54 protein-coding genes and 1 pseudogene (1 of these 55 running past the window's edge) are annotated in these 55,652 nt (G+C 68.6%); 41 read left to right on the forward strand and 14 right to left on the reverse strand.

All coding sequences use genetic code 11. From position 1 onward, the window contains the following. The 3 genes from FE811_RS05310 to FE811_RS05320 all read right to left on the reverse strand — a co-directional run. A partial coding sequence (locus FE811_RS05310) for a transglycosylase domain-containing protein (protein ID WP_181180823.1) occupies window positions 1-701 on the reverse strand: 701 nt, incomplete at its 3' end. Between the two features lie 84 nt (window positions 702-785). Then, a complete protein-coding gene (locus FE811_RS05315; protein ID WP_072460987.1) occupies window positions 786-1,892 on the reverse strand; it encodes a YcjF family protein in 1,107 nt (368 codons plus the stop codon). A gap of 9 nt (window positions 1,893-1,901) precedes the next feature. Next, the gene (locus tag FE811_RS05320; protein WP_116222971.1) at window positions 1,902-3,269 is read right to left on the reverse strand and encodes a YcjX family protein; all 1,368 of its coding nucleotides are present in this window, start codon (window positions 3,267-3,269) and stop codon (window positions 1,902-1,904) included. A 98-nt stretch (window positions 3,270-3,367) separates the two neighbouring features. On the opposite strand from FE811_RS05320, the gene hrpB reads away from it, so the two are divergent. Then, window positions 3,368-5,779, forward strand: a complete 2,412-nt coding sequence (hrpB, locus tag FE811_RS05325; protein WP_116222970.1) for an ATP-dependent helicase HrpB — start codon at window positions 3,368-3,370, stop codon at window positions 5,777-5,779. Window positions 5,780-5,819: 40 nt separating this feature from the next. On the opposite strand, the gene FE811_RS05330 is transcribed toward hrpB, so the two are convergent. The 7 genes from FE811_RS05330 to def (FE811_RS05360) all read right to left on the reverse strand — a co-directional run bounded on the left by FE811_RS05330 (window position 5,820) and on the right by def (FE811_RS05360) (window position 12,682). After that, window positions 5,820-6,368, reverse strand: a complete 549-nt coding sequence (locus tag FE811_RS05330) for an HdeD family acid-resistance protein (protein WP_036760234.1) — start codon at window positions 6,366-6,368, stop codon at window positions 5,820-5,822. Window positions 6,369-6,562: 194 nt separating this feature from the next. Further along, window positions 6,563-7,456 (reverse strand): methionyl-tRNA formyltransferase, encoded by an 894-nt coding sequence (gene fmt / locus FE811_RS05335; RefSeq protein WP_116222969.1) that lies wholly within the window; start codon window positions 7,454-7,456, stop codon window positions 6,563-6,565. Between the two features lie 24 nt (window positions 7,457-7,480). Next, window positions 7,481-8,359, reverse strand: coding sequence for a dienelactone hydrolase family protein (locus tag FE811_RS05340; RefSeq protein WP_116222968.1), 879 nt, complete (start codon window positions 8,357-8,359; stop codon window positions 7,481-7,483). Next, entirely contained in the window at window positions 8,344-9,981 is a 1,638-nt protein-coding gene (locus FE811_RS05345; RefSeq protein WP_072460982.1) for an alpha/beta-hydrolase family protein, read from the reverse strand. Before FE811_RS05345 ends, FE811_RS05340 begins: the two co-directional genes overlap by 16 nt. A gap of 893 nt (window positions 9,982-10,874) precedes the next feature. Continuing rightward, a complete protein-coding gene (gene def, locus FE811_RS05350; protein WP_116222967.1) occupies window positions 10,875-11,375 on the reverse strand; it encodes a peptide deformylase in 501 nt (166 codons plus the stop codon). 235 nt (window positions 11,376-11,610) lie between these two features. Beyond that, window positions 11,611-12,168 (reverse strand): peptide deformylase, encoded by a 558-nt coding sequence (locus FE811_RS05355; protein ID WP_116222966.1) that lies wholly within the window; start codon window positions 12,166-12,168, stop codon window positions 11,611-11,613. After that, window positions 12,161-12,682, reverse strand: coding sequence for a peptide deformylase (gene def, locus FE811_RS05360; RefSeq protein ID WP_114534805.1), 522 nt, complete (start codon window positions 12,680-12,682; stop codon window positions 12,161-12,163). Before def (FE811_RS05360) ends, FE811_RS05355 begins: the two co-directional genes overlap by 8 nt. Before the next feature lie 91 nt (window positions 12,683-12,773). Here def (FE811_RS05360) and FE811_RS05365 point away from each other — a divergent pair, with 91 nt between their 5' ends. The 5 genes from FE811_RS05365 to FE811_RS05385 all read left to right on the forward strand — a co-directional run bounded on the left by FE811_RS05365 (window position 12,774) and on the right by FE811_RS05385 (window position 17,588). After that, the gene (locus FE811_RS05365) at window positions 12,774-13,958 is read left to right on the forward strand and encodes a MalY/PatB family protein (protein WP_116222965.1); all 1,185 of its coding nucleotides are present in this window, start codon (window positions 12,774-12,776) and stop codon (window positions 13,956-13,958) included. Then, window positions 13,955-14,605: a murein L,D-transpeptidase family protein gene (locus FE811_RS05370; protein WP_116222964.1), complete on the forward strand. Its 651-nt coding sequence runs from the start codon at window positions 13,955-13,957 to the stop codon at window positions 14,603-14,605. Before FE811_RS05365 ends, FE811_RS05370 begins: the two co-directional genes overlap by 4 nt. A gap of 56 nt (window positions 14,606-14,661) precedes the next feature. Next, entirely contained in the window at window positions 14,662-16,038 is a 1,377-nt protein-coding gene (locus FE811_RS05375) for an MATE family efflux transporter (RefSeq protein WP_116222963.1), read from the forward strand. 31 nt (window positions 16,039-16,069) lie between these two features. Further along, a complete protein-coding gene (locus FE811_RS05380) occupies window positions 16,070-16,306 on the forward strand; it encodes an Lrp/AsnC ligand binding domain-containing protein (RefSeq protein ID WP_028713408.1) in 237 nt (78 codons plus the stop codon). Between the two features lie 178 nt (window positions 16,307-16,484). Continuing rightward, window positions 16,485-17,588 (forward strand): pyridoxal phosphate-dependent aminotransferase, encoded by a 1,104-nt coding sequence (locus FE811_RS05385; protein WP_116222962.1) that lies wholly within the window; start codon window positions 16,485-16,487, stop codon window positions 17,586-17,588. A gap of 49 nt (window positions 17,589-17,637) precedes the next feature. Here FE811_RS05385 and FE811_RS05390 read toward each other — a convergent pair whose 3' ends face one another. Continuing rightward, complete coding sequence (locus tag FE811_RS05390; RefSeq protein ID WP_036760216.1) at window positions 17,638-18,120, reverse strand: Lrp/AsnC family transcriptional regulator; 483 nt, start codon at window positions 18,118-18,120, stop codon at window positions 17,638-17,640. A 122-nt stretch (window positions 18,121-18,242) separates the two neighbouring features. Here FE811_RS05390 and FE811_RS05395 point away from each other — a divergent pair, with 122 nt between their 5' ends. The 8 genes from FE811_RS05395 (at window position 18,243) to ggt (ending at window position 26,870) form a co-directional block, all read left to right on the forward strand. After that, window positions 18,243-18,569, forward strand: coding sequence for a DUF2849 domain-containing protein (locus tag FE811_RS05395; RefSeq protein ID WP_036760214.1), 327 nt, complete (start codon window positions 18,243-18,245; stop codon window positions 18,567-18,569). Continuing rightward, window positions 18,562-20,226 (forward strand): nitrite/sulfite reductase, encoded by a 1,665-nt coding sequence (locus FE811_RS05400; RefSeq protein ID WP_072460977.1) that lies wholly within the window; start codon window positions 18,562-18,564, stop codon window positions 20,224-20,226. The genes FE811_RS05395 and FE811_RS05400 overlap by 8 nt, the downstream gene beginning before the upstream one ends. After that, window positions 20,219-20,950 (forward strand): phosphoadenylyl-sulfate reductase, encoded by a 732-nt coding sequence (locus tag FE811_RS05405; protein ID WP_140846947.1) that lies wholly within the window; start codon window positions 20,219-20,221, stop codon window positions 20,948-20,950. The genes FE811_RS05400 and FE811_RS05405 overlap by 8 nt, the downstream gene beginning before the upstream one ends. Next, complete coding sequence (locus FE811_RS05410; RefSeq protein WP_116222961.1) at window positions 20,947-21,318, forward strand: DUF934 domain-containing protein; 372 nt, start codon at window positions 20,947-20,949, stop codon at window positions 21,316-21,318. Before FE811_RS05405 ends, FE811_RS05410 begins: the two co-directional genes overlap by 4 nt. Before the next feature lie 55 nt (window positions 21,319-21,373). Further along, complete coding sequence (locus tag FE811_RS05415; RefSeq protein WP_072460976.1) at window positions 21,374-22,210, forward strand: ferredoxin--NADP reductase; 837 nt, start codon at window positions 21,374-21,376, stop codon at window positions 22,208-22,210. A 158-nt stretch (window positions 22,211-22,368) separates the two neighbouring features. After that, complete coding sequence (gene topA, locus FE811_RS05420; RefSeq protein WP_116222960.1) at window positions 22,369-24,924, forward strand: type I DNA topoisomerase; 2,556 nt, start codon at window positions 22,369-22,371, stop codon at window positions 24,922-24,924. 32 nt (window positions 24,925-24,956) lie between these two features. Then, entirely contained in the window at window positions 24,957-25,118 is a 162-nt protein-coding gene (locus FE811_RS27375; protein WP_166435610.1) for a hypothetical protein, read from the forward strand. Between the two features lie 12 nt (window positions 25,119-25,130). Beyond that, window positions 25,131-26,870, forward strand: coding sequence for a gamma-glutamyltransferase (gene ggt, locus FE811_RS05425; RefSeq protein ID WP_181180824.1), 1,740 nt, complete (start codon window positions 25,131-25,133; stop codon window positions 26,868-26,870). On the opposite strand, the gene FE811_RS05430 is transcribed toward ggt, so the two are convergent. Beyond that, the gene (locus FE811_RS05430; protein WP_036751410.1) at window positions 26,864-27,214 is read right to left on the reverse strand and encodes a DUF488 domain-containing protein; all 351 of its coding nucleotides are present in this window, start codon (window positions 27,212-27,214) and stop codon (window positions 26,864-26,866) included. The genes ggt and FE811_RS05430 overlap by 7 nt on opposite strands. Window positions 27,215-27,595: 381 nt before the next feature. Here FE811_RS05430 and FE811_RS05435 point away from each other — a divergent pair, with 381 nt between their 5' ends. The 26 genes and pseudogenes from FE811_RS05435 (at window position 27,596) to aroA (ending at window position 50,613) form a co-directional block, all read left to right on the forward strand. Further along, window positions 27,596-27,961 (forward strand): NADH-quinone oxidoreductase subunit A, encoded by a 366-nt coding sequence (locus tag FE811_RS05435; protein WP_036751408.1) that lies wholly within the window; start codon window positions 27,596-27,598, stop codon window positions 27,959-27,961. Next, entirely contained in the window at window positions 27,952-28,485 is a 534-nt protein-coding gene (locus FE811_RS05440; RefSeq protein WP_024843170.1) for an NADH-quinone oxidoreductase subunit B family protein, read from the forward strand. The genes FE811_RS05435 and FE811_RS05440 overlap by 10 nt, the downstream gene beginning before the upstream one ends. Before the next feature lie 3 nt (window positions 28,486-28,488). Next, complete coding sequence (locus FE811_RS05445; protein ID WP_036751406.1) at window positions 28,489-29,115, forward strand: NADH-quinone oxidoreductase subunit C; 627 nt, start codon at window positions 28,489-28,491, stop codon at window positions 29,113-29,115. A 52-nt stretch (window positions 29,116-29,167) separates the two neighbouring features. Then, complete coding sequence (locus FE811_RS05450) at window positions 29,168-30,406, forward strand: NADH-quinone oxidoreductase subunit D (RefSeq protein ID WP_072460973.1); 1,239 nt, start codon at window positions 29,168-29,170, stop codon at window positions 30,404-30,406. Then, a pseudogene (gene nuoE / locus FE811_RS05455) lies at window positions 30,406-31,104 on the forward strand (NADH-quinone oxidoreductase subunit NuoE); the annotation flags it as partial. The gene FE811_RS05450 and the pseudogene nuoE, both read left to right, overlap by 1 nt. Before the next feature lie 45 nt (window positions 31,105-31,149). After that, a complete protein-coding gene (locus tag FE811_RS05460; RefSeq protein ID WP_140846950.1) occupies window positions 31,150-31,797 on the forward strand; it encodes a hypothetical protein in 648 nt (215 codons plus the stop codon). Next, window positions 31,797-32,060 carry a DUF5337 domain-containing protein gene (locus tag FE811_RS05465; RefSeq protein WP_116222956.1) on the forward strand — a complete coding sequence of 88 codons (264 nt, stop codon included), beginning with the start codon at window positions 31,797-31,799 and terminating at the stop codon, window positions 32,058-32,060. Before FE811_RS05460 ends, FE811_RS05465 begins: the two co-directional genes overlap by 1 nt. A gap of 4 nt (window positions 32,061-32,064) precedes the next feature. After that, window positions 32,065-33,360, forward strand: a complete 1,296-nt coding sequence (gene nuoF / locus FE811_RS05470) for an NADH-quinone oxidoreductase subunit NuoF (RefSeq protein ID WP_036751396.1) — start codon at window positions 32,065-32,067, stop codon at window positions 33,358-33,360. Window positions 33,361-33,531: 171 nt separating this feature from the next. Beyond that, entirely contained in the window at window positions 33,532-33,930 is a 399-nt protein-coding gene (locus FE811_RS05475; protein WP_072460972.1) for a DUF5333 domain-containing protein, read from the forward strand. A gap of 8 nt (window positions 33,931-33,938) precedes the next feature. After that, window positions 33,939-34,079 (forward strand): hypothetical protein, encoded by a 141-nt coding sequence (locus FE811_RS27380; RefSeq protein WP_166435605.1) that lies wholly within the window; start codon window positions 33,939-33,941, stop codon window positions 34,077-34,079. Window positions 34,080-34,209: 130 nt separating this feature from the next. Next, complete coding sequence (gene nuoG, locus FE811_RS05480) at window positions 34,210-36,228, forward strand: NADH-quinone oxidoreductase subunit NuoG (protein WP_116222955.1); 2,019 nt, start codon at window positions 34,210-34,212, stop codon at window positions 36,226-36,228. 5 nt (window positions 36,229-36,233) lie between these two features. Continuing rightward, window positions 36,234-37,001: a hypothetical protein gene (locus tag FE811_RS05485; protein ID WP_116223277.1), complete on the forward strand. Its 768-nt coding sequence runs from the start codon at window positions 36,234-36,236 to the stop codon at window positions 36,999-37,001. Window positions 37,002-37,019: 18 nt separating this feature from the next. Further along, a complete protein-coding gene (gene nuoH / locus FE811_RS05490) occupies window positions 37,020-38,057 on the forward strand; it encodes an NADH-quinone oxidoreductase subunit NuoH (protein WP_036751391.1) in 1,038 nt (345 codons plus the stop codon). A 3-nt stretch (window positions 38,058-38,060) separates the two neighbouring features. Beyond that, window positions 38,061-38,243 carry a hypothetical protein gene (locus FE811_RS05495; protein WP_036751389.1) on the forward strand — a complete coding sequence of 61 codons (183 nt, stop codon included), beginning with the start codon at window positions 38,061-38,063 and terminating at the stop codon, window positions 38,241-38,243. After that, entirely contained in the window at window positions 38,243-38,734 is a 492-nt protein-coding gene (gene nuoI, locus FE811_RS05500) for an NADH-quinone oxidoreductase subunit NuoI (RefSeq protein ID WP_011748524.1), read from the forward strand. The genes FE811_RS05495 and nuoI overlap by 1 nt, the downstream gene beginning before the upstream one ends. Then, a complete protein-coding gene (locus FE811_RS05505; RefSeq protein WP_114534814.1) occupies window positions 38,731-39,135 on the forward strand; it encodes a carboxymuconolactone decarboxylase family protein in 405 nt (134 codons plus the stop codon). Before nuoI ends, FE811_RS05505 begins: the two co-directional genes overlap by 4 nt. Beyond that, the gene (locus FE811_RS05510; RefSeq protein WP_036751385.1) at window positions 39,132-39,734 is read left to right on the forward strand and encodes an NADH-quinone oxidoreductase subunit J; all 603 of its coding nucleotides are present in this window, start codon (window positions 39,132-39,134) and stop codon (window positions 39,732-39,734) included. The genes FE811_RS05505 and FE811_RS05510 overlap by 4 nt, the downstream gene beginning before the upstream one ends. Window positions 39,735-39,833: 99 nt before the next feature. Then, window positions 39,834-40,139: an NADH-quinone oxidoreductase subunit NuoK gene (gene nuoK, locus FE811_RS05515; protein ID WP_010392916.1), complete on the forward strand. Its 306-nt coding sequence runs from the start codon at window positions 39,834-39,836 to the stop codon at window positions 40,137-40,139. 6 nt (window positions 40,140-40,145) lie between these two features. Next, complete coding sequence (gene nuoL, locus FE811_RS05520; RefSeq protein WP_116222954.1) at window positions 40,146-42,245, forward strand: NADH-quinone oxidoreductase subunit L; 2,100 nt, start codon at window positions 40,146-40,148, stop codon at window positions 42,243-42,245. A gap of 1 nt (window position 42,246) precedes the next feature. Then, window positions 42,247-43,788: an NADH-quinone oxidoreductase subunit M gene (locus tag FE811_RS05525; RefSeq protein ID WP_036751381.1), complete on the forward strand. Its 1,542-nt coding sequence runs from the start codon at window positions 42,247-42,249 to the stop codon at window positions 43,786-43,788. Between the two features lie 9 nt (window positions 43,789-43,797). After that, window positions 43,798-45,297, forward strand: coding sequence for an NADH-quinone oxidoreductase subunit NuoN (gene nuoN, locus FE811_RS05530; protein ID WP_114534816.1), 1,500 nt, complete (start codon window positions 43,798-43,800; stop codon window positions 45,295-45,297). Next, window positions 45,290-46,048, forward strand: coding sequence for a biotin--[acetyl-CoA-carboxylase] ligase (locus FE811_RS05535; RefSeq protein ID WP_116222953.1), 759 nt, complete (start codon window positions 45,290-45,292; stop codon window positions 46,046-46,048). Before nuoN ends, FE811_RS05535 begins: the two co-directional genes overlap by 8 nt. 5 nt (window positions 46,049-46,053) lie before the next feature. Further along, window positions 46,054-46,833 carry a type III pantothenate kinase gene (locus FE811_RS05540; RefSeq protein ID WP_036751375.1) on the forward strand — a complete coding sequence of 260 codons (780 nt, stop codon included), beginning with the start codon at window positions 46,054-46,056 and terminating at the stop codon, window positions 46,831-46,833. Further along, window positions 46,826-48,502: a ribonuclease J gene (locus FE811_RS05545; RefSeq protein WP_072460967.1), complete on the forward strand. Its 1,677-nt coding sequence runs from the start codon at window positions 46,826-46,828 to the stop codon at window positions 48,500-48,502. The genes FE811_RS05540 and FE811_RS05545 overlap by 8 nt, the downstream gene beginning before the upstream one ends. A 20-nt stretch (window positions 48,503-48,522) precedes the next feature. Then, a complete protein-coding gene (locus tag FE811_RS05550) occupies window positions 48,523-49,224 on the forward strand; it encodes a tRNA (guanosine(46)-N(7))-methyltransferase TrmB (RefSeq protein WP_116222952.1) in 702 nt (233 codons plus the stop codon). Window positions 49,225-49,281: 57 nt separating this feature from the next. After that, window positions 49,282-50,613 carry a 3-phosphoshikimate 1-carboxyvinyltransferase gene (gene aroA, locus FE811_RS05555; RefSeq protein WP_116223276.1) on the forward strand — a complete coding sequence of 444 codons (1,332 nt, stop codon included), beginning with the start codon at window positions 49,282-49,284 and terminating at the stop codon, window positions 50,611-50,613. Window positions 50,614-50,759: 146 nt separating this feature from the next. Here the strand turns inward: aroA and FE811_RS05560 are convergent, their stop codons facing one another. Next, complete coding sequence (locus FE811_RS05560) at window positions 50,760-52,664, reverse strand: propionyl-CoA synthetase (protein ID WP_116222951.1); 1,905 nt, start codon at window positions 52,662-52,664, stop codon at window positions 50,760-50,762. 242 nt (window positions 52,665-52,906) lie between these two features. After that, window positions 52,907-55,186 (reverse strand): NADP-dependent malic enzyme, encoded by a 2,280-nt coding sequence (locus FE811_RS05565; protein ID WP_116222950.1) that lies wholly within the window; start codon window positions 55,184-55,186, stop codon window positions 52,907-52,909. Between the two features lie 173 nt (window positions 55,187-55,359). Between FE811_RS05565 and FE811_RS05570 the strand changes: the two genes are divergently transcribed. Then, on the forward strand, window positions 55,360-55,652 hold the 5' portion of the coding sequence (locus FE811_RS05570) for a cytidine deaminase (RefSeq protein WP_036751365.1). 103 nt of this gene lie beyond the right edge of the window; the window shows 293 of its 396 coding nt (coding positions 1-293); the start codon lies at window positions 55,360-55,362; its stop codon lies off the right edge, out of view.

Here is a 55,652-nt window from a genome sequence, read left to right on the forward strand (position 1 = left end):
GAGATCAGCCCGGCCCGCACCGCCCGCGCCAGCACCCGGTCCCGCGCCGCCCTGGCGGCTTCGGGGAAACGGTCCGGCCGCCGCGCCTCGGGCGATTGCGGCAGCGCCACCAGCAGCGCGGCCTGGGCCGGGGTCAGTCGCCGCGGCTCCTTGCCGAACCATTGCAGGGACGCGGCCCGGATGCCCTCGACATTGGCGCCATAGGGGGCAAGGCGCAGGTAAAGCGCCAGGATCTCGCGCTTCTCCAGCCGCCGCTCCAGGGCCAGGGCCAGCCGGATTTGGCGGGCCTTGCCGGCCCATTGCCCGGTCGGTCCCTCCTCGATCAGCCGGGCCACCTGCATGGTCAGGGTGGATCCGCCCGAAACCACCCGCCCATGCCGCAGCGCCTGCCAGCCCGCGCGCAACAGCGCCCGCCCGTCGATGCCGGCATGGCCCGCAAACCGCCGGTCCTCCCAGGTCATCAGCATGTCGAGAAACAGCGGATCGACCGGCCCCGCATCCAGCCGCCAGCGCCCGTCCGCGACCTGGAAGGCGCGCAAAAGCGAACCGTCCCGCGCCACCACCTCGACCCCCACCGGCACGTCCAGCCGGGGCAGGGCGGTGGCATCGACCCAATCGTCAAACCGGTCTCGCAGCCCCGCCCCGATCCCCAGGACCAGGACGCAATTCATCAGAAACAGGGCAAGGCGGCGCGTTCTCATGACCCATCAATACGCCAGGCGCGGCATGGAAAGAACCTTGGCTTCTTCGTTGCCCAAATACCCATGCGGCGGTGCAATCCGCAGCTATTTCGCCTCTTCCTCGCCAAACAGCCCCTTCAGCCCGCGCGCGATCAGGTTGCCGACGCGGGGCCGGGGCTGGTGCAGGAAGGGCAGCGGCCGGCAGACCTCCATCGCCGCGATGCCGACGCGGGCGGTCAGCGCGCCGTTCACCACCCCCTCGCCGAAGCGCTTCGAGACCTTGGCGAGCAGGCCCCCGCCGGCGACGGTATGGATCAGGTCGTCGCCGGCCGCGACCGCGCCGGTGGCGATCAGATGCGTCATCACCGTGCGCGCCAGCCGCCAGCCGCCGACGGCGCCGGCGCGGCCGCCATAGATCTCGGCCATGCGGCGGATCATGCGCAGGTTCGCCGCCAGCGCCGCGATGACGTCGGCCAGCGCCAGCGGGATCAGCGCGGTCGCGGCGGCGACGGTGCGGGCGGCGGCCTCGATCTCGCGCCGGGCCTGCTGGTCCAGGGCGGCCAGCAGCTCGGTTTCGGCCAGGGCGATCAGCGTCTCGGCGTCATAGGCGTCGCCCTTGCGCTCGCGCAGGCGGCCGAGCCCCCATTCCAGCTCGGGTCGGGCGCGATACAGGCCCTCCATCCGCGCCACCACATGCTGCGCGGCCTTCAGGTCGCCCGAGGCCAGCGCCGCCCCGGCCGCGCGGTTGATGCCGTCGATGGCGGCAAAGCGCGACCAGGCGCGGTATTCGCGCCAGGCCATGCCTAGGGCGGCCAGGCAGAACAGCACCATCAGCGCGATGCCGATCCAGCCCAGCAGCGGATAGCTGTTCAGCAGGTCGGTCAGATAGCGCAGCGCCGCCACCGACAAAAGGAAGGTGAACAGCGCCACCCCGGTATTGATGAAGAACCGCGTCAGCCGCGACGGCCCGCGCCCGACCAGCCGCGCCACCAGCTGCATGGTGCGCGGCTGCGGCAGGGGCGGCAGCCCGTCGTCGATCATCGGCGCATCGGCGGGCGAGGGCGCGGGTTCGCCCTCGCGCCACTCGGCGCGCGGCGCCTTGCGGTCGCGCTGGCCGGCTTGGGCGGGCTGGGGGCGGGGCGGCTCGGCCGGTTCGGGTGGCCCGCCCATCTCCATCAGCACCGGCCCGCGCCGTTTCGGGGGTTCAGCCATGGCGCCCTCCTATAGCCTGTCGCCGATCAGGAACTCGGCCGCGCGGTCCAGCCGGATATGCGGCGGCCCGTCGCCCGGCCGCAGCGTGCCCGGCGCCGGGGCGAAATCCATGATCGCATAGTCGCCGTCCAGCCAGCGCGCCGCGCCCTGGCTTGCCGGCACCAAGAGCTCGGCCGGATTGGCCGGCAGCTCGCCCGGATAGAAGGCCGCCTGCCGCCCGTCCATCAGCGTGCCGCGCACCGCGGGCAGTTCCTCGCCGTCCTGGCGGATCATCTCCTCGGTGGTGGTGCGCAGCGAGGCGACGGACATGGCCTCGGTCCGCGCGCCGGAGAAATCGGCGCGGTCGCGCGCCTCGCGCAGCATGGCGGCGGTGATCGCGGTCAGGCGCGGATGCTGGATGTGGTGCAAATGATCGGCCTTGGTCGCGGCGAACAGGATGCGCCCCACCCGGCGCGCGCCCAGAAGCTGCGCCAGCCACCCCGCCCGGCCGGGGCGAAAGGCGCCCAGGATGTCGGCCATGGCGCGGCGCATGTCCTCGACCGCCGGCGGCCCGGCATGGATCGCGCCCAGCACGTCCATCAGCACCACCTGTCGGTCGATGCGGGCGAAATGGTCGCGGAAGAAGGGCTTCACCACCCGCGCCTTGTAGGCCCCGAAGCGGCGCGCGAACTCGCGCCCCAGGGGCGTCGCCCGCATCTCATGCGGCAGCGGTGTGAAGGTCAGCGCCGGCGAGCCCTCCAGCTCCCCCGGCATCAGGAAGCGGCCGGGGGTGCAATCCGACCAGCCCGCGTCGCGTGCCCGGTGCAGGTGGCTCGTATAGGCCGCGGCCAGCGCCTGCGCGGCGGTCTCGTCGAAGCGCCCCGGATCGGTCGCGGCCAGCGCGGCGCGGAAGGTCTCGGCGCCGGGGCGGCCGGCCATGCGGTCCAGCACCTCCTGCGACCATTGGTCGAAGTCCTTTTCCATCAGCCGCAGGTCCAGGAGCCACTCGCCCGGATAGTCGACGATGTCGAGATGCAGCACCTGCTGGCCGCGCCAGCCGGCGATCAGCCCGCGCGGCTGCACCCGCAGGGACAGGCGCAGCTGGCTGACATGGCGCGTGCCCTCGGGCCAATGCGGGTCGGGGCCGGTCATGGCGGCCAGGTGGCGCTCATAGTCGAATCGCGGCACGGTGTCGTCGGGCTGCGGCTGCAGCCACGCCGCCTTGAGCGAGCCGTCGGCCGCCGCCCGCAGCGCCGCCATCCGGCCGCGGTCCAGAAGGTTCGCCACCAGCGAGGTGATGAACACGGTTTTGCCCGCCCGCGACAGTCCCGTCACCCCAAGCCGCAGCACCGGGTCGGACATGCCCAGGCCCTGCATCAGATCGTCGGCGATACCCATTCCGTCCCTCGCTTTGGCCGGGTCAAGATAGGCAGGCCGGCGGCGGATGTGTAGGGGCAGGTCTTTTCGCCTGGGCGGCGCTTTGCCATAAGGCGCGAATGCAACTGCCCATCGACGCCGTATTGCCCGAACTGACCGCCGCGCTGGCCGCCCATGGCCGCGCGGTGCTGATGGCGCCGCCCGGCGCGGGCAAGACCACCCGCGTCCCCCTGGCGCTGCTGCCCGTCGTCACCGGCCGCATCCTCATGCTGGAGCCGCGCCGCCTGGCCGCCCGCGCCGCGGCCGAGCGCATGGCCGAGACGCTGGGCGAGCCCCTGGGCCGCACCGTCGGCTATCGCATCCGCGGCGAGGCGGTGCCGGGCAACCGCATCGAGGTCGTGACCGAGGGCATCCTGACCCGGATGATCCAGTCCGACCCCGAGCTTTCCGGCGTCGGCTGCGTGATCTTCGACGAATTCCACGAACGCAGCCTGAATGCCGACCTGGGCCTGGCCCTGGCCTGGGAAGCGCGGCAGGCGCTGCGCCCCGACCTGGCGCTGCTGGTCATGTCGGCGACGCTGGACGCCGAGCCGGTCGCGGCGCTGATGGACGCGGCGCCGGTCATCCGCTCCGAGGGCCGGGCCTTTCCGGTCGAGACGCGCTGGCTTTCCCGCCCGCTGCCCGCCGGCGCCCGGCTGGTGCCCGAGGCGGCGCGGCTGATCACGGATGCCGAGGCGGCGACGCGCGACATCGGCGGCACCATCCTGGCCTTCCTGCCCGGCGAGGGCGAGATCCGCCGGGTGCAGGCCATGCTGGACGTCCCGGCCGAGGTCTTGCCGCTTTACGGCGCGATGGATTTCAAGGCGCAGCGCGCGGCCTTGCAGCCCCAGGGCGGCGGGCGGCGGCGGATCGTGCTGGCGACCGCGATCGCGGAAACCTCGCTGACCATTCCCGACGTGAAGGTGGTGGTCGATGCCGGCCGGGCGCGGCGGGCGCGCTTCGATCCCGGCTCGGGCATGTCGCGTCTGGTGACGGAACGCGTCAGCCGCGCCGAGGCAGAACAGCGCCGCGGCCGCGCCGGCCGGGTCGCGCCGGGCATCTGCTATCGGATGTGGGCGCGGGCCGAGGAGGGCGCGCTGCCCGCATTCGCCCCGCCCGAGATCGCCGTGGCCGACCTCGCCGGGCTGGCGCTGGAGCTGGCGATCTGGGGCTCGGACGGGCGCGACCTGGCCTTCCTGACCCCGCCGCCCGAGGCCGCGCTTTCCGAGGCGCGGGCGCTCTTGCGCGACCTCGGCGCCTTGGACGCGGGCAACCGCATCACCGACCATGGCCGGCGCCTGGCGCCGCTGCCGCTGCATCCGCGGCTGGGGCACATGCTGGTCACGGCGGGGCGCGACGCCGCCGACCTCGCCGCGCTGATGGCCGAGCGCGACCCGCTGACCGGCGCCCCCGCCGACCTGGCCCTGCGCCTGGCGGCGATCCGCGACCTGCGCGCCTATCAGGACCGCCATCCCTGGCCGGCCAACCCCGCCACGCTGCATCGCATCCGCGACGAGGCCAAGCGCCTGCGCCGCATGGCAGCCGAGGGCGCGGGCCTCTCGCCGGGCGCCATGGCGGCGCTGGCCTATCCCGACCGCATCGGCCTGCGCCGCAAGGGCGAGCAACCGCGCTACGTGCTGTCGGGCGGCAAGGGTGCCGCGCTGCCCGAGGGCGACGCGCTGGCGGCGCAGCGGCTGATCGTCGCCACCGACCTCGACGGCGATACGCGCGAGGCGCGCATCCGCATGGCCGCCGCCGTGACCGAGGACGAGATCCGCGCCCTCTTCCCCGGCCGCATCGAGACCGTCGCGCTGGTGGAATGGTCGCGGCGCGAGGGCCGCATCCTTGCCCGCCGCCAGGAGCGCTTCGGCGCGCTGGTGCTGGCCGACCGGGCGCTGGACGACCCCGACCCGCAGGCGCTGGCCCGCGCCGCATTCGAGGGGCTGCGGGCGAACGGGCTGAACTGGACGCCAGGCGCCGCGCGGCTGCGGGCGCGGATCGCGCTGATCCCGGAACTCGGCCCGGTCGATGACGAAAGCCTGCTCGCCGATCCCGACTGGCTGCTGCCCTGGCTGGGCAAGGTGCGGACGCTTTCCGACCTGCGCGGGCTGGACCTGACCGAGGCGCTGAAGGCGCGCATCGGCTGGGACGGCCAGCGCCGGCTGGACCAGGCGGCGCCGGCGCATTTCGTCACGCCGCTCGGCCGCAAGGTGCCCATCGACTACGACCACGAAACCCCCTCGATCGAACTGAAGCTGCAAGAGCTGTTCGGCCTCGCGCGCCACCCGGTCGTCGGCAACCGGCCGCTGCGCATCACCATGCTCTCGCCCGGCGGCAAGCCCGTCGCGGTGACGACCGACCTGCCGGGCTTCTGGGCCGGCGGCTACGGCGATGTCAGGAAGGACATGCGCGGCCGCTACCCGCGCCACCCCTGGCCGGAAGACCCGCTGGAGGCCGACCCGACCACCCGCGCCAAGCCGCGCGGAACCTGATCATTTCTCTGTTCCCCAAATACCCCTGCGGCCGGGCAAGCTAGACCGCCTTCAGCCCCTTGAGCCGCAAGGCCAGCACGATCATCGCCCCGCCGATCAGCAGCGCGAACAGGCCGATCAGCCAGGCGATGCCCAGAAGTCCCGCCGCCGGCACCAGCGCCAGCAGCACGCCCCAGACCACCAGCAAGAGCCCGCTGAGCCCCAGCGCCCATTCGCCCTCGATCTCGTGCCGCAGCCGGATCGCGGCGATGATGCGAAAGATGCCGGCGACCACGCCCCAGGCGGCCATCCAGATGATGAAGGCCAGCGCCGTCGCCTCGGGCCAGAACAGCGCCATCAGGCCGATGGCGACGGACAGCGCGCCGTCCAGCGCCCAGGCCCACCAGCGGTCGTCCGCGGGCCTGCGCCGGAAGGCCATGACGATCGCCATCACCCCGTCGAAGATCGCATAGGCGCCAAAGACCAGCAGCAGGGCATAGACGGTCAGCCCCGGCCAGATTAGCGCCATCAGGCCGAACAGGATCGCCGCGATGCCGCGCAAGAGCGGCACCCACCAATGATCGGCCATCACCCGGATCAGGTTTTCCATGATAGTCGTCCCCTTTCAGACCCTTCTCAGGATCGCCGGATCGAAAGCCTCGGACCCGGTCTGACGGGGAAAGGTTAACATGGGGTTGCGCGAAACGGCCTGCGCGCGTTTCAGCAACCGAAAGTTGTGGCGAATTTGCTACAATGCCATCAGCGAGAGGCCACCAGCGAGGGGCCTTCAGCAAGGCGGGGCCTTCAGCCGAGACATGGGGGCAGGCTCATGCCGCGCAGGATCTCGGCCGCGGGCATCGGGCGCTTGCCCTCGCGCTGCGCCTCCAGCACCTCGACCGCGCCCTCGCCGCAGGCGATGGTGAAGCCCGACAGCACCTGGCCCGGCACGCCAGACCCGGCGGCAAGGCGCGAGCGCAGCAGCTTCACCCGTTCGTCGCCGACCACGCACCAGGCGCCGGGAAAGGGCGAAAGGCCGCGGATCCGCCGGTCCACGGCTTCGGCCGGCTGGCTCCAGTCGATCCGCGCCTCGGCCTTGCCGATCTTTTGCGCATAGGTCACGCCCTCGGCCGGCTGCGGCCGGGCGGGCAGGGGCAGGCGGTCCAGCGTCCGGGCGATCAGCGCCGCGCCCATCTCGGCCAGCCGGTCGTGCAGGTCGGCGGTGGTGTCCTCGGGGCCGATGGAGGTGCGCGCCTCGGCCAGGACCGGGCCGGTATCCAGCCCCGCCTCCATCTGCATGATGGCGACGCCGGTCTCGGCATCGCCGGCCATGATGGCGCGATGGATCGGTGCCGCCCCGCGCCAGCGCGGCAGAAGCGAGGCGTGGATGTTCAGGCAGCCCAGGCGCGGCGCCGCCAGCACCGGCGGCGGCAGGATCAGCCCATAGGCCACCACCACCGCCACATCGGCGGCCAGGGCGGCGAAATCCGCCTGCTCCTGCGGCGATTTCAGTCGCTCGGGCGTGCGCACGGGCAGGCCCAGCTCCTCGGCGGCGCGATGCACGGGCGAGGGGCGCGGCTTCTGCCCGCGCCCGGCCGCGCGCGGCGGCTGGGAATAGACCGCGACGACCTGGTGCCGCGCGGCGACGGCCCGCAGCGCCGGGACCGAGAAATCGGGTGTGCCCATGAAGATGACGCGCATCGCTGCCCTCCTTGTGTCGGGGTCTCATATCCCGGTCGCGGGCGCGGCAAAACCCTGCATGAAGGCGCGGATGTCGCGGGTGGCCCGCGCCCGCGCCTGCGCGTCGAACTCCAGCGGCGACAGCGACGAGCGTTCGCGCTGGTCGAAGCCGTGGTTGACGGCGGGATAGGTGGTGACGGCCAGATGCGCGCCCTGGGCGACCAGATCCTCGGCCATCCGGCGGCAATCGGCGGAATCGGTGATCGAATCCAGTTCGGCCAGCAGCATCAGCCCCCGCACATGGCCGGGCCAGGGCCCCTTGGCCGCGCCGTTCAGCAAGCCGCAATAGGGATAAAGCAGCACGACCGGGCCAAGCTGCGCGGCAAGGCTGCCGGGCGGCGCGGGCCAGGCGGTCAGGCCGGGCGGCGGCTCGCCTTCGCCCAGCGCGCGCAGCAGCTCCATCGCCGTCCAGCCGCCATGCGAGGCGCCAAGCAGCGCCACGTCCGAGCCGTCGATGCCCGGCATCTCGCGCAGCGCGGCCAGCGCCACGGCCAGGTCTCCGGCGCGCTCGGCCCCCGGCAGCACCTGCCCGGCACAAAGCGCGCGCCAGGCCTGCGCCTTGTCCAGAAGCCGCGGCGCGTGGCTGTCCAGGATCAGCGCCGCCCGGCCCATGGCCAGGAACTGCCGCGCCCAATAGTCCATGTTGTCATGCACCCCGTCGCAGCCCGACAGCAGCACCGCGGCGGGATGCGGGCCGGGGCCATCCGGCCGCAGGATGTGCCAATGCGGCTTCAGCCGGGCCAACCGCTCGGCCGGGGTCTCGGTCGCGGGCTGCCAGCCGGCATAGTTGCGCGCCGTGTTCAGCCCCAGCGCCAGGGCCACCAGCGCCGGCAGCGCCAGCGCCAGGATCAGCCGTTTGCGCATCCGAGCCTGCCCTCCTGGCCGCAGATCGCCTTGAGCCTTTCGCTGTCGGCGGCCGTCCAGCCCTCGGGCGCGGTGACGGCGACCCAGCCGTCGATATAGTCGCGGGCGTGATAGCTGTGGCCGAAGCCCGGCGGCGCCGAGGTCGAGACCAGCATGTCCACCGCCAGCTGCAGCTGCGTCACCACCGGGGTGAAGCGCAGCCGGGGCGAGACGTCGGGCGCCGGCGCCTCGTGCATCCATTCCGGCGCCCGCCACAGCGAGGCGGGGTCGTAGAACACGATCGGGTCGCTGGCATATTGCAGGAACAGGATGCGCAGCCGCCCCCAGGGCCGGCCCGAGCGGTCGGGCGGCGCATATTGGCTGGCATAGCGGATCACCTCGCCCTCATCCAGCTCGGGCAGGACGAAGCGGCTGCCGGGCTGGCGCGCGCCATTGGCCTGCCGCCACAGGGTCGAGGTAAAGGGCGGGCCCACCCAGAAGGCGCCCGCCACCGGCTCGTTCATCATCTGGAACGGGTTGAAGGCATACATCGAGGACCAGGCGCCCAGCGAGATGCCGTGCAGATACAGGCGCGGCCGGCGGTCCGGGGGCAGGTGGCGCCAATGCTCATAGACCGCGCGCATCAGCGCCGTGGTCTGGTCGAGGCCGGATTCGGTCTCGAAGATCAGGGCCAGCGGGCTTTGCAGATAGGAATATTGCACCGCCACCGTCGCCACGTCGCCGCCATGCATGTATTCCAGCGCGTCGTAGCTGGCGGGGTCCATCCAGCCGGTGCCGGTGGGGCTGGCCAGCACCAGCACCTTGCGGTCGAAGGCGCCCACGCGCAGCATCTCGTCCAGCGCCGCCTGGGCGCGGGCCTGGGGATCCTTGTCCTGGGCCAGGCCGACATAGATGCGCAGCGGCTCCTTGGCCGGGCGGCCGGTAAAGCCCGAGATGGCGCGGGCGCGCGGGCCGCCCAGCACGAAGTCGCGCCCCGGCTTGCCCATCAGCTCCCAGTCGATGCCGGAGGCGGCCGAGCCGGGCTGCCAGGGCTCGGCGGGCGGCGGCACGCTGGGGTCGGTCAGGTGCTGGGCCGCGGCATAGGAGCTGTCGGCGATGCGCATCGCCCCGTTCACCACCCCGTCGCGGGTCAGCGTCACCACGATCAGCACCGCCAGCAGCAGGCCCAGCACATTGGCGCTGCGCACCGGGATATAGCGCGCCAGCCGCAGCCGCAGCAGGTCGAACAGCGCCTGGATCGCCTTGCCGGTCACGAAAAGCACCAGAAAGACCGCCAGCGCCAGGGCCAGCATCTTGGCGGTGTTGTTGACCTCCAGATCCGGCATGCCCATGCGGGCGCGGATGCTGTTCTGCCATGCGCCCGACAGGATCACCCCGCGCCCCAGCAGCACCAGCACCGGCACCGCCAGGACGGCATGGGCGATGCGCGCCGGCCGGCCCCGCAGCACCGGCAGCTCCAGCGCGCGCCACAGCGCCAGCAGGAACTGGGTCATGACATAGCCCGCCGCCATCGACACCCCGGCCAGCACCCCTTGCATCAGCCAGTCCCGCGGGATTAGCGAGGGCGTGAGCGAGGCGGCCATGAACAGCAGGCCGGCAAGAAGGGGCAGCACGGAAAACATCTCTGGCCTGGCGTCCCTGGGGCTGGGCCCGCGGCGGCGGCGGGCGGGTTTCGGCGGCAACGACCGCGGGAAGGGGCCGGGCTCTGCCGGACGGCCCGCCCCGCCCCTCCGTTCCGGGCCAAGGTTAAGGGCGGGCCGCGGCAAAGAAAAGCGCTTCCCTTCGCCAGCGGGTTCCCGTTTCCGGCTGGCGCTACGGGGCGCCGGCACCCGCGCGCCTGCCGCACGGGCACAGGGCACCGTCCCCGTCCAACGGCGGCGGCCGCGCCCCAGCGAAGCGTCGCCTGGGTATTTGGAAAACGGAAAGAAGGGCGGTCGCGCGAACCATGGCACGGGCCTGTGTTTCTTCGTTCCACAAATACTCATCCGGCCGCACACTATTCCCGAGCGTTGAAAAGGATGCGCAAGGGCCCAGCCCACCCCAGCACCGCCCGAACACGCGCGGGGCCCTGCAGGTGGTGGGAGGCTGTCGCCGCTTGCAACACGACCGACAAGCGCGGCCGTGCCGATCTTCGCCTGCTGGATCGGCGTCGCGGCGGGAAGCTGCGCTGGAAAAGAAAATGGCGGCCGGGGTGATCCGACCGCCCCGCCTTCGACTTGCGAGGACCAATCACCAGTCAATCGTCTCAGGCAGAATGAAATATGGGGTCAGAGAGGGGGTTCCTCCAGGACAGGGATCAGCCTCAGGGTCGAGCCCGATACGACCGAAGCCCAGAACCGCCTTCACCAGCTGGCGAAGCCCATGGATCAGCGCCGACCGTTCTTCGCCCACCCGGAGCCGCCACGCGCGGGGCGCTGCAAGGCGTCTTCACCGTTTCCCAATATTCATGCGGCCTTGCAGGCATTCCCACGCCCGAAGCGGGGCGCAGCGGGGTGCAGCCCGCCCCACGCCTTCGTCATCGCCGCGACAGCTTGGCCGATTTCGCCACCAGCATCTTGCGGCGCAGGGGCGAGAGGTGATCGACATAAAGCCGTCCGTCCAGATGGTCGATCTGGTGCTGCACCGAGGTCGCCCAGAGGCCGACGAAATCCCGTTCCTCGATCTCGCCCTGGGCGTTCAGGAAGCGCACGGTGACGGCGCGCGGCCGCTCGATCCGGGCCGAGACGCCGGGCAGGTTCGGGCTGGCTTCCTCATGCGGGCGCAATTGCACGCTGGCGTGCAGGATCTCGGGATTGGCCATGCGCACCGCCTGGCCGCGCTTTTCGGATGCGTCCACCACCGCCAGCCGCTGCATGATGCCGATCTGCGGCGCGGCCAGGCCGACGCCGGGCATCGCCTCCATCGTGTCGATCATGTCGTCCCAGATCATCCGCACGGTCTCGGTGATCGCGGGGACCGGCTCGGCCGGGATGTGCAGCCGGCGGTCGGCATAGGGCAGGAGGGGGCGGACGGTCATCGGGCGGCCTTGTCAGGAATGCCCGCCCGGCTATCACGGCGGCGGGCGAAGGTAAATCCGGCCGAGCGCTGCCCGTGCCGGGCATGGGCCGGCCATCGGCGGCCGTCAGGTTCGTGCCGTCGCGCATGGGCAAGCGCCAACGGCCGGCCAGGCCCGGCGGGAAGGCACGGGATTTCGGAGAGCATGAACAGCGCCGCCCGGCGGTCTGCCCCGGCCTGGCGCCCGACGGGATGGCTCAGCGCACGCCGGAATCCTCGGGGCCTTCCAGCGTATCGAGGATCAGCCGGCCGTCCAGGTGATCGGCCTCGTGCTGGGCGATGCGGGCCTCGATCCCGGCCAGGGTCAGGACCTGCATCGCCCCCGCCAGGTCGAAGCAGCGCATCGAGATCGTGACCGGCCGCGTCACCGCGACCGGCCGGCCGGGGATCGAGAGGCAGGCTTCCTCGATCGTCTCGACCTCGCCGCCCAGGGCCAGGATCTCGGGGTCCATGACCACGCGGGGCAGGGGGGTGCCCTCCTTCCAGCCGTGGTCCATGACGAAGATGCGCCAGCCCTCGCCGATCTGCGGCGCGGCAAGGCCGCGGCCGCCGGCGTGATACATGGTCGCCAGCAGGTCGGCCGCCAGCTGCGAGACCTCGTCCCAGCCCAGCCGCCCGACCGGCGCGCAGATGCGGCGCAGCGCCGGGTCGGGGTGGATCAGGATCGGGCGGATGCGCCCCTGCGCGGCAAGCCGGGCCGGATCGGGGCCCTGGGACGCCTGCGCGGCATCCTCGCCCGACAGGGGCTCAGGCACGCGCGCGCTCGCGTTTCAGCTTGACCATCTTGCGGGTGATCATCTGCCGCTTGATCGGGCCGAGATAGTCGATGAACAGCTTGCCGTCGAGGTGGTCGATCTCGTGCTGGGCGCAGGTGGCCCAGAGCCCCTCGAAATCGCGCTCATGCGTCTTGCCGTCCAGGCCCAGCCAGCGCACCTTGACCTCGGCCGGGCGGGTCACGTCGGCATATTGCTCGGGAATCGACAGGCAGCCCTCCTCATAGGTGTTCAGCGCCTCGGAACGCCAGGTGATCTCGGGGTTGACCATGACGATGGGGTTGCGCGGCGCCTCGGGATCCTTTTCGCAATCCATGACGTAAAGCCGCGACAGCACGCCCACCTGCGGCGCGGCCAGGCCCACGCCCGGCGCGTCGTACATGGTGGCCAGCATGTCTGCGGCCAGGGTCTCGATCTCGGGGGTGATGCGGGCCACGGGCTCGCAGGGCTTCTTCAGCCGCGGATCGGGATGGAGGATGATGCTGCGCAATGTCATGCCCGTGATCTAGGGCAAGCCTTGGCCTTGCGCAACAAGCCGCTATGCTGCCCCGAACAGAAAGCGCCCGAACGGAAAACAAGGGGAAACCATGGCCCAGCCCGATTTCGACGAGATCATCGACCGCACCGGCACCCATTGCTCGAAATGGGACGACATGCAGGCGATCTACGGCGTCTCGCCCGGCGACGGGATTGCGATGTGGGTCGCGGACATGGACTTCCGCCCGCCGGCCCCGGTGCAGCGCGCGGTCGAGGCGATGGCCGCGCATGGGATCTATGGCTATCCCGGCGCCAACCCGGACTATGTCGGGGCGATCCGCTGGTGGATGGACAGCCGCCACGGCTGGCAGGTCGAGCCGGAGTGGATCCTCTCGGCGCATGGGCTGGTGAACGGCACGGCGATCTGCGTCGATGCCTTCACCCAGCCGGGCGACCGGGTGATCGTCATGACCCCGGTCTATCACGCCTTCGCCCGCGTCATCCGCGCCTCGGGCCGCGAGGTGGCCGAGTTCCCGCTGGCCCTCCAGGACGGCCAGTATCGCATGGACTGGGAGGGCTGGCAGCGCCTGCTGACCGGGCGCGAGCGGATGCTGATCCTGTGTTCGCCGCATAACCCCGGCGGAAGGGTCTGGAGCGCCGAGGAACTGCGCCAGGTCGCTGATTTCTGCGCCGCCCATGACCTGATCCTGGTCTCGGACGAGATCCACCACGACCTGGTCATGCCCGGCAGCCCGCGCCATCGCGTGCTGGCGACCGTCGCGCCCGAGGCCGCGCCGCGGCTGGTGACGCTGACCGCCGCCACCAAGACCTTCAACATCGCCGGCGCCCATATCGGCAACCTGATTGTCGCCGACGAGGGGCTGCGCAAGCGCCTGCAGGGCCGGCTGATGGCGCTGGGCATCTCGCCCGGCCTGTTCGGGCCGGGCATGGTCGCCGCCGCCTATTCGCCCGAGGGCGCGGCCTGGGTCGATGCGCTGGTGGCCTATCTGGACGGCAACCGGCGGCTGTTCGACGAGGGCGTGAACGCGATCCCCGGCATCCGCTCGATGCCGCTGCAGGCGACCTACCTGGCCTGGGTCGATTTCTCGGGCACCGGCATGGAGCGGGCCGAGTTCACCCGGCGGGTCGAGCAGGGCGCGCGTATCGCCGCGAACCACGGCGGCACCTTCGGCACGGGGGGCGAGGACTTCCTGCGCTTCAACATCGCCACGCCCCGCGCCCGCGTGGCCGAGGCGGTGGCGCGGCTGCAAGAGGCGTTCCGCGACCTGCAATGAGGCGGCTGGGCGGGATCTTCTCGGCGCTGTGCCTGGCGGCGGTCCTTGGGGGGCTGTGGCTGCTTTGGGCGCCGCAGCCCGCGCCCGTCCCGGTGCCGCAGCCGCCGGCGGCGGGCTGGCACTGGCCGCGCCTGCCCGATCTGCGCCTGCCCGAGTTCCGGCTGCCGCGCATCGCGCTGCCGCCGATCTTCCAACGCCCGCCCCTGCGGCCGGATGCGCCCATCGCCTCGCCGGTCGAGCGCATCCTGGTCGAGAAATCCGCCCGCCGCATGACGGTGTATCAGGAAAGCGGCCCGCCCCGGACCTTTCGCATCGCGCTGGGCTTTTCACCCCAGGGCGACAAGAGCCGCGAGGGCGACGGCCGCACGCCCGAGGGCATCTTTCGCATCGACCGGCTGAACCGGCAAAGCGCCTATCACCTGTCGCTGGGCATCGACTATCCGCAGCCCCGCCACCGCGAGGCGGCGCGCGCCCTGGGCGTCAGCCCCGGCGGCGACATCATGATCCACGGCCAGCCGAACCAGGTGCCCGAGGGGTTTCGGGTCAAGGGCGACTGGACCGCCGGCTGCATCGCCGTCGACAATGCCGAGATCGCCGAGATCTTCGCCCATGCCCGCATCGGCACCGAGGTCGAGATCCGGCCCTGAGACGCGACCCGGCGCGACGCCTTGCCGCAGCCCTTGCCCAAGGATAAGGCAGGGGCATGACGTCCAATCGCTACGCCCCCCATCTGCGCGCGACGCTCGCGCTCGGCCTGCCGCTGGTCGGCAGCCACCTGGCCCGCATGGCCATCCATGTCGCCGATACCGTCATGGTCGGCTGGTATGGGGTCGAGGAACTGGCGGCGCTGGTCATCGCGGTGTCCTTCTTCAACATCCTGTTCTTCCTGGGCATGGGCTTCGGCATCGGCGTCATGGGGCTGATCGCCACCGCCATCGCGCGGGGCGACGAGGTCGAGGTGCGCCGCTCGGCCCGGATGGCGCTGTGGCTGTCTTTGGCCTTCGCCGTGGCGGTGGTCCCGGCCATGTGGCATTCCGAGCCGATCCTGCTGGCCATCGGGCAGGAGCCGGTGGTGGCGCGGCTGGCGCAGGACTACCTGCGCATCGCCGGCTTCGGCCTGATCGCCGTGCTGTGCCAGCTGACGCTGAACAGCTACCTGGCGGCGATGGAGCGGCCGCAGGTGGTGCTGTGGATCACGCTGGCGGGGCTGCCGCTGGTGATCGTGCTGAACTGGCTGCTGATCTTCGGCAATCTGGGCGCGCCGGAACTGGGGGTGCGCGGCGCCGCCATCGCCGCCATCGCGGTGCAGTTTTCGCAGCTTCTGGCGATCGCCGCCTATGCGGCCTGGCTGCCGGCCGCGCGCAAATACCAGCTGTTCCGGCGATTCTGGCGCCCCGACTGGGCGGGGATGCGGGCGGTCTTCGTGCTGGGCCTGCCGATCGGGCTGACCATGGTGGCCGAGGGCGGGCTTTTCGTCGGCTCGAACGTGATGATGGGCTGGATCGGCACGCGCGAGCTGGCGGCGCACGGGATCGCGCTGCAGCTCGCCTCGCTGACCTTCATGCTGCACCTGGGCATGTCGAACGCGGCCACGGTGCGCATCGGCCAGGCCAAGGGCCGCGGCGACGCCCGCTGGATGCGCGACGCGGGGGTGACGGTGACGGCGGTCTCGGTGGTGATCGCCGCGCTGGCGGTGGCGGCTTTCGAGCTGTTCCCGCGCCAGCTGGTCGGGCTTTACCTGGACGCCTCCCACCCCGAGACCCCGGCCATCGTCGAGATCGCGGCGGGGCTGCTGTTCTATGCCGGGCTGTTCCAGCTGATGGATGCGATGCAGGTGATCGGGCTGGGGCTGCTGCGCGGGGTGCAGGACACGCGCGTGCCCATGGTGATCGCGGCGGTCAGCTATTGGCTGGTCGGCATCCCGGTGGCCTACGGGCTGGCCTTCGTCGCCGGGATCGGCCCGGCCGGCTTGTGGCTGGGGCTGGTCGCGGGCCTCAGCCTGGCCGCGGTGCTGCTGATGCGCCGCTTCTGGCGCGGGCTTGCGCGCGGGGACTGGACCCGCGAGGCGCGCGCGGTCTAGTCTGGCGCCGCAAGAGATCGAGAGGTTCGCCATGCGCCCGGTTTTCGTCCAGTTCCGTTGTTCGCCCGGCAAGACCTACGAGGTCGCCGACGCGATCTATGACCGCGAGATCGTCAGCGAGCTTTACTCGACCTCGGGCGATTACGACCTTCTGGCCAAGATCTATGTGCCCGAGGACCAGGATGTCGGTCATTACCTGTCCGAAAAGCTGTTCGACATCCCGCATATCGTGCGGACGCTGACGACGATCACCTTCAAGGCGTTCTAGCGAGTCTTGGCGCCGCCGCGCCTGCGGCACCATGGGGCTTCGCCCCGCTCGTCGCTGAAAAAGGTCCGGCGGACCTTTTTCCGGGCGCTCCTCGCCCCCCAGGATATTTGAACACGAAAGAAGCCGGCAGGCGGGCGCGCCCTTGCGCGGGGGCGGGGTTTGGGGTTTCTGTGGCGCCATGACGCGCTTTCGCTTTGCCCCCATTCCCGCCGCGCTGCCGGCGACGGTCCCCTTCACCGGCCCCGAGGCGCTGGAGCGGCGCCGCGGCGCGCCCTTCCGCGCCCGGCTGGGCGCCAACGAGAACGGCTTCGGCCCCTCGCCCCAGGCGGTGGCGGCCATGGCGCGGGCGGCGGCGGAGGTCTGGAAATACGGCGACCCCGACAGCCACGACCTGCGCCATGCGCTGGCCGCGCATCACGGCGTCGGGCCCGAGAACATCATGGTCGGCGAGGGGATCGACGGTCTCCTGGGGCTGCTCGTGCGGCTGATGGTGGCGCCGGGCGAGGTGGTGGTCAGTTCGGACGGCGCCTATCCGACCTTCAACTATCACGTGGCGGGCTTTGGCGGCCGGCTGGTCAAGGTGCCTTATCGCGACGATGCCGAAGACCCCGAGGCGCTGGCCGCGGCCGCGCATCGCCATGGCGCGCGGCTGGTCTATCTGGCGAACCCGGACAACCCGATGGGCAGCTGGCATCCCGGCCGCCGCATCGAGGCCATGCTGGACGCCCTGCCCGAGACGAGCCTGCTGGTGCTGGACGAGGCCTATGCCGAATTCGCCCCCTCCGACGCCATCCCCCGCATCGACGCCGAGGACGGGCGGGTGATCCGGTTCCGCACCTTTTCCAAGGCCCATGCCATGGCGGGGGCGCGGATCGGCTATGCCATCGGCCCGGCGGAGCTGATCGCCGGCTTCGACCGCATCCGCAACCATTTCGGCATCGGCCGCATCGCCCAGGCCGGCGCTCTGGCCGCGCTGGGGGACGCGGACTGGCTGGCCCATGTCCTGGCCGAAACCGCCGCCGCCCGCGCGCGGATCGCCGCGATCGCGCGCGAGAACGGGCTGGCGGCGCTGCCCTCGGCCACGAATTTCGTCGCCATCGACTGCGGCCGCGACGGCGCCTTCGCCCGCGCCCTGCTGGAGGCGCTGGCGCAGGAGGGCATCTTCGTGCGCATGCCGGGCGTCGCGCCGATGGATCGCTGTATCCGCGTCTCCTGCGGCCCGGAGCCGGAGATGGCCGCCCTGGCCGAGGCCCTGCCCAGGGCGCTTGGGGCGCTGTGCTGAGCGTTTCTCCGTTCTGAAAATACTCCCGCGGCCGCGCCGCTCGCGCCGGTCAGTCGAGGGGTAGCGCCGTGGTCGCCTTCAGCTCCTCCATCGAGAGAAGCGCCGTGACGTTGTGGATCCTCACCTCGGAAATCAGCGCCTGGTAGAAGCGGTCATAGGCCCGCGCATTGCGCACCCGCACCTTCAGGATATAGTCGATGTCGCCGGCCAGCCGGTGCGCCTCGATCACCTCGGGGCGGGCGCGCACCGCGGCCAGGAAGCGGCGCGCCCATTCCGGGTCGTGTTCGCTGGTGCGGATCAGCACGAAGAAGCAGGCGTCGAGCCCCAGCGCATCGGGGTCGAGCAGGGCCACCTGGCCGCGGATCACCCCCGCCTCGCGCAGCTTGCGAATCCGGTTCCAGACCGGGGTCTTCGAGGCCCCCACCCGCGCCGCGATGTCATCGAGCGACAGCGTGGCGTCCTCTTGCAGCAGGGACAGGATTTTGCGGTCGGTGTCGTCGAGCCGGATGGGAGTTTGCCTGTTGTCGCTCATCGTGAAACCTGGTCCTTGCTGTGCCGCTGACATGCGGAGATGTTTCTTATTTTTTCGCCCCACTCGTCAATATGGGGGATTTTTTTCTATATAGATGCCAGAGGAAACGAAAGGCAAAGGCCATGTCCAAAGGCTTCACCCCATCCCCCGCGACCCCCGGCGTCATCACCGCGAATGACCTGCGCATGGGCCATTGCGTGTGGATGCGTGACGGCAAGTGGACCGCAGACCCGCGCGAGGCCGAGCTGTTCGAGGACGAGGCCATCGCCGAGCTGGCGCTGCTCGACGCGACCTCTCAGGCCCATCTCGTCGTCGGCCCCTATCTGATCGAAGCGAAGCGTGGGGCCGACGGCCGGCCCGAGCCGGCCCATTTCCGCGAGGCGTTCCGCCGCAGCGGCCCCACCCATCGCCATTTCAAGCAAGCCGAGTTCGAGGCCAGCAATGTTTGACGCACGTCCCCAGCACAACGACCAGCATCGCGAATACCTGCGCCACCGCACCCAGCAGTTCCGCCGCCAGGTCGAGCGCCGCCTGGACGGCAGCCTGACCGAAGAGGAATTCCGGCCGCTGCGGCTGAAGAACGGCGTCTACCTGCAGCTGCATTCCTACATGTACCGGGTGGCGATCCCCTATGGCGCGCTGACCCCGGACCAGATGCGCATGCTGGGCCATGTGGCCGAGCGCTGGGACCGCGGCTATGGCCATTTCACCACCCGCACCAATATCCAGTTCCACTGGCACAAGCTGGTCGACATCCCCGATTCCATGGAGGCGCTGAATTCGGTCGGCATCCACAGCATCCAGACCTCGGGCAACACCATCCGCAACGTCAATGCCGACGCCTTTGCCGGCGCCGCCGCCGACGAGCTGGAGGATCCGCGCCCCTGGGCCGAGCTGATCCGCATCTGGTCCACCGACCATGCCGAATTCCAGTTCCTGCCGCGCAAGTTCAAGATCTCGGTCTCGGCCGGCAAGCAGGACCGCTCGGCGGTCTCGGCCTATGACATCGGGCTGCGCATCGTCGAGAAGGACGGCCAGCGCGGCTTCCAGGTCTGGGTCGGCGGCGGGCTGGGCCGCACGCCCTACCTGGGCCAGGTGATCCGCGAATTCCTGCCGCAGGCCGACCTGCTGCCCTATCTGGAGGCGATCCTGTCGGTCTACAACCTGACCGGGCGGCGCGACAACAAGTGGAAGGCACGGATCAAGATCACCGTGAACGAGCGCGGTCTTGACGTGTTCCGCGCCGATGTCGAGGAAGAGTTCAAGCACCGCCGCCAGCAGTTCTCGGGGCTGGATCAGGAGATCCTGAACGACCTGCGCGCCCAGTTCGCGCCGCCGGAATTTCTCGACGCCCCGGTCGAGGGCTATGAGGCGGCGCGGGCGGCGAACGGCGCCTTCCGGTCCTGGACCGACACCAACCTGCATCCGCACCGCATTCCGGGCTATGCCAGCGTCATCGTCACGCTGAAGGCGCCGGGTGCCACGCCGGGCGACATGAGCGCCGACCAGATGCGGCTGGTGGCCGACCTGGCCGAGCGGCTGGCCCATGGCGACATCCGGGTGAACCACGACCAGAACCTGGTCCTGCCCCATGTGCGCAAGGCCGACCTGCCCGAGATCTACGAGGCGTTGCGCGCGGTCGGGCTGGCCACGGCGAATTTCGGCAAGATCACCGACATCATCTCTTGCCCGGGCATGGACTACTGCACCCTGGCCACCGCGCGCTCGATCCCGATCGCGCAGGACATCGCCGCGCATTTCCGCGCCCGCGGCCTGGAGGACGAGATCGGCGAGATGAAGATCCGCATCTCGGGCTGCATCAACGCCTGCGGCCATCACCACCTGGGCCATATCGGCATCCTGGGCCTGGACCGGGCGGGGGTCGAGAACTACCAGATCACGCTGGGCGGCGACGGCTACGAGACCCCGACGCTGGGCCAGCGCGCCGGTGCCGGCTTCCCGGCCGACGAGGTGGTGCCGGCCATCGACCGGCTGGTCGATGCCTATCTGGAACTGCGCGAATCGCCCGAGGAACGCTTCATCGACGCCTATCGCCGTCTGGGGGTGGCTCCGTTCAAGGCGGCGCTGTATCCGGCCGATGCTTGATCAGACGCTGGATGCCCGCGCCGCGCGGCTGAACGACCGCTATCGCCATCACGCCGCGACCGAGGTGCTGCGGCGTGCGCTGCGCGACCCCGACCTGGGCTCGACCACGCTGGTCTCGTCTTTCGGGGCGGAATCGGTGGTGCTGTTGCACATGGTCTCGGTGGTGGCGCCGGGGACGCCGGTGCTGTTCATCGACACGATGATGCTGTTCCAGGAGACGCTGGACTATCAGCTTGAGGTGACGGAAAGGCTGAAGCTGACCGATGTGCGGGTGATCCGCGCCACCGAGCGCGAGGTGGCGCTGAACGACCCGGACGGGACGCTGCACCAGTTCAACACCGACGCCTGCTGCGATTTCCGCAAGACCGTGCCGCTGGAACGCGAGCTGGCAAGGTTCGATGCCTGGATCACCGGCCGCAAGCGCTTCCAGGGCGGCGAGCGCCAGCAGCTGGAGTTCTTCGAATCCGAGCCGCCGTCGCGGCTGCGCATCAACCCGCTGGCCCATTGGCGTCCGCAGGACGTTCAGGACTACATGGCCGAGAACAACCTGCCGCGTCACCCGCTGGTCGCCAGGGGCTATGCCTCGATCGGCTGCGCGCCCTGCACCTCGCCGGTCAAGCCCGGCGAAGACCCGCGCGCCGGCCGCTGGCGGGGCAGCCAGAAGACCGAATGCGGCATCCATTTCATCGGCGGGCGCATGGTCCGCTCAGGAGCGAAGGCATGAGCGATTTCTTTCTGGTCCGCGATGACGGCTTCCACCCCCATGACGGAGCCGAGCCCGTCACCCTGGCGCCCGATACGAAGCCGGCCGATCTCGAGGCCTATCTGGCGCATGACCTGATCGCCATCGACTTCCCGGCCATGACCGACGGGCGCGGCTTTTCGCTGGCCCGCCTCCTGCGCCAGAAGGGCTACAAGGGCCGGCTGCGCGCGGTCGGCAAGCTGATCTCGGACCAATATGCCATGGCCCGCCGCGTCGGCTTCGACGAGGTGCAGATCACCGCCGCCCTGGCCGAGCGCCAGCCGCAGGACCAATGGCTCTATCGCGCCGATTGGCGCGACTGGGACCATCGGTCGCGGCTCGCCGGCTGAAACCTGGGGTTTCGCCCCGCCCTCCCATGCATTAGATAGACCGGGAATCCCGAACATGACACTGGATCTTTCCGTGGACCTTGCCGCCAAACCCGCCAAGACGTTGCCTGACGCCCAGACCGTGACCTCGGTCAGGCACTGGACGGACCGGCTGTTCTCGTTCCGGGTGACGCGGCCGGCCAGCCTGCGCTTCCGTTCGGGCGAATTCGTGATGATCGGCCTGCCGGACGACAACGGCAAGCCGATCCTGCGCGCCTATTCCATCGCCTCGCCCAACTGGGACGAGGAGCTGGAGTTCTATTCGATCAAGGTGCCGGACGGGCCGCTGACCTCGCGGCTGCAGAACATCCAGCCGGGCGACCAGATCATCCTGCGCCCCAAGCCCGTGGGCACGCTGGTGCTGGACGCGCTCCTGCCCGGCAAGCGCATGTGGTTCCTGGCCACCGGGACCGGCATCGCGCCCTTCGCCAGCCTGATGCGCGACCCCGAGACCTATGAGCGCTACGAGCAGGTGGTGATGATGCATACCTGCCGCACCGCCGACGAGCTGGCCTATGGCCGCGAACTGGTCGAGAACCTGAAGCGCGACCCGCTGCTGGGCGAGCTTTACGGCGAGGAATTCGCCAGCCGGCTGCTGTATTACCCGACGACGACGCGGGAAGAGACGCAGTACATGGGCCGGATCACCGACAACCTGACCTCGGGCAAGGTATTCCGGGATCTGAACCTGCCGCCGATGGATGCGACAAATGACCGCGCCATGATCTGCGGCAGCCTGGCCTTCAACACCGATGTCAAGGCGGTGCTGGAAGGGTTCGGCCTGCGCGAGGGCGCGAACAGCGATCCCAAGGAGTTCGTGGTCGAGAAGGCCTTCGTGGGCGACGGCATCTGAGCGTCGCGCGGGGGGCTTTGCCCCCCACGCCTCAGGCGCCCCCCGATGGGGCGCATGAGGCGTTCCCCCCAGGATATTTGGACACGGAAGAAGCCCGGCGTTGACAGTTCGCCGGGCGATGCCCATGTTCCGGCGCCGAATCAAGCGAAGGAATCTTCATGCCCGTCGTCGTCGTTGAATCTCCGGCCAAGGCCAAAACGATCAACAAATACCTGGGCGACGACTATACGGTTCTGGCCTCGTTCGGGCATGTGCGCGACCTGCCGCCCAAGGATGGCAGCGTCGATCCCGAGGCGGATTTCGCCATGAAATGGGAAGTCGCCGCGGAATCGAAAAAGCACGTCAAGGCGATCCGGGACGCGCTGGCCTCGGACCCGAACCTGATCCTGGCCACCGACCCCGACCGCGAAGGCGAGGCGATTTCCTGGCACCTGCTGGAAACGCTGGCGCCGGCCCTGAGGAAGGGCGCCGAGGTCAGCCGCGTCACCTTCAACGCCATCACCAAATCCGCCGTGACCGAGGCCATGGCGCGGCCGCGCCAGATCGACCAGCCGCTGGTGGATGCCTATCTGGCGCGCCGGGCGCTGGACTACCTGGTCGGCTTCAACCTGTCGCCGGTCCTGTGGCGCAAGCTGCCGGGCGCCAAGTCGGCGGGCCGGGTGCAATCGGTCGCCTTGCGCATCATCGTCGACCGCGAGATGGAGATCGAGGCCTTCAGGCCGCGCGAATACTGGTCGGTCCATGCCCGGCTGGCGACGCCGCGCGGCGACGAATACGACGCGGCGATGACCGTCTTCGGCGGCAAGAAGCTGGAACGCTTCGACATCGCCACCGAGGAGCAGGCGCAGCTGGCCGTGGCCGCCATCGCCTCGCGCGATCTCAGGGTCGCCAGCGTCGCTGCCAAGCCGGCGAGCCGCAATCCCTGGCCGCCCTTCATGACCTCGACCCTGCAGCAGGAGGCCAGCCGCAAGCTGGGCCTTGGCGCGCGGGCCTGCATGTCGGCGGCGCAGCGCCTCTACGAGGCCGGGCACATCACCTATATGCGGACCGACGGCATCGACATGGCGCCCGAGGCGGTGATGGCGGCGCGCGACGCGATCAAGGCGCGCTTCGGGGCGGAATACCTGCCGAAATCGCCGCGCATGTACAAGAACAAGGCCAAGAATGCGCAGGAGGCGCATGAATGCATCCGGCCGACCGACATGATGCTGTCGCCCGACAGGCTGCCGGTTTCGGACAAGGACCAGAAGGCGCTTTACGACCTGATCTGGAAGCGGACGCTCGCCAGCCAGATGGAATCGGCGCGCATGGAGCGCACCACGGTCGAGATCGCCTCGGCCGACGGCCAGGTCGGCCTGCGCGCCAACGGCCAGGTGATGCTGTTCGACGGTTTCCTGCGGGTCTATGACCAGGGCCGCGACGACGAGGAGGACGAGGACAGCCGCCGCCTGCCGCTGATTCACGAGGGCGAGGCGGCCGAGAAGCGCGCGGTCACGCCCGAGCAGCATTTCACCCAGGCCCCCCCGCGCTATACCGAGGCCACGCTGGTCAAGCGCATGGAAGAGCTGGGGATCGGCCGTCCCTCGACCTATGCCTCGATCATCGGCACGATCCAGGACCGCGACTATGTCCGCAAGGAGCAGAACCGCCTGATCCCCGAGGACAAGGGCCGGCTGGTCACGATCTTCCTGCAGAAATACTTCCCGCGCTATGTCAGCTACGACTTCACCGCCAATCTCGAGGGGGAGCTCGACGACATCTCCTCGGGCGAGCGCGCCTATCGCGAGGTGCTGCGCCGTTTCTGGCGGGATTTCACCGCCGCGCTGGAGGGCACGTCCGAGCTGCGCATCACCGAGGTGCTGGAGGCGATCGACGAGGCGCTGGCGCCGCATCTCTACCCGCCGCGTCCCGACGGCTCGGACCCGCGCGAATGCCCGCTCTGCCACAAGGGGCGGCTGCATCTGAAGACGGCGCGTTCGGGCGGGGCCTTCATCGGCTGCACGAACTATCCCGATTGCCGCTTTACCCGTCCGATCAGCTCGCCGGATGCCGAGGTGGTGGGCGACACCGTGCTCGGCGTGGACAATGGCGACCAGATCAGCCTGAAGAACGGCCGCTTCGGGCCTTACGTCCAGCGCGGCGAGGCCACGGCCGAACAGCCGAAGCCGCCGCGCGCCTCGATCCCCAAGGGCTGGGACCTGGCCTCGGTCGATCTGGAATGGGCGCTGGCGCTTCTGGCCCTGCCGCGCGAGATCGGCCCGCACCCCGAAGACGGCGTGCCGGTCGAGGCCGGGATCGGCCGCTATGGCCCCTATGTGAAGCATGGCGCGAAATACGCCAACCTGCCGGAGGTGGACGAGGTCTTCACCATCGGCATGAACCGTGCGGTCGAGGTGCTGGCCTCGAAGCAGGTGCGGGGCAGGGCGGCTGCCGCCGCGCCGCTGGCGGAACTGGGCGAGCACCCCGAGGGCGGGCCGGTGCAGGTGATGAGTGGCCGCTATGGCCCCTATGTCAAATGGGGCAAGGTCAATGCGACGCTGCCCCGCGACCTGGAGCCCGGCGCGGTCACGCTGGAGCGCGCGCTGGAGCTGATTGCCGAGAAGGCCGCGAAATCCGGCAAGAAGCCGGCGAAGAAGGCTGCCGCGAAAAAGCCCGCCGAAAAGAAGACCGCCGCCAGGAAGCCGGCTGCGGCCAAGGCGAAGAAGGCCGGCTAAGACGCCCGGCTGCGCGGTTGCGTCATGGGTATTTGAGCAACGAAGAAGCGGCGATTGCGCTGGAAATCGGGCGCTGCTCGGGTCTTCTCTGTTCTTCAAATACCCATGACGCGAGCGGGACGCTGGCGCAACGCCGCGGTTTTCGCTTTTTGATCCGCGCCGTTCTGCTGCTAGGCTCGACCCGCAAGGGTTGAGCGGAGGGCGCCATGAAGGATCGAATCGTCGGAATGGGCCGTGCGGCGGCCATCGTGCTGGCGGGCTCTCTCGGGCTGCCTGTTGCGGCGCAGGAGGCTGCGATCTTTGACGCCATGGACCGGATCCATCCGGTCTGGGCGGAAAGCGGCATGGTCTCGGCGCAGGAGCGGCTGGCGGCCGAGATCGGCCGCGACATCATGGCCAGGGGTGGCAATGCGGTCGATGCGGGCGTGGCCGTGGCCTTCGCCCTGGCCGTCACCCTGCCGCGCGCCGGCAATATCGGCGGGGGCGGCTTCATGCTGGTCCATGACGCCGAAACCGGCCAGACCCATGCCATCGACTATCGCGAGATGGTGCCGCAGGGCGCCTCGCGCGACATGTTCCTGGACGCGGCGGGCGAGGCCGACAGCGAGAAGTCGCTTTACAGCGGTGCGGCCTCGGGCGTGCCGGGGACGGTGGCGGGGATGAAGCTGGCGCTGGACAGATACGGCAGCATGGGCTGGGCCGAGGTGATCGCCCCGGCGATCCGGCTGGCCGAGGAGGGCATCACCGTCACCCCGGAGCTTGCCGACAGCATCGCGGCCGAGCGCGATCATCTGGAGAAGTTCCCCTCGAGCGCCGCCATCTTCTTCAAGGAGGGCGGCGCGGCCTATCGGCCCGGCGACCGGCTGGTGCAGGCCGACCTGGCGGCGACGCTGAAGAAGATCGCCGCCGAGGGGCCGGACGGTTTCTACAAGGGCGAGGTGGCCGAGGCCATCGCCCGCGCCGTGCAGGAGGCGGGCGGGCTGATCACGGTCGAGGACATGGCCGCCTACAAGCCCGTCGAACGCGAGCCGGTGCGGGGCAGCTATCGCGGCCATGAGGTGGTCTCGATGCCGCCGCCATCCTCGGGCGGGGTGCATCTGATCCAGATCCTGAACGCGCTCGAGGGCTATCCGATCGGCGCGCTGGGGCAGAATTCCGGCGAGACCATCCACCTGATGGCCGAGGCGATGAAGCTGGCCTATGCCGACCGCTCGGAATACCTGGGCGACCCGGATTTCGTCGACGTGCCGGTCGCGGCGCTGACCAGCAAGGATTATGCGGTCGAGATGCGGCGCAGAATCAGCGCCGATTTCGCCACGCCTTCGGTGATGATCGGGCCGGCGGACCTCGCGCCCTACGAATCCGACCAGACCACGCATTTCTCGGTGGTGGACAAGCAGGGCAATGCGGTCTCGAACACCTATACCATCAACCTGAACTATGGCTCGGGGCTGGTGGCGGGGGGCACGGGCGTGCTGATGAACAACGAGATGGACGATTTCTCGGCCAAGCCCGGCGTGCCCAACGCCTTCGGCCTGGTCGGCGGCGACGCAAACGCGGTCGAGCCGGGCAAGCGGCCGCTGTCGTCGATGACGCCGACCATGGTGCTGAAGGACGGCAAGGTCTGGCTTGTCACCGGCTCGCCCGGCGGGGCGCGGATCATCACCACGGTCCTGCAGGTGGTCATGAACATGATCGACCACGGCATGAACGTGGCCGAGGCCTCGACCGCGCCGCGCGTCCATCACCAATGGCTGCCCGACGAGTTGCGGCTGGAGGAGGGGATCAGCCTCGACACCATCCGCATCCTGCAGGGCAAGGGCCACAGCGTCGCGGTCAAGGAGGCGATGGGCTCGACCCAGTCGATCCTGCGCGACCCGCGGACGGGCACGCTTTACGGCGCCTCGGACCCGCGCCGGCCGGATGCGGCGACGCTGGGCTACTGAGCCAGGTAGTCGCGCAGCGCGACGGCGTTGTTGTGCTCGGTGTCCCTGGCGCCGTAGAGCAGCGTCACCGGGCCCTTGCGGATCAGCTGGCGCAGCTCGCGCAGGGGTTCGGGATTGGCGTCCAGTTCCGCGGCATAGCGGCGGCGGAACTCGGGCCATTTCTTCGGGTCGTGGTCGAACCAGTGGCGCAGGTCGTCCGAAGGGGCGATGTCCTTCAGCCAGAGATCGGCCCCCAGCGTCTCGCGGCTGATCCCGCGCGGCCAGATGCGGTCCACCAGCACCTTGCGCCCCTCGTCCTGCGAGGGGGGCGGGTCATAGGCGCGGCGAAGGAAGATGTCGGTCATGGCAAGCCTCTTTCCAAGGGAAATTCCCCGATGGCCCGCCGGGTTCCCTGTGCCTGGCCGGGTTTTCGGCGGCGGTGCGGCGGGCCGCAGGGCCCGGACCGGGCAGGTCGCGGGTGCGGGTGGGTGCGGGGTTGCCGGCGCGAGTCGGCCCTGCGGGCGGGGCCAAAGGGTTCGGGCTCGCATCGGCAGGAAAAACCGACTAAAATACCCTGTGATCCGGCGCCGGGGGCGCGCGGTTTTGTCGCGTTGCAGGTGCCGCAAAGCCGGCCTGACGCTGGGTGGCACCGTTGACCATATCCGCGACCGGGGATAAACGGACCTTAGCCAAACCCATCGCGGGACGCCAGTCGGGTTCCTGCGAGCGAAAGGGAGCCCAACCCAGTGGAATACCTGCTGCAAGAATACCTGCCGATCCTGGTTTTTCTGGGAATGGCCTCGGCGCTTGCCATCGTGCTGATTCTGGCGGCCGCGGTCATCGCCGTGCGCAACCCGGACCCGGAGAAGGTCAGCGCCTATGAATGCGGCTTCAACGCTTTCGACGACGCGCGGATGAAGTTCGACGTGCGCTTCTACCTGGTGTCGATCCTGTTCATCATCTTCGACCTGGAAGTCGCTTTCCTGTTCCCCTGGGCGGTCAGCTTTGCCAGCCTGTCGGACGTGGCCTTCTGGGGCATGATGCTGTTCCTGGGCGTCCTGACCGTGGGTTTTGCCTATGAATGGAAGAAGGGGGCGCTGGAATGGGCGTGATGACCGGCCTGAACACCGCAGGCGCCGACCGTGACGTCGCCACGGCCGAGTTGAACCGCGAGCTGCAGGACAAGGGCTTCCTGCTGACCACGACCGAGGACATCATCAACTGGGCGCGCAACGGCAGCCTGCACTGGATGACCTTCGGCCTGGCCTGCTGCGCGGTCGAGATGATGCAGACCTCGATGCCGCGCTATGACCTGGAACGCTTCGGCACCGCGCCGCGCGCCAGCCCGCGGCAGTCGGACCTGATGATCGTCGCGGGCACCCTGACCAACAAGATGGCGCCGGCGCTGCGCAAGGTCTATGACCAGATGCCCGAGCCGCGCTATGTCATCTCGATGGGCAGCTGCGCCAACGGCGGCGGCTACTATCACTATTCCTATTCGGTGGTGCGCGGCTGCGACCGCATCGTGCCGGTGGACATCTACGTTCCCGGCTGCCCCCCGACCGCCGAGGCGCTGCTCTACGGCATCCTGCAACTCCAGCGCCGCATCCGGCGCACCGGCACGCTGGTGAGGTGAGCCATGTCCGAAGCCCTCTCTGACGCCGCCCTGCTGGAACTGGCCGAGCATATCGCGCTGCGCCGCGAGAACGACGTGATCTCGACCCAGGTCGCCTTTGGCGAGCTGACGGTGAATGCGACGCTCTCGGGCGTGATCGGCCTGATCGAGTTCCTGCGCAACGATCCGAACTGCCGCTTTTCCACGCTGATCGACATCACCGCGGTGGACAACCCGGCGCGGCCGGCGCGCTTCGACGTGGTCTATCACCTGCTGTCGATGTATCAGAACCAGCGCATCCGGGTGAAGGTCCAGGTGCGCGAGGACGAGCTGGTGCCCAGCCTGACCGGCGTCTTTCCCGGCGCCAACTGGTATGAGCGCGAGGTCTTCGACCTGTTCGGCATCCTGTTCTCGGGCCATGCCGACCTGCGCCGCATCCTGACCGACTACGGCTTCCGCGGCCATCCGCTGCGCAAGGACTTCCCGACGACCGGCTATACCGAGGTGCGCTGGAGCGACATCGAGAAGCGGGTGGTCTACGAGCCGGTGAACCTGGTTCAGGAATACCGCCAGTTCGACTTCCTGTCCCCCTGGGAGGGCGCGAAATACGTGCTTCCGGGCGACGAGAAGGCGCCGGAGGCGAAGAAGTGACCGCAGCCGCGCAGCCTGCCTGCGCGCCACGCATCGGATTTGAGGGCTGACCATGGACGGCGACATCCGCAAGAACAGCTATGACGACGGCTCGATGGACGCCCTGACCGGCGAGCAGAGCATCCGCAACTTCAACATCAACTTCGGCCCCCAGCACCCGGCCGCCCACGGCGTGCTGCGCATGGTGCTGGAGCTGGACGGCGAGATCGTCGAGCGCGCCGACCCGCATATCGGCCTGCTTCACCGCGGCACCGAGAAGCTGATGGAAAGCCGCACCTATCTGCAGAACCTGCCCTATCTGGACCGGCTGGACTATGTGGCGCCGATGAACCAGGAACATGCCTGGTGCCTGGCGATCGAGCGGCTGACCGGCACCACGATTCCGCGCCGCGCCAGCCTGATCCGGGTGCTCTACTCGGAAATCGGCCGCATCCTGAACCACCTGATGGGCATCACCACCGGCGCCATGGACGTGGGCGCGCTGACCCCGCCGCTCTGGGGCTTCGAGGCGCGGGAAGAGCTGATGATCTTCTACGAGCGCGCCTGCGGGGCGCGGCTGCATGCGGCCTATTTCCGGCCCGGCGGCGTGCACCAGGATCTGCCGCCCGACCTTCTGGACGACATCGAGGAATGGTGCGAGCGCTTCCCCAGGCTGGTCGACGACCTCGACACGCTGCTGACGGAAAACCGCATCTTCAAGCAGCGCCTGGTCGACATCGGCATCGTGACCGAGGACGACGCGCTGGACTGGGGCTATAGCGGCGTCATGGTGCGCGGCTCGGGCCTGGCCTGGGATCTGCGGCGGTCGCAGCCCTATGAATGCTATGACGAATTCGACTTCCAGATCCCGGTCGGCAAGAACGGCGACTGCTACGACCGCTATTTGTGCCGCATGGCCGAGATGCGCGAATCCTGCAAGATCATGCAGCAGGCGGTCCGCAAGCTGCGCGCCGAGCCCGCGGGGGACGTGCTGGCCCGCGGCAAGCTGACGCCCCCCAGGCGCACCGAGATGAAGCGCGACATGGAAAGCCTGATCCATCACTTCAAGCTTTACACCGAGGGCTTCCGGGTCCCGGCCGGCGAGGTCTATGCCGCCGTCGAGGCGCCCAAGGGCGAGTTCGGCGTCTACATCGTCGCCGACGGCACCAACAAGCCCTGGCGCGCCAAGCTGCGTGCGCCCGGCTTCGCGCATCTCCAGTCGATCGACTGGATGTCGCGCGGCCACATGCTGGCCGACGTCCCGGCGATCATCGCCACGCTCGACATCGTTTTCGGAGAGGTTGACCGCTGATGCTGCGCCGTCTGTCCCCCATCCAGCCGGACTTGTTCGAGTTCACGCCCGCCAACCTGGACTGGGCCCGCGCCCAGATGACCAAATACCCGGAAGGCCGCCAGCAATCGGCGATCATCCCGGTCCTGTGGCGCGCCCAGGAACAGGAGGGCTGGCTGAGCCGCCCGGCCATCGAATATTGCGCCGACCTGCTGGGCATGCCCTATATCCGGGCGCTCGAGGTCGCGACCTTCTATTTCATGTTCCAGCTCCAGCCGGTGGGTTCGGTCGCGCATATCCAGATCTGCGGCACCACCACCTGCATGATCTGCGGCGCCGAGGACCTGATCCGGGTTTGCAAGGAAAAGATCGCGGCCGAGCCGCATGCGCTGTCGGCCGACGGCCGCTTTTCCTGGGAAGAGGTCGAATGCCTGGGCGCCTGCACCAATGCGCCCATGGCCCAGATCGGCAAGGATTTCTACGAGGACCTGACGGCCGAGAAACTGTCGGCGCTGATCGACCGCTTCTCGGCGGGCGAGGTGCCGGTGCCGGGTCCGCAGAACGGCCGCTTCTCGGCCGAGGCCCTGGGCGGCCCGACCGCGCTGGCCGATCTCAAGGGCGGCGAGGCGCATAACGCCAGCGTGGCGCGGGCGCTGCGGCTGGGCGACACGATCAAGCGCATCGACGGGACCGAGGTGCCGATCACGACGCCTTGGCTGGCGGCGCAGAACGGCGTCTGATCGAAAGGGGGCGGGCTGGTCGCGATGGAACGGGCAGAGTGCAACAGGAACTGCTGGATCTCGGCGGCAATCGCCGGGGTGGTGGTGGTGCTGTTCACCGCCGGCATCGGCGACCTGCACTGGCTGGCCGGGCTGTTCCTGGGCATCGTGACCTTCGTGCTGTTCGGGGCGCTGATGGTCTGGCTGGTCTGCCACGAGCGGCCCGAACTGTTCGAGGACGGCCCCGGCCTGACCGGCACCGACTGGCAGCGCGCCGCGGTGGACCGCCAGCCCGAGACGCTGCTGGTCAGCGGCTCTCTGGGGCCCGAGCCCTTCACCTCGGGCACGCAGATGCCCATCGTCGCCGGGACCATGCCCTCTTCGGAGCCGCCGCCCGTAGTCGCGCCCGCAGCCGTGCCTGCAGCCGCCGCCAAGCCCGTGCCGGGCGCCGACGACCTGCAGCGGATCAAGGGGATCGGCCCCAAGATCTCGGACTGGCTGAACGCGCAGGGCGTGACGCGCTATGACCAGATCGCCGCCTGGGATGCCGCCACCGTCGCCGATTTCGCGCAGCGGCTGGGCCGGATGGGCGGGCGGATCGAGGCCGACGACTGGGTCGGCCAGGCGAAATTGCTGGCGGCGGGGGGCGAGACCGGCCATTCCCGCCGCATCGACAAGGGCGGGGCCGCGTGATGGCCCGCCCGGCAGGACATGCGGCGTCGCAGGCGGATTGGGCCGCCGCGGCGGATGCCCGGCAGATGCGTCTGGTGGCGGTGGTGATCGCCGTCACCATGGCGCTGTGGCTGGGGGTGCAATGGCTGGGGGGCCAGCAGGACTGGCCCGCGAAATATGCCTTTCTCGCCGATCTTGCGGCGATGGGGGCCTTGATCTGGTCGCTTTTGGTGACCTTTCGGATCTGGCGGCGGCGCAAGGCGTCCTCGCAGGGACAAGGATAAGACGATGCTGAACGATCAGGACCGGATCTTTACGAACCTCTACGGCATGGGCGACCGCAGCCTGGCCGGCGCCCGCAAGCGCGGCCATTGGGACGGCACCGCCGCGATCATCCAGCGCGGCCGCGACAAGATCGTCGACGAGATGAAGGCCTCGGGCCTGCGCGGGCGGGGCGGCGCGGGCTTCCCCACCGGCATGAAATGGTCCTTCATGCCCAAGGAATCGGACGGCCGGCCCTCCTATCTGGTCATCAACGCCGACGAATCCGAGCCCGCGACCTGCAAGGACCGCGAGATCATGCGCCACGATCCGCATACGCTGATCGAGGGCGCGCTGATCGCCAGCTTCGCCATGGGCGCGCACGCCGCCTATATCTATATCCGCGGCGAGTTCATCCGCGAGCGCGAGGCGCTGCAAGCCGCCATCGACGAATGCTATGACGCGGGCCTGCTGGGCCGGAACGCGGCCCAGTCGGGCTGGGATTTCGACCTCTACCTGCATCACGGCGCCGGCGCCTATATCTGCGGCGAGGAAACCGCGCTGCTGGAATCGCTGGAAGGCAAGAAGGGCATGCCGCGCATGAAGCCGCCCTTCCCGGCCGGCGCGGGCCTCTATGGCTGCCCGACCACGGTGAACAACGTCGAATCCATCGCCGTGGTGCCGACCATCCTGCGCCGCGGCCCGGAATGGTTCGCAAGCTTCGGCCGCCCGAACAACGCGGGCGTGAAGCTTTTCGGCCTGACCGGCCATGTCAACACCCCCTGCGTGGTCGAAGAGGCCATGTCGATCCCCATGCGCGAGCTGATCGAGAAGCATGGCGGCGGCATCCGCGGCGGCTGGAAGAACCTCAAGGCGGTGATCCCCGGCGGCGCCTCCTGCCCGGTGCTGACGGCCGAGCAATGCGAAAACGCCATCATGGATTATGACGGCATGCGCGAGCTGCGCTCGTCCTTCGGCACGGCCTGCATGATCGTCATGGACCAGTCCACTGATGTGGTGAAGGCGATCTGGCGGCTGTCCAAGTTCTTCAAGCACGAAAGCTGCGGCCAATGCACCCCCTGCCGCGAGGGCACCGGCTGGATGATGCGGGTGATGGAGCGCCTGGTGCGCGGCGATGCCGAGATCGAAGAGATCGACATGCTCTTCGACGTCTCCAAGCAGGTCGAGGGCCACACCATCTGCGCGCTCGGCGATGCGGCCGCCTGGCCGATCCAGGGCCTGATCCGCAATTTCCGCGAAGAGATCGAGGACCGGATCAAGGCCAAGCGCAGCGGCCGCATGGGCGCGATGGCGGCGGAGTAGGCGACGATGGCGACCGGCCCCCTCATCCCGGCATGGCGGACCCCCCAGGGGGAAAGCCCGCGCCTGCGCGCGCGCCGGTGGGGCCGGATCACGGCGCCCTCACGGCTTGGTGCCGAACCTTCGGGGCGGCCGCATGTTATGGCAAAAGGCCATGACAAGGAGGCTATTGCCATGAAGCTGATCCCCGCCGTTCTGATCGCCGCGACGCTTGCCACACCCGCAGCCGCGCTGGAGCCGCTGGCCCAGGAGAAATACATCAACGACCGGCTGATCGCCGCGCGCATCGCCGACCGCATCCGCCGCACCTGCCCCAGCATCGACGGCCGCATCCTTTATGCCTATGGCGAGGCGCGCAAGCTCAAGCGCTATGCCGAGACCAAGGGCTATTCCCGTGCGCAGATCGACGCCTTCCTGGACAGCAAGGCGGACAAGGCGCGCATCTATGCCGTGGCCGAGGACTATCTGGCCCGCCAGGGCGCCAAGGCAGAAGACCCCGAGAGCTTTTGCCGCGTCGGCCGGCAGGAGATCGCGCGCAATACCGTAATCGGCAGCCTTTTGGTGGCGAAATGAAGACGTGGATGAACCGGATCGGCATCGCCCTGATGGCGGCGGCAGCGGCGGCGATGATCGCCGCCGACGGCTTTGCCGCCGAGCGCGCGCCGCAGCCGGGGCAGGATGGCGCCCGCGCGACCGTTCCCGTGCAGGAGGCGCAGCCATGACGCCGGGACGGATGGGATCGACAGGGCCACAGCAAACCGGGCCAGCCTTCGGCCAGCATTTACATCGCGCAAAACCTGCCGGAGATCGTTCCGGCGCGGTTTCCGGGCGCGAGGGATAAGGGAAGACAAGATGGCGGATCTTCGCAAGATCAAGATCGACGACGTGATTATCGAGGTCGATCCCAACATGACCCTGATCCAGGCCTGCGAACTGGCCGGGATCGAGGTGCCGCGTTTCTGCTATCACGAGCGGCTGTCGATCGCCGGCAACTGTCGCATGTGCCTGGTCGAAGTGGTGGGCGGCCCGCCCAAGCCCGCCGCCTCCTGCGCCATGCAGGTCAAGGACTTGCGCCCCGGTCCCGAGGGCGCGCCCTCGGAGATCCGCACCAACAGCCCCATGGTCAAGAAGGCCCGCGAGGGGGTGATGGAGTTCCTGCTCATCAACCATCCCCTGGACTGCCCGATCTGCGACCAGGGCGGCGAATGCGACCTGCAGGACCAGGCCATGGCCTATGGCGTGGATTTCAGCCGCTACCGCGAGCCGAAGCGCGCCTCCGAGGACCTGAACCTCGGCCCGCTGGTCGAGACGCATATGACGCGCTGCATCTCCTGCACCCGCTGCGTGCGCTTCACCACCGAGGTCGCCGGCATCACCCAGATGGGCCAGACCGGCCGCGGCGAGGACAGCGAGATCACCAGCTATCTGAACCAGACGCTGGAATCGAACATGCAGGGCAATATCATCGACCTGTGCCCGGTCGGCGCGCTGGTCTCCAAGCCCTATGCCTTCACCGCCCGGCCGTGGGAGCTGACCAAGACCGAATCCATCGACGTGATGGATGCGCTGGGGTCCAGCATCCGCGTCGACACCAAGGGCCGCGAGGTCATGCGCATCCTGCCGCGCAACCATGACGCCGTGAACGAGGAGTGGATCAGCGACAAGACCCGCTTCGTCTGGGACGGGCTGCGCCGCCAGCGCCTCGACCGGCCCTATATCCGCGAGAACGGCCGCCTGCGCCCGGCCAGCTGGCCCGAGGCGCTGGAGGCCGCCGCGCAGGCGATGAAGGGCAAGAAAGTGGCGGGGCTGGTCGGCGACCTGGTCCCGGCCGAAGCCGCCTTCAGCCTCAAGCAGCTGGTCGAGGGGCTGGGCGGTCGCGTCGAATGCCGCACCGACGGCGCCCGGCTGCCCATCGGCAACCGCTCGGCCTATGTCGGCACGGCGCGGATCGAGGATATCGACCATGCCAAACGCATCCTGCTGATCGGGACCAACCCGCGCGACGAGGCGCCGGTGCTGAACGCCCGCATCCGCAAGGCCTGGGCGCATGGCGCGCAGGTGGCGCTGATCGGCGAGCCGGCGGACCTGACCTATGACTACCACCATTTCGGCAACGACCGCGCCGCGCTGGCCAAGCTGGCGGACGAGGACCTGTCGAACAAGGACGGCACCCCCGGCATCGTCATCGTCGGCCAGGGCGCCCTGCGCGAGGCGGATGGCGAGGCGGTGCTGGCCCATGCCATGCGCATTTGCGAGCGCGGCGACAGCAAGCTTCTGGTGCTGCACGCCGCCGCCGGCCGCGTCGGCGCGATGGATGTCGGCGCCGTGACCGAAGGCGGGCTGCTGGCCGCCATCGAAGGGGCCGAGGTGATCTACAACCTTGGCGCGGACGAGGTGGACATCGCTGCCGGGCCGCTGGTGATCTATCAGGGCAGCCATGGCGACCGCGGCGCGCATCGCGCCGACATCATCCTGCCCGGCGCCTGCTATACCGAGGAAAGCGGCCTATTCGTGAACACCGAAGGCCGGCCGCAGCTGGCCATGCGGGCCAATTTCGCGCCGGGCGAGGGCAAAGAGAACTGGGCGATCCTGCGCGCGCTTTCGGCCGAGCTGGGCAAGACCCAGCCCTGGGACAGCCTGGCCGGGCTGCGCCGCAAGCTGGTCGAGGCCGTGCCGCATCTGGCGCAGATCGACCAGGTGCCGCAGAACGAATGGCAGCCGCTCGACCGCTTCGACCTGGGGCAGGCGAGCTTCCGCTATGCGGTCAAGGATTTCTACCTGACCAACCCCATCGCCCGCTCGTCGCCGCTGATGGGCGAGCTTTCGGCCATGGCCGCGGCCCGCAGGGCCCCGGCGCTGGCGGCGGAGTGAGCGCGATGCGGGTCCGTCTTGCCCTGCTGGCCGCGACCGGCGCCCTGGCGCTGCTGGCCGGCTGCGGCGCGACCAAGGACGCGCGCCCGCAGCCCAAGCCGGCCGAGCTGGGCGTCGCGGTGCTGCAAAGCGACGCAGGCGCCCCGGACAAGAAGGTGCTGACCAGGGGCCGGATCTCGACCAAGTCGGGCGAGATCCTGATCCTGGAGCCCGACGGCTCGGTCAGCGAAATGGCGCTGGACAGTCCCGAGGGCCGCGACGCCTTTGCCGTGACCGAGGCAGACCTGATGGCGCTGAACGCGAATCTGGACCTGGACCTGTCGGGCCTGCCGGACATGGCGCCGGTGCGCAAGCGCGAGCCCACGGCCCAGGAAAAGGCGCTGGCCGAATTCGCGGCGCGCACGCGGCCGCTGCGGCTGAACCTGCCCGCCAGTTTCGAGGCCGATCCGCGGGATTTCCAGGGGGCGCAGGTCGCCTCGCTGGCCGGTTCGCGCAAGGGCTCGGACAGCCTGGTGGAAGTGACGGCAAACCTGCGTGGCGGGGTGGACGCCGACACCGCCTTCGCCTATGCCACATGCGCGCTGGCCAGCTGGGCCGATGCGAAAGGGGCGCCCTATGCCCGCCACATCCGCACGCTTCGCGACAAGCGGGGCGGGAAGATGGTCGTCGGCTCGGTCTTCACGCTTTCCGAAAGAAAACCGATGGGCCTGACGGTGATGACAACGAAACAGACCTTGCAGGAATGCAAGGCACGCGGCATTCCCGCGGCGTGATGAGAGGGACGAAAGATCATGGCTGAATTCTGGGCCTCGCCCTACGGTTTCGCACTCAGCCTGCTCTTGCAGGGTCTGGCGGTCATCGCCTTCGTCATGGGCTCGCTGATCTTCATGGTCTATGGCGACCGCAAGATCTGGGCGGCGGTGCAGATGCGCCGCGGCCCGAACGTGGTCGGTCCCTGGGGCCTGCTGCAGACCTTTGCCGACGCGCTGAAATATATCGTCAAGGAAATCGTCGTCCCGGCCGGCGCCGACAAGTTCGTCTATTTCCTGGCGCCCTTCCTGTCGATGATGCTGGCGCTGTTCGCCTTCGTCGTCATCCCCTTCGACGAGGGCTGGGTGATGGCGAACATCAACGTGGGCATCCTGTTCATCTTTGCCGCCTCCTCGCTGGAAGTCTACGGCGTCATCATGGGCGGCTGGGCCTCGAACTCGAAATACCCGTTCCTCGCCTCGCTGCGTTCGGCGGCGCAGATGATCTCCTACGAGGTGTCGCTGGGCTTGATCATCATCGGGGTCATCATCTCGACCGGCTCGATGAACCTGACCGCCATCGTCGAGGCGCAGCGCGGCGACTACGGCCTGCTGAACTGGTACTGGCTGCCGCACCTGCCGATGGTGGTGCTGTTCTTCGTCTCGGCCCTGGCCGAGTGCAACCGCCCGCCCTTCGACCTGGTCGAGGCCGAATCCGAACTGGTCGCGGGCTTCATGACCGAATATTCGTCCACGCCCTACCTGCTGTTCATGGCGGGCGAATACATTGCCATGTATCTGATGTGCGCGCTCTTGTCGCTGCTGTTCTTCGGTGGCTGGCTGTCGCCCGTGCCGTTCATCGCCGACGGCTGGTGGTGGATGGTCATCAAGATGTGGTTCTGGTTCTACATGTTCGCCATGGTCAAGGCGATCGTGCCCCGCTATCGCTACGACCAGCTGATGCGGATCGGCTGGAAGGTGTTCCTGCCCCTGTCGCTGGGCTGGGTGGTGCTGGTGGCGATCCTGGCGCGCTACGAAGTGCTGGGCAGCTTCTGGGCCCGCTTCACGGTCGGAGGATAAGCCATGTATTCCAACAAGCTAGCCGAGGCATTTGCCAAAGCCAGTGAGACCGACAAGGTGGAGCTGGCGCATTTCCTCGCCAACAATCTGGACAGTGCGGAACAAGCGCGGGACAGCGCCCGCATCCGCGACTATGTCGCCGCGTTCGACCGTTTCGCGGCGCCGCGGGAAGGGGAGCAGTTCTGATGGCCTTCGATTTCGCCCGTGCCACCAAGTATTTCCTGATGTGGGATTTCATCAAGGGCTTCGGCCTGGGTATGCGCTATTTCGTCTCGCCCAAGCCGACGCTGAACTATCCCCATGAAAAGGGCCCGCTGTCGCCGCGCTTCCGCGGCGAACACGCGCTGCGCCGCTATCCCAACGGCGAGGAACGCTGCATCGCCTGCAAGCTGTGCGAGGCGGTCTGCCCGGCCCAGGCCATCACCATCGACGCCGAACCGCGCGAGGACGGCTCGCGCCGCACCACGCGCTACGACATCGACATGACCAAGTGCATCTATTGCGGCTTCTGCCAGGAAGCCTGCCCGGTCGATGCCATCGTCGAGGGGCCGAACTTCGAATACGCGACCGAAACCCGCGAAGAGCTGTTCTACGACAAGCAGAAGCTGCTTGCGAACGGCGAACGCTGGGAGGCCGAGATCGCCCGCAACCTGCAGCTGGATGCGCCCTACCGATGACCGATGCCCTCACCAAGCTTTTCGCACAGATGATGGCCTCGGGGCAGGAGATGGCGCGCGCCTTCAACCCGGCGCTCGAGCATTTCGACATGCGCGCCATGGAAAAGCTGGTGCCGACGATTCCCGCCGACATGCTGGAAATGTGGTTCGGCAAGACCTTCAACCGCGAGGGGCTGGACGCCAAGACGCGCCTGCTTCTCACCATCGGCGCGATCACCGTCCAGGGCGCGCTGGCCGAGCCGCAGCTGCGCATGACCGTGCGCCAGGCGCTGGCGGCCGGCGCCACCAAACGCGAGATCGCCGAGACGATCTTTCAGATGAGCATGTTCGGCGGGCTGCCCGCGATGCAGAAGGCGCTGGAAATCGCCCAGAGCGTCTATGCCGAGGAGGACGAGGAATGATGACCTTCGCTTTCTACCTGTTCGCGATCAGCGCCTGCGTCGCGGGCTTCATGGTCGTGATCGGACGCAACCCGGTGCATTCGGTGCTGTGGCTGATCCTGGCCTTCCTGTCCGCGGCGGGGCTGTTCGTGCTGCAGGGCGCGGAATTCGTCGCCATGCTGCTGGTCGTGGTCTATGTCGGCGCGGTGGCGGTGCTGTTCCTGTTCGTCGTCATGATGCTGGACGTGGATTTCGCCGAGCTTAAGGGCGAGCTTGCGCGCTACCTGCCGCTGGCGCTGGTGATCGGCGTCGTGCTGCTGGCGCAGCTGGGCATCGCCTTTTCGGGCTGGACGCCCTCGGACCAGGCGGAAAGCCTGCGCGCCGCGCCGGTGGACTCGGCGGTCGAGAACACCTTCGGCCTGGGCCTGGTGCTGTATGACCGCTATGTGCTGATGTTCCAGCTGGCCGGGCTGGTGCTGCTGGTGGCGATGATCGGGGCGATCGTGCTGACCATGCGCCACCGCAAGGACGTCAAGCGCCAGAACGTGCTGGAGCAGATGTGGCGCGACCCGGCCAAGACGATGGAGCTGAAGGACGTCAAGCCGGGGCAGGGGCTTTGAACGCGGCAAGTCGAACCGCGACAGCCATCGGGATCGCTGCTGCGGTCCCAGTAGCAAACGGATATTTCAACGGGTGAACGACCCGGAGGGACCAGGACGATGATCGGATTGACTCATTATCTTGTTGTGGGGGCGATATTGTTCGTCACCGGCATTTTCGGGATCTTCGTGAACCGAAAGAACGTCATCGTCATCCTGATGTCGATCGAGCTGATGCTCCTGGCGGTGAACATCAACTTCGTCGCCTTCTCGACCCATCTGGGCGACCTGGCCGGGCAAGTCTTCACCATGTTCGTGCTGACCGTCGCCGCCGCCGAGGCCGCCATCGGCCTGGCGATCCTGGTGGTCTTCTTCCGCAACCGCGGCACCATCGCGGTGGAAGACGTCAACGTGATGAAGGGATAAGCGAGCATGGAAAAATTCGTCCTCTTCGCGCCGCTCATCGCGTCGCTGATCGCCGGGCTGGGCTGGCGCGCGATCGGCGAGAAGGCCGCGCAATACCTGACCACGGGCGTGCTGTTCCTCAGCTGCCTGATCAGCTGGTATCTGTTCTTGTCCTTCGACGGCGTGCCGCGGCACATCCCGGTGCTGGACTGGGTCGTGACCGGCGACTTCCATGCCGAATGGGCCATCCGCATGGACCGGCTGACCGCGATCATGCTGATCGTGGTGACGACGGTCTCGGCGCTCGTCCACATGTATTCGCTGGGCTACATGGCCCATGACGACAACTGGACGCATGACGAGCATTACAAGGCGCGCTTCTTCGCCTATCTCTCGTTCTTCACCTTCGCCATGCTGATGCTGGTGACGGCGGACAACCTGCTGCAGATGTTCTTCGGCTGGGAGGGCGTGGGCGTCGCCTCCTACCTGCTGATCGGCTTCTACTACAAGAAGGCCAGCGCCAATGCCGCGGCGATGAAGGCGTTCATCGTCAACCGCGTCGGCGACTTTGGCTTCCTGCTGGGCATCTTCGGCCTTTACTGGCTGACCGGCTCGGTCCAGTTCGACGAGATCTTCCGCCAGGTGCCCCAGCTTGCGCAGACCGACATGCATTTCCTGTGGCGCGACTGGAACGCGGCGAACCTGCTGGGTTTCCTGCTGTTCGTCGGCGCCATGGGCAAGTCGGCGCAGCTTCTGCTGCACACCTGGCTGCCGGACGCGATGGAAGGCCCGACCCCGGTTTCGGCGCTGATCCACGCCGCGACCATGGTCACGGCGGGCGTGTTCCTGGTCTGCCGCATGTCGCCGCTTTACGAATTCGCGCCGGACGCCAAGAACTTCATCGTCATCATCGGCGCCACCACCGCCTTCTTCGCCGCGACCGTGGGCCTGGTGCAGAACGACATCAAGCGCGTCATCGCCTATTCGACCTGCTCGCAGCTGGGCTACATGTTCGTGGCGGCGGGTGTAGGCGTCTATTCGGCGGCCATGTTCCACCTGCTGACCCACGCCTTCTTCAAGGCCATGCTGTTCCTGGGCGCCGGCTCGGTGATCCATGCCATGCACCATGAACAGGACATGCGGAACTATGGCGCGCTGCGGAAGAAGATCCCCTTGACCTTCTGGGCGATGATGATCGGCACCTTCGCCATCACCGGCGTCGGCATCCCGCTGACCCATCTGGGCTTCGCCGGCTTCCTGTCCAAGGACGCGATCATCGAAAGCGCCTATGCGGGCAGCGGCTATGCCTTCTGGCTGCTGGTCATCGCGGCCTGCTTCACCAGCTTCTACAGCTGGCGGCTGATCTTCCTGACCTTCTACGGCAAGCCGCGCGGCGACCATCATGCCCATGACCATGCGCATGAAAGCCCGCCGGTCATGACCATCCCGCTGGGCGTGCTGGCCGTGGGCGCGGTCTTTGCCGGCATGGTCTGGTATGGTCCCTTCTTCGGCGACCACCACAAGGTCACGGAATATTTCCACATCGCCGGCGCGCAGCATGAGGCCGCCGAGGGCGAGGAGGCCGCGGAACACGCGACTACCGAGGCCCCCGCTGCCGATACGGCCGCCGAGGCCGAGCCCGCCGCCGAGGCCGCCCATGCCGAGGTTGCCGCGCCGGTCGGCGGTGCGATCTACATGCATCCCGACAACCACATCATGGACGAGGCGCATCATGCGCCGGCCTGGGTCAAGGTCTCGCCCTTCATCGCCATGGTTCTGGGGCTGATCACCGCCTGGACCTTCTACATCGCCAACCCGTCGCTGCCCAAGCGGCTGGCGGCGCAGCAGCCGGCGCTGTATCAGTTCCTGCTCAACAAATGGTATTTCGACGAGATCTACGACTTCATCTTCGTCCGGCCGGCGAAATGGCTTGGCCGCGTGCTGTGGAAGGGCGGCGACGGCGCCGTCATCGACGGCACCATCAACGGGGTGGCCATGGGGTTGATCCCGCGGCTGACCCGCGCGGCGGTCCGGGTGCAATCGGGCTATCTGTTCCACTACGCCTTCGCGATGGTTCTGGGCATCGTGGGCTTGCTGATCTGGGTGATGATGCGGGGCGCGCACTGACATGACGAACCTTCTTTCCATCATCACCTTCCTGCCGATCGTCGCCGCCATCATCATGGCGCTGTTCCTGCGCGGCCAGGACGAGGCCGCGGCGCGCAACGCCAAGTGGCTGGCGCTGCTGACCACGACGGCGACCTTCGTGATCTCGCTTTTCGTGCTGTTCCGCTTCGACCCGGCGAACACCGGCTTCCAGTTCGTCGAGGATCACGCCTGGATCATGGGCCTGCGCTACAAGATGGGCGTGGACGGGATCTCGGTGCTGTTCGTGCTGCTGACCACCTTCATGATGCCGCTGACCATCCTTTCGACCTGGCAGGTCGAGGACAAGGTCAAGGAATACATGATCGCCTTCCTGGTCCTTGAAGGGCTGATGATCGGCGTCTTCACCGCGCTCGACCTGGTGCTGTTCTACCTGTTCTTCGAGGCGGGGCTGATCCCGATGTTCCTGATCATCGGCATCTGGGGCGGCAAGGACCGCATCTATGCGTCCTTCAAGTTCTTCCTCTACACCTTCCTCGGCTCGGTGCTGATGCTGGTCGCGATGATCGCCATGTATCGCATGGCGGGCACCACCGACATCCCGACGCTGCTGACCTTCGACTTCCCGTCGGACAACTTCCGCCTGCTGGGCATGACCGTGGTCGGCGGCATGCAGATGCTGCTGTTCCTGGCCTTCTTTGCCAGCTTCGCGGTCAAGATGCCGATGTGGCCGGTCCATACCTGGCTGCCCGACGCGCACGTGCAGGCGCCGACCGCCGGCTCGGTCCTGCTGGCCGCGGTGCTGCTGAAGATGGGCGGCTACGGCTTCCTGCGCTTCAGCCTGCCGATGTTCCCGGTCGCCAGCGGCGTGGCCCAGCCCTATGTCTTCTGGCTGTCGGCCATCGCCATCGTCTACACCTCGCTGGTGGCGCTGGCGCAGTCGGACATGAAGAAGGTCATCGCCTATTCCTCGGTCGCCCACATGGGCTACGTGACCATGGGCGTCTTTGCCGCAAACCAGATCGGCGTCGACGGCGCGATCTTCCAGATGCTGTCGCACGGCTTCATCTCGGGCGCGCTGTTCCTGTGCGTCGGCGTGATCTACGACCGCATGCACACGCGGGAAATCGACGCCTATGGCGGGCTGGTGAACCGGATGCCGGCCTATGCGGCGGTGTTCATGTTCTTCACCATGGCGAACGTGGGCCTGCCCGGCACCTCGGGTTTCGTGGGCGAGTTCCTGACGCTGATGGGCGTCTTCCGCGTCGACACCTGGGTGGCGCTGGTCGCGACCTCGGGGGTGATCCTGTCGGCGGCCTATGCGCTCTGGCTTTATCGCCGGGTGACGCTGGGCCAGCTGATCAAGGAAAGCCTCAAGTCGATCACCGACATGACCCCGCGCGAGCGCTGGGTGTTCATTCCGCTGATCGCGATGACGCTGATCCTGGGCGTCTATCCGCGGTTCGTCACCGACGTGACCGGCCCGGCGGTCGCAGCGCTCGTCCAAGACTACAACCAGAGCCAGCCGGCGGCACCCGTCGCCACGGCCCAAGCCAGCCACTAGGGGACGGACATGACCTCGCTCGATTTCTCGACCATTCTGCCCGAGGTGGTGCTGGCCGGATACGCCCTTGCCGCCCTGATGGCGGGGGCCTATCTCGGCAAGGACAGGCTGGCCCGGACGCTGCTTTGGGTCACGGTCGCGGCCTTCCTGCTTGTCGCGGCGATGGTGGGCCTGGGCAGCCATGCCGACGGCACCGCCTTCCACGGCATGTTCATCGACGACGGCTTCTCGCGCTTTGCCAAGGTGGTGACGCTGGTTGCCGCCGCCGCCGTGCTGGCGATGAGCGCCGATTACATGCAGCGCCGCAACATGCTGCGCTTCGAGTTCCCGATCATCGTGGCGCTGGCGGTGCTGGGCATGATGTTCATGGTCTCGGCCGGCGACCTCTTGACGCTCTACATGGGGCTGGAGCTGCAATCGCTGGCGCTTTACGTCGTCGCCGCCATGCGCCGCGACTCGGTGCGCTCGTCCGAGGCGGGGCTGAAGTATTTCGTCCTCGGCTCGCTTTCCTCGGGCCTGCTGCTCTATGGCGCCTCGCTGGTCTACGGCTTTGCCGGCACCACCGGGTTCGAGGGCATCGTCTCGACCATCCAGGGCGGGCATCTGTCCCTGGGCGTGCTGTTCGGGCTGGTGTTCATGCTGGTCGGCCTGAGCTTCAAGGTCTCGGCCGTGCCCTTCCACATGTGGACGCCCGATGTCTACGAGGGTTCGCCCACGCCGGTGACGGCCTTCTTCGCCACCGCGCCCAAGGTCGCGGCCATGGCGCTGATCGCGCGGCTGGTCTTCGACGCCTTCGGCCATGTCATCGGCGACTGGAGCCAGATCGTCGCGGCGCTGGCGGTGATGTCGATGTTCCTGGGCTCGATCGCCGGGATCGGCCAGACCAACATCAAGCGGCTGATGGCCTATTCCTCGATCGCGCATATGGGCTTTGCCTTGGTCGGCCTGGCCGCCGGCACCGCCATCGGCGTGCAGACCATGCTGCTTTACATGACCATCTATGCGGTGATGAACATCGGCACCTTCGCCTTCATCCTGTCGATGGAGCGCGACGGCGTGCCGGTCACCGACCTCGCTTCGCTGAACCGTTTCGCCTGGACCGATCCGGTTAAGGCGCTGGCCATGCTGGTGCTGATGTTCAGCCTGGCGGGCGTGCCGCCGACGCTGGGCTTCTTTGCCAAGTTCGGCGTGCTGACGGCGGCGGTCGATGCCGGCATGGGCTGGCTGGCGGTGCTGGGCGTTATCGCCTCGGTCATCGGCGCCTTCTATTACCTGCGCATCGTCTATTACATGTATTTCGGCGGCGAATCCGAGGGGATGAGTTCGCGCATGGGCGCGGTGCAATACCTGGCGCTGATGCTGCCGGCCCTGGCCATGCTGGTGGGCGCGATCAGCATGTTCGGCGTCGATGCCGCCGCCGGCCGTGCCGCCGAGACCCTGGTCGGCCCGGTCGCCGCTGTCGAACAGCCCGCCGAGACCCTGCAAGCCGAGCCCGCGCAAGGTGAGTGACGCCTGGCCCGAGGGCGTGGCCCGCCATGTGCTGGCCCGCACCGACAGCACCAATGCCGAGGCGCTGAAGCTGGCGCCCGGTCTTTCCGGTCCCGCCTGGGTGATGGCCCGCGAGCAATTCGCGGGCCGTGGCCGTCGCGGGCGCGAATGGGTCATGCCGGCGGGGAATTTCGCCGGCACGCTGGTCCTGCGCCCGCAGGGCGGGCCGATGGCGGCGGCGCAGCTGTCCTTCGTCGCGGCGCTGGCGCTTTACGATGCGCTTGGCCTGGCCTGCGGGCCGGCCGCGCGGCTGGCGATCAAATGGCCCAACGACGTGCTGCTGAACGGCGGCAAGGTGGCGGGCATCCTGCTGGAAAGCTCGGGCTCGGGTCCGGGGGTGCAGGCGGTGGCCGTGGGCATCGGCGTCAACCTGGCGGCGGCGCCCGATGCCGGCGCGGTCGAACCCGGCGCGACCCCGCCGGTTTCCGTGCAGGGCGAGACCGGCCACGCCGTCGATCCCGAGGAATTCCTGGACCTGCTGGCCCCGGCCTTCGCGCGCTGGCAGGCGCAGCTCGACGCCTATGGCTTCGCCCCGATCCGCAACGCCTGGCTGGCCCGCGCCGCCCGGCTGGGCGAGCCGATCATCGCCCGCACCGGCGCGACCGAAAGCCGCGGCATCTTCGAGGGCATCGACGACAGCGGCGCGCTGGTCCTGCGCGGTCCGGCGGGGCGGCAGGTCATCCCCGCCGCCGAAGTCTATTTCGGAGGCTGATCGCCATGCTGCTTTGCATCGACACCGGCAACACCAACACGGTCTTTTCCGTCTGGGACGGCGAGAAATTCGTCGGCCTCTGGCGCATCTCGACCGACCACCGCCGCACGGCGGACGAATATTTCGTCTGGCTGTCCACGCTGATTTCCCTGCAGAAGCTGGAACTGAACATCGACGCCTGCATCATCAGCTCGACCGCGCCGCGGGTGGTGTTCAACCTGCGCGTGCTGTGCAACCGCTATTTCGACACCCGTCCGCTGGTGGTCGGCAAGCCGGACTGCCTGCTGCCGGTGGCGCCGCGGGTGGATTTCGGCACCGTGGTCGGCCCCGACCGGCTGGTGAACACCTGGGGCGCCTATGAGCGGCACGGGCCGGACCTGATCGTGGTCGATTTCGGCACCGCGACGACCTTCGACGTGGTGGATACCGACGGCGCCTATGTGGGCGGCGTCATCGCGCCGGGGGTGAACCTGTCGCTCGAGGCGCTGCACATGGGCGCGGCCAGCCTGCCGCATGTCGATGTGACCATGCCGCCCAAGGTGATCGGCACCAATACGGTGGCCTGCATCCAGTCCGGCATCTACTGGGGCTATATCGGTCTGGTGCAGGGCGTGGTGGACAAGATCCGCGAGGAACGCGGGCGGCCGATGAAGGTTATAGCAACGGGCGGGCTTGCACCGCTGTTCGACCAGGGATTTGATTTGTTCGACGCGATCGAGGACGATTTGACCATGCACGGCCTGCGCCTGATCCATGATTACAACAAGGAGATGGGCAATGGCTGAGCGCCTGATCTATCTGCCGCTGGGCGGCGCGGGCGAAATCGGCATGAACGCCTATGTCTACGGCTACGGCCAGCCGGGGCGCGAGCGGCTGATCGTCGTCGACCTGGGCGTGACCTTCGGCGACATGGATTCTGCGCCGGGCATCGACCTGATCATGGCCGATGTCGCCTGGCTAGAGCAGAACCGCGACCGCATCGACGCCATCTTCATCACCCATGGGCACGAGGATCACGTCGGCGCGCTTGGCCTGCTGTGGCCCAAGCTGCAAAAGCCGGTGCATTGCCGCCGCTTCACCGGCGCGCTGGCGCGGCTGAAGCTGGAAGAGGCCGGCCAGCCCGTCGACCAGCTGCATATCCACGCCCCGCGCCCCGCGGTGGTGACGGCCGGTCCCTTCCGGGTGCAATTTGTCCCCGTCAGCCATTCGATCCCGGAAAGCTCGGCGCTGATCATCGACACGCCGGCGGGCCGCATCGTGCATACCGGCGATTTCAAGCTGGACGGCACCCCGGTGGTGGGCGAGCCCTTCGACCCGATCCTGTGGCACGACATCGCGGGCGAAGGGCAGGGGGTCAAGGTTCTGACCTGCGATTCCACCAATGTCTTTTCCCCCCATCCCGGCCGGTCCGAGGCGGTGCTGGCCAATCCGCTATTGGATTTCGTCATGGCGCAGCGGCAGATGGTGGTGGCGACGACCTTCGCCAGCAACATCGCCCGCCTCAAGACCCTGGCCGAGGCCGGCCTTGCCGCCGGCCGCAAGATCTGCCTGCTCGGCCGCGCCATGCGCCGCATGGTGACGGTCGGGGTCGAGACCGGCATCCTGACCAATTTCCCGCCGGTGATCGGCCCCGAGGAGGCCTCGGAACTGCCGCGCGACAAGGTGATGCTGATCGTGACCGGCAGCCAGGGCGAGCGTCGCGCCGCCAGCGCCCAGCTGTCGCGCGGCCGCTACCTGGGGATCGAGCTGAAAGAGGGGGACAGCTTCCTTTTCAGCTCGCGCACCATCCCCGGAAACGAGCGCGGGGTGATCCGCATTATGAACGCGCTGTCGGAAATGGGCGTGGACCTCTATGACGGGGACGACGGCACCTATCACGTCTCGGGCCATGCCAACCGCCCGGACATCGAGGCGGTCCACGATCTGTTGAAGCCGCAGATCGTCATCCCGATGCATGGCGAGCATATGCACCTGCGCGAACATGCCAAGCTGGCGCAGGCGCGCGGCATTCCCGCGGCGGTGGCGACCAACGGCACCATGCTGGACCTGACCGGCCCGGTGCCGCGGGTGGTGGACCAGATCGACACCGGCCGGCTTTACCTGGACGGCACGGTGCTGATCGGCGCCATGGACGGTGTGGTGCGCGACCGCATCCGCATGGCGCTGAACGGCCATGCCATGGTCTCGGTCATCATCGACGAGGACGACACGCCCCTGCCAGACGCCTGGGTGGAACTGTCCGGCCTGCCGGAACTGGGCCGCGCCGGCGTGCCGCTGGCCCGCAATATCGAAAGCGAGCTGGCCGAGTTCCTGGAACGCGCCGACGACCGCACGGTGATGGACGACGACCGCCTGGAAGAGGCGATCCGCAAGATCACCCGCCAGGTCTCGATGGAGGAGATCGGCAAGAAGCCCGAGGTGACGGTGGTGATCTCGCGCCTCGCCGCCGAGTGACCGGACCGGCTGGACCAAGCATGAGCGAATTCGACCCGACCCCACCGCGCCGCAATTTCTATGGCCGCCGCCACGGCAAGACCCTGCGCCAGTCGCAAAAGGGCTACCTGTCCGAGGATCTGGGCAGCCTGCGCCCGCGCGGCATCACCGTCCAGGACAACCCCGAGCGCAAGCCCATCGACCCGGCGGCAATCTTCGGCGACGACCGCCCGGTCTGGCTGGAGGTCGGCTTCGGCGGCGGCGAGCACATGGTCCACATGGCCGCCCGCTACCCGCAGATCGGCATCATCGGCTGCGAGCCCTTCATCAACGGCGTCGCCATGCTCCTGGGCAAGATCCGCGCGGCGGGCGTCAGCAATGTCAGCGTGCACCCCGGCGATGCGCGCGACCTGATGGACGTGCTGCCCGAGGCCTCGATCTCGCGCGCTTTCCTGAACTATCCCGACCCCTGGCCCAAGGCGCGCCACCACCGCCGCCGCTTCGTCACGCCCGAGCATCTGATCCCGCTCGCCCGCGTCATGCGGCCGGGCGCCGAGTTCCGCGTCGCGACCGACATCCCCGATTACGTCCGCCAGACGCTGGAAGAGGTGCCGCAGGCCGGTTTCGAACTGATCGCCGAGGGGCCTGAGCCCTGGGACGACTGGCCCAGCACCCGCTATGAGCAAAAGGCCCTGCGCGAGGGGCGGGCGCCGCATTACGTCACTTTCCGCCGCAAGGGCTGATTGCAACCCCCGCCCGTGACCGCTATCACCTTGCGCGACACGCACCAGGGGGCCTTCATGTCACATTCCGCCGAACCGCTGCCGATGACCGCCCGCCGCTCGGGCCCCCTGGCCGGCGAGGCCAAGGTGCCGGGCGACAAGTCGATCAGCCACCGCGCGCTGATCCTGGGCGCGCTGGCGGTGGGCGAGACCCATATCACCGGGCTGCTGGAGGGCCAGGACGTGCTGGACACGGCCTCGGCGATGCGGGCCTTCGGCGCGCAGGTCGAACGCCTGGGCGAGGGGGAATGGCGGGTGATGGGCGTCGGCGTCGGCGGCTTCGCCGAGCCCGAGGGCGTGATCGACTGCGGCAATTCCGGCACCGGCGTGCGGCTGATCATGGGCGCCATGGCGACGACGCCGATCACCGCCACCTTTACCGGCGACGCCAGCCTGTCGCGCCGGCCGATGGGCCGCGTCACCGACCCGCTGGAGCTGTTCGGCGCTCAGGTGACGGCCCGCGAAGGCAAGCGCCTGCCCCTGACCATCAGGGGCGCGGCCGATCCGGTGCCGGTGCGCTACAAGACCCCGGTCGCCAGCGCCCAGATCAAGTCGGCGGTGCTGCTGGCCGGCCTGAACGCACCGGGCGAGACGGTGGTGGTCGAATCCGAACCGACCCGCGACCATACCGAACGCATGCTCGCGGGCTTCGGCGCCAGCATCCGCAGCGAGACGACGGATGAAGGCCATGTCATCACCCTGCAAGGCCGGCCGGAACTGAAGCCGCAGCCGGTGGCGGTGCCGCGCGACCCGTCCAGCGCTGCCTTTCCGGTGGCGGCGGCGCTGATCGTGCCCGGCTCGCAGATCCGCGTCCCCGGCGTCAGCCGCAACCCGACCCGCGACGGGCTCTATGTCACCTTGCTGGAAATGGGCGCCGACATCAGCTTCCAGAACCAGCGCGAAGAGGGCGGCGAGCCGGTCGCCGACCTCGTCGTCCGCCATGGCCCGCTGAAGGGCGTGACCGTGCCGCCCGAACGCGCCGCCAGCATGATCGACGAATTCCCGATCCTCTCGGTCATCGCCTGCTTTGCCGAGGGTACGACCGTCATGCAAGGCGTCCACGAATTGCGCGTCAAGGAAAGCGACCGGATCGAGGCCATGGCCACCGGCCTTGTCGCCAATGGCGCGGCTGTCGAGACCACCCCGGACACCATGACCGTCCATGGCAAGGGCGGGCTGACGGGTGGCGCCACCTGCGCCACGCATCTCGACCACCGCATCGCCATGTCCTTCCTGGTCGCGGGCCTTGCCTCCGAGCAGCCGATCACGGTGGACGACGGCGGCCCGATCGCCACCTCCTTCCCGGATTTCCCGCCGCTGATGCGCGGCCTCGGTGCGCAGATCGACTGAAACCGCGCAGAAGCCGGGGGCTGTCTGCCCCCGGACCCCCGAGGATGCTTATGCACGAAAGAAACGCAGGCGGCGCCGGATGGGGCGCCGCCTGTGGTCTTTCTCCGTTGCACAAATACCCATGCGACAGTGCCGCCGGGCGGGGTCTAGCCCGCCTTGGCGGCTTCGGGATAGCCGATCCCTGCCAGCGCCTCGCGGATCTCGTCCAGGATCGCCGGGTCGTCGATGGTGGCGGGGGTCTTGAAGGGCTCGCCATCGGCGATCTTGGCCATGGTGGCGCGCAGGATCTTGCCCGAGCGGGTCTTGGGCAGCCGGTCCACCACGCAAGCCGACTTGAAGGCCGCGACCGGGCCGATCTTGTCGCGCACCAGCTTGACCACCTCGCGCACCACCTGCTCATGCGGCGTCGCGACCCCGGCCTTGAGGCACAGGAAGCCGACGGGCGACTGGCCCTTGAGGCTGTCAGCCACGCCGATCACCGCGCATTCGGCGACGGCGGGATGGCTGGCCAGCACCTCTTCCATGGCGCCGGTCGACAGCCGGTGGCCGGCGACGTTGATCACGTCGTCGGTGCGCGCCATGATGTAGAGATAGCCCTCCTCGTCGATATAGCCGGCGTCGCCGGTCTCGTAATAGCCGGGGAAATGGTCGAGATAGGACTTGCGAAAGCGGCTTTCGGCATTCCACAGCCCCGGCAGCGTGCCGGGCGGCAGGGGCAGCTTGACCGCGATGGCGCCCAGCGTGCTTGCGGGCACCGGGTGGCCGGCCTCGTCCAGCACCTGCACGTCATAGCCGGGCATCGGCACCGAGGGGCTGCCGAGCTTGGTCGGCAGGGTCTCGATGCCGATGGGATTGGCGGCGATGGCCCAGCCGGTCTCGGTCTGCCACCAGTGATCGACCACCGGCACGCCCAGATGTTCCTGCGCCCATTTCACCGTGTCGGGGTCGGCGCGCTCGCCGGCCAGGAACAGGGCTTGCAGGTCGTGCAGCTTGTAGCGGCGGATCCATTCGCCCTCGGGATCCTCGCGGCGGATGGCGCGCAGGGCGGTGGGGGCGGTAAAGAAGCTCTTGATGCGGTGGTTCTGGATGATGCGCCAGAAGACGCCGGGATGCGGGGTGCCGACCGGCTTGCCCTCGAAGACCACGGTGGTCGCGCCGGCGATCAGCGGCCCGTAGCAGATATAGCTGTGGCCGACGACCCAGCCCACGTCCGAGGCGGCCCAGAAACGGTCGCCGGCGGCGATGTTGTAGATGTTGGTCATCGACCATTGCAGCGCCACCAGATGGCCGGCGGTATGGCGCACCACGCCCTTGGGCTGGCCGGTGGTTCCCGAGGTATAAAGGATATAGGCCGGGTGGTTGCCCTCGACCGGGACGCATTCGGCGGGCTTCACGCCGTATTGGAAGCCGTGCCAGTTGAAGTCGCGGCCCTCGACCAGCTTGGCCACCTCCTGCTCGCGCTGGAAGATCACGCAGAACTCGGGCTTGTGCTGGGCCATGTCGATGGCGGCGTCGAGCAGCGGCTTGTAATGGACGACCCGGTTCGGCTCCAGCCCGCAGGAGGCGGCGATGATCGCCTTGGGCTGGCAATCGTCGATGCGCACCGCCAGCTCGTTCGCCGCAAAGCCGCCGAAGACCACGGAATGGATGGCGCCCAGCCGGGCGCAGGCCAGCATCGCCTCCAGCGCCTCGGGGATCATCGGCATGTAGATGATGACGCGGTCGCCCTTTTCGACGCCGCGCATGCGCAGCGCGCCGGCCAGCGAGGCGACGCGGTCCTGCAATTGCTTGTAGGTGATGCCCTTGGACGACAGCGTGATCGGGCTTTCGTGCTGGATGGCGACCTGGTCGCCGCGGCCGGCCAGGACATGGCGGTCCACCGCGTTCCAGCAGGTGTTGACCATCCCGTCCGAGAACCATTCGTAGATCGGGGCCTTGTCGTCGAAAAGCGCCTTCGAGGGCTCGCGCTCCCAGTCGATCGCCCCGGCCGCCTGCATCCAGAAACCCTCGGGATCTGCCTGCCAGGCGGAATAGATCTCACGATATCCCATGAACCAACTCCTCCCCGGATGAATGGGCCGGAGTTATGCGCGCCCGAGGCCAGGGCGCAAGGATGTTATCGCCCACAGTCGCGGGGTGCGACGGAAAGTTTTGCAGAATGCCGCGCCGCGGCGTGAAATAGTTTGCAAAGGGCGCGGGACTTTGCTGCGCGCTGAAAAACCCGCGCCGTTTTGCAAAAACCGGCCGGCCGGGCGGGGCGGCGGCAGAATCACCGCGCCCCGCCCGCCTGCGCCTAGCGATAATGATCGACCGGGGTGCCGGCGATGGCGCTCATGTTCAGCAGCCCGCGGGTGGTGATCGAGGGGGTGACGATATGGGCGCGGTTGCCCATGCCCATCAGGATCGGCCCGACCTCCAGCCCGTTGGCCTTGAGCTTGAGCGCGTTGCGCACCCCCGAGGCCGAGTCGGTGCCCGAGAACACCAGCGCGTTCGCCGCCCCCTCGATGCGCGAGCGCGGCAGCAGGCGTTCGCGGATCGCGGGGTCGAGCGCGGAATCGACATGCATCTCGCCGTCGAAGATGAAATCGACGCCGCGCGCCTCGAGGATCGCCAGCGCGGCGCGCATCTTGCGCCCCGACTCGGTGTCGAGGTTGCCGAATTGCGAATGGCTGCACAGCGCGACCTTGGGCGTCACGCCGAAGCGGCGGACATGGCGGGCGGCGCCGATGGCGGCCTCGGCCACCTGTTCGGGGGTGGGGGCGTGGTTGACCTGGGTGTCGGCGATGAACAGCGGCCCGTCCTCGAGGATCATCAGCGACAGCGCGCCATGCGGGCGCAGCCCGTCGCGGGCCAGGATCTGGGTGATATAGTTCAGGTGCCAGCTGTATTGGCCAAAGGTGCCGCAGATCAGGCTGTCTGCTTCGCCCCGATGCACCATGACGGCGCCGATGGCGGTGGTGTTGGTGCGCATGATGGCGCGGGCGATGTCCGGCGTCACGCCGCGCCGGGCCATCAGCTCGTGATAGGTGCCCCAGTAGTCGCGATAGCGCGGGTCGTTTTCCGGGTTCACGATCTCGAAGTCGCGGCCGGGGCGGATCGGCAGGCCGGCGCGCTCGGCGCGCATCTCGATCACCTCGGGGCGGCCGATCAGGATCGGCGCGTCGGTGGTTTCCTCGAGCATGGCGTTTGCTGCGCGCAGCACCCGCTCGTCCTCGCCCTCGGCAAAGACGATGCGGCGCTTGGCGGTGGCGGCCGCCTCGAAGACCGGGCGCATGATCAGCGCCGAGCGGAAGACCGAGCCGTCCAGCTTGCGCTTGTAGGCGGCGACGTCCTCCAGCGGCCGGGTGGCGACGCCGGTCTCCATCGCGGCGCGGGCGACGGCGGTCGAGACGACGCCGATCAGCCGCGGGTCGAAGGGCTTGGGGATCAGGTAATCCGCGCCGAAGCTCAGCTTCTCGCCGCGATAGGCCATCGCCGCCTCGGCGCTGGTGGTGGCGCGGGCCAGCGCGGCGATGCCCTCGATGCAGGCCAGCTGCATCTCGTCGTTGATCGTGGTCGCGCCCACGTCCAGCGCGCCGCGGAAGATGAAGGGGAAGCACAGGACGTTGTTGACCTGGTTCGGATAGTCGCTGCGCCCGGTGGCGATGATCGCCTCGGGGGCGACGGCGCGGGCATCCTCGGGCAGGATTTCGGGCGTGGGGTTGGCCAGCGCAAAGATGATCGGCCGCTTGGCCATCCGGGCCACCATCTCGGGCTTCAGCACGCCGGGGCCGGACAGGCCCAGGAACAGGTCTGCGCCCTCGATCACCTGGTCCAGCGTGCGCAGGTCGGTCTTTTGCGCATATTCCGCCTTTTGCGGCGTCATCTCTTCGGTCCGGCCCTCATGGACCAGGCCGGCGATGTCGCAAAGCCAGACGTTCTCGCGCTTGACGCCCAGCTTCAGCAGCATGTTGAGGCAGGCGATGCCGGCCGCGCCGCCGCCGGTCGAGACCACCTTGATGTCCTCGAAACGCTTGTGGGCGATGTGCAGGGCGTTGGTCGCGGCGGCGCCGACGACGATGGCGGTGCCGTGCTGGTCGTCGTGGAAGACCGGGATGTTCATCCGCTCGCGGCACAGCTTCTCGACGATGAAGCAGTCGGGGGCCTTGATGTCTTCCAGGTTGATCGCGCCGAAGGTCGGCTCCAGCGCGCAGACGATCTCGGCCAGCTTCTCGGGGTCGGGCTCGTTCAGCTCCAGGTCGAAGCAGTCGATATTGGCGAATTTCTTGAACAGGACCGCCTTGCCCTCCATCACCGGCTTCGAGGCCAGCGCGCCGATATTGCCCAGTCCCAGCACGGCGGTGCCGTTCGAGACCACGGCGACAAGGTTGCCGCGCGCGGTATAGCGGGCGGCCGTGGCGGGGTCGGCCTTGATCTCCAGGCAGGCTTCTGCCACGCCGGGCGAATAGGCGCGGCTCAGGTCGCGACCGTTGGCAAGGGGCTTGGTCGCCCGGACCTCGAGCTTACCGGGGCGCGGATACTCGTGATAATCCAGTGCCGCCTGCCGGGCGTTGTCCTGCCTGCGTTCTTCCATCGCCAGACCCTCTCCTCTCAAGATGGTTCAGCGTTAAACTATTTTTTTGCCGGGGAACAGGGGGCATCGCGGAAGCGGGCGGGGATGCGCCGCTCTTGCGCCGCTCTTGCATCGTGCGGGGCGCGCGCGCAAACTCCTGATCCGGTCGGACGGGCAGGCGAAAGGTGGGGGCTATGGCGCTTCTGGATGCGGCGCGCGAGGTGCGCGAAAGGGCCTATGCGCCCTATTCCAACTTCAAGGTCGGGGCGGCGGTGCGCGGCGCCTCGGGGCGGATCTATGCCGGCTGCAACGTCGAGAACGTGGCCTATCCCGAGGGCACTTGCGCCGAGGCAGGCGCCATCGCCGCCATGGTCGCCGCGGGCGAGACCGAGATCGTCGAGGTTGCCGTCATCGCCGACTCGCAAGGCCCGGTGCCGCCCTGCGGCGGCTGCCGGCAGAAGCTGGCCGAGTTCGGCCGCCCCGAGAC

This window comes from Paracoccus sp. FO-3 (genome assembly GCF_006386455.1).
Classification (GTDB): Bacteria; Pseudomonadota; Alphaproteobacteria; order Rhodobacterales; family Rhodobacteraceae; genus Paracoccus; species Paracoccus versutus.

What these genes read in the sequence shown, in the direction of transcription:
- FE811_RS05315 (WP_072460987.1), bottom strand. Translation starts at nt 1,892, where the DNA reads ATGGCTGAACCCCCGAAACGGCGCGGGCCGGTGCTGATGGAGATGGGC.
- FE811_RS05320 (WP_116222971.1), bottom strand. Translation starts at nt 3,269, where the DNA reads ATGGGTATCGCCGACGATCTGATGCAGGGCCTGGGCATGTCCGACCCG.
- hrpB (WP_116222970.1), top strand. Translation starts at nt 3,368, where the DNA reads ATGCAACTGCCCATCGACGCCGTATTGCCCGAACTGACCGCCGCGCTG.
- FE811_RS05330 (WP_036760234.1), bottom strand. Translation starts at nt 6,368, where the DNA reads ATGGAAAACCTGATCCGGGTGATGGCCGATCATTGGTGGGTGCCGCTC.
- fmt (WP_116222969.1), bottom strand. Translation starts at nt 7,456, where the DNA reads ATGCGCGTCATCTTCATGGGCACACCCGATTTCTCGGTCCCGGCGCTG.
- FE811_RS05340 (WP_116222968.1), bottom strand. Translation starts at nt 8,359, where the DNA reads ATGCGCAAACGGCTGATCCTGGCGCTGGCGCTGCCGGCGCTGGTGGCC.
- FE811_RS05345 (WP_072460982.1), bottom strand. Translation starts at nt 9,981, where the DNA reads ATGTTTTCCGTGCTGCCCCTTCTTGCCGGCCTGCTGTTCATGGCCGCC.
- def (WP_116222967.1), bottom strand. Translation starts at nt 11,375, where the DNA reads ATGACCGTCCGCCCCCTCCTGCCCTATGCCGACCGCCGGCTGCACATC.
- def (WP_114534805.1), bottom strand. Translation starts at nt 12,682, where the DNA reads ATGACATTGCGCAGCATCATCCTCCATCCCGATCCGCGGCTGAAGAAG.
- FE811_RS05365 (WP_116222965.1), top strand. Translation starts at nt 12,774, where the DNA reads ATGGCCCAGCCCGATTTCGACGAGATCATCGACCGCACCGGCACCCAT.
- FE811_RS05370 (WP_116222964.1), top strand. Translation starts at nt 13,955, where the DNA reads ATGAGGCGGCTGGGCGGGATCTTCTCGGCGCTGTGCCTGGCGGCGGTC.
- FE811_RS05375 (WP_116222963.1), top strand. Translation starts at nt 14,662, where the DNA reads ATGACGTCCAATCGCTACGCCCCCCATCTGCGCGCGACGCTCGCGCTC.
- FE811_RS05380 (WP_028713408.1), top strand. Translation starts at nt 16,070, where the DNA reads ATGCGCCCGGTTTTCGTCCAGTTCCGTTGTTCGCCCGGCAAGACCTAC.
- FE811_RS05385 (WP_116222962.1), top strand. Translation starts at nt 16,485, where the DNA reads ATGACGCGCTTTCGCTTTGCCCCCATTCCCGCCGCGCTGCCGGCGACG.
- FE811_RS05390 (WP_036760216.1), bottom strand. Translation starts at nt 18,120, where the DNA reads ATGAGCGACAACAGGCAAACTCCCATCCGGCTCGACGACACCGACCGC.
- FE811_RS05395 (WP_036760214.1), top strand. Translation starts at nt 18,243, where the DNA reads ATGTCCAAAGGCTTCACCCCATCCCCCGCGACCCCCGGCGTCATCACC.
- FE811_RS05400 (WP_072460977.1), top strand. Translation starts at nt 18,562, where the DNA reads ATGTTTGACGCACGTCCCCAGCACAACGACCAGCATCGCGAATACCTG.
- FE811_RS05405 (WP_140846947.1), top strand. Translation starts at nt 20,219, where the DNA reads ATGCTTGATCAGACGCTGGATGCCCGCGCCGCGCGGCTGAACGACCGC.
- FE811_RS05410 (WP_116222961.1), top strand. Translation starts at nt 20,947, where the DNA reads ATGAGCGATTTCTTTCTGGTCCGCGATGACGGCTTCCACCCCCATGAC.
- FE811_RS05415 (WP_072460976.1), top strand. Translation starts at nt 21,374, where the DNA reads ATGACACTGGATCTTTCCGTGGACCTTGCCGCCAAACCCGCCAAGACG.
- topA (WP_116222960.1), top strand. Translation starts at nt 22,369, where the DNA reads ATGCCCGTCGTCGTCGTTGAATCTCCGGCCAAGGCCAAAACGATCAAC.
- ggt (WP_181180824.1), top strand. Translation starts at nt 25,131, where the DNA reads ATGAAGGATCGAATCGTCGGAATGGGCCGTGCGGCGGCCATCGTGCTG.
- FE811_RS05430 (WP_036751410.1), bottom strand. Translation starts at nt 27,214, where the DNA reads ATGACCGACATCTTCCTTCGCCGCGCCTATGACCCGCCCCCCTCGCAG.
- FE811_RS05440 (WP_024843170.1), top strand. Translation starts at nt 27,952, where the DNA reads ATGGGCGTGATGACCGGCCTGAACACCGCAGGCGCCGACCGTGACGTC.
- FE811_RS05445 (WP_036751406.1), top strand. Translation starts at nt 28,489, where the DNA reads ATGTCCGAAGCCCTCTCTGACGCCGCCCTGCTGGAACTGGCCGAGCAT.
- FE811_RS05450 (WP_072460973.1), top strand. Translation starts at nt 29,168, where the DNA reads ATGGACGGCGACATCCGCAAGAACAGCTATGACGACGGCTCGATGGAC.
- FE811_RS05460 (WP_140846950.1), top strand. Translation starts at nt 31,150, where the DNA reads ATGGAACGGGCAGAGTGCAACAGGAACTGCTGGATCTCGGCGGCAATC.
- FE811_RS05465 (WP_116222956.1), top strand. Translation starts at nt 31,797, where the DNA reads ATGGCCCGCCCGGCAGGACATGCGGCGTCGCAGGCGGATTGGGCCGCC.
- nuoF (WP_036751396.1), top strand. Translation starts at nt 32,065, where the DNA reads ATGCTGAACGATCAGGACCGGATCTTTACGAACCTCTACGGCATGGGC.
- FE811_RS05475 (WP_072460972.1), top strand. Translation starts at nt 33,532, where the DNA reads ATGAAGCTGATCCCCGCCGTTCTGATCGCCGCGACGCTTGCCACACCC.
- FE811_RS27380 (WP_166435605.1), top strand. Translation starts at nt 33,939, where the DNA reads ATGAACCGGATCGGCATCGCCCTGATGGCGGCGGCAGCGGCGGCGATG.
- nuoG (WP_116222955.1), top strand. Translation starts at nt 34,210, where the DNA reads ATGGCGGATCTTCGCAAGATCAAGATCGACGACGTGATTATCGAGGTC.
- FE811_RS05485 (WP_116223277.1), top strand. Translation starts at nt 36,234, where the DNA reads ATGCGGGTCCGTCTTGCCCTGCTGGCCGCGACCGGCGCCCTGGCGCTG.
- nuoH (WP_036751391.1), top strand. Translation starts at nt 37,020, where the DNA reads ATGGCTGAATTCTGGGCCTCGCCCTACGGTTTCGCACTCAGCCTGCTC.
- FE811_RS05495 (WP_036751389.1), top strand. Translation starts at nt 38,061, where the DNA reads ATGTATTCCAACAAGCTAGCCGAGGCATTTGCCAAAGCCAGTGAGACC.
- nuoI (WP_011748524.1), top strand. Translation starts at nt 38,243, where the DNA reads ATGGCCTTCGATTTCGCCCGTGCCACCAAGTATTTCCTGATGTGGGAT.
- FE811_RS05505 (WP_114534814.1), top strand. Translation starts at nt 38,731, where the DNA reads ATGACCGATGCCCTCACCAAGCTTTTCGCACAGATGATGGCCTCGGGG.
- FE811_RS05510 (WP_036751385.1), top strand. Translation starts at nt 39,132, where the DNA reads ATGATGACCTTCGCTTTCTACCTGTTCGCGATCAGCGCCTGCGTCGCG.
- nuoK (WP_010392916.1), top strand. Translation starts at nt 39,834, where the DNA reads ATGATCGGATTGACTCATTATCTTGTTGTGGGGGCGATATTGTTCGTC.
- nuoL (WP_116222954.1), top strand. Translation starts at nt 40,146, where the DNA reads ATGGAAAAATTCGTCCTCTTCGCGCCGCTCATCGCGTCGCTGATCGCC.
- FE811_RS05525 (WP_036751381.1), top strand. Translation starts at nt 42,247, where the DNA reads ATGACGAACCTTCTTTCCATCATCACCTTCCTGCCGATCGTCGCCGCC.
- nuoN (WP_114534816.1), top strand. Translation starts at nt 43,798, where the DNA reads ATGACCTCGCTCGATTTCTCGACCATTCTGCCCGAGGTGGTGCTGGCC.
- FE811_RS05540 (WP_036751375.1), top strand. Translation starts at nt 46,054, where the DNA reads ATGCTGCTTTGCATCGACACCGGCAACACCAACACGGTCTTTTCCGTC.
- FE811_RS05545 (WP_072460967.1), top strand. Translation starts at nt 46,826, where the DNA reads ATGGCTGAGCGCCTGATCTATCTGCCGCTGGGCGGCGCGGGCGAAATC.
- FE811_RS05550 (WP_116222952.1), top strand. Translation starts at nt 48,523, where the DNA reads ATGAGCGAATTCGACCCGACCCCACCGCGCCGCAATTTCTATGGCCGC.
- aroA (WP_116223276.1), top strand. Translation starts at nt 49,282, where the DNA reads ATGTCACATTCCGCCGAACCGCTGCCGATGACCGCCCGCCGCTCGGGC.
- FE811_RS05560 (WP_116222951.1), bottom strand. Translation starts at nt 52,664, where the DNA reads ATGGGATATCGTGAGATCTATTCCGCCTGGCAGGCAGATCCCGAGGGT.
- FE811_RS05565 (WP_116222950.1), bottom strand. Translation starts at nt 55,186, where the DNA reads ATGGAAGAACGCAGGCAGGACAACGCCCGGCAGGCGGCACTGGATTAT.